General features: G+C 48.3%; 61 protein-coding genes, 1 riboswitch and 2 other annotated features (2 of these 64 only partly in view). Of the genes, 30 read left to right on the plus strand and 31 right to left on the minus strand.

The window, feature by feature from the left end:
* The 3 genes in view from KNP62_RS11305 to KNP62_RS11315 are tightly spaced (at most 34 nt apart) and all read left to right on the plus strand, a layout consistent with a single transcriptional unit that may run on beyond the window.
* Positions 1-252, plus strand: partial view of a nucleobase:cation symporter-2 family protein gene (locus tag KNP62_RS11305; protein ID WP_214785586.1) — the end only. 1,053 nt of this gene lie to the left of the window's left edge; only the last 252 of its 1,305 coding nucleotides appear in the window; the start codon falls outside the window, past its left edge; the stop codon is at positions 250-252.
* A gap of 34 nt (positions 253-286) precedes the next feature.
* Positions 287-934, plus strand: coding sequence for an NAD(P)H-binding protein (locus KNP62_RS11310; protein ID WP_214785587.1), 648 nt, complete (start codon positions 287-289; stop codon positions 932-934).
* Complete coding sequence (locus KNP62_RS11315) at positions 931-1,323, plus strand: RDD family protein (protein WP_214746912.1); 393 nt, start codon at positions 931-933, stop codon at positions 1,321-1,323. Before KNP62_RS11310 ends, KNP62_RS11315 begins: the two co-directional genes overlap by 4 nt.
* 24 nt (positions 1,324-1,347) lie before the next feature.
* Here KNP62_RS11315 and KNP62_RS11320 read toward each other — a convergent pair whose 3' ends face one another.
* Complete coding sequence (locus KNP62_RS11320) at positions 1,348-2,613, minus strand: purine/pyrimidine permease (protein WP_214785588.1); 1,266 nt, start codon at positions 2,611-2,613, stop codon at positions 1,348-1,350.
* Between the two features lie 73 nt (positions 2,614-2,686).
* Here KNP62_RS11320 and KNP62_RS11325 point away from each other — a divergent pair, with 73 nt between their 5' ends.
* Positions 2,687-3,391, plus strand: a complete 705-nt coding sequence (locus KNP62_RS11325) for an alpha/beta hydrolase (protein WP_214785589.1) — start codon at positions 2,687-2,689, stop codon at positions 3,389-3,391.
* A 34-nt stretch (positions 3,392-3,425) separates the two neighbouring features.
* Here KNP62_RS11325 and KNP62_RS11330 read toward each other — a convergent pair whose 3' ends face one another.
* The 3 genes from KNP62_RS11330 to KNP62_RS11340 all read right to left on the minus strand — a co-directional run bounded on the left by KNP62_RS11330 (position 3,426) and on the right by KNP62_RS11340 (position 7,194).
* Complete coding sequence (locus tag KNP62_RS11330; protein WP_214785590.1) at positions 3,426-4,604, minus strand: MFS transporter; 1,179 nt, start codon at positions 4,602-4,604, stop codon at positions 3,426-3,428.
* A gap of 117 nt (positions 4,605-4,721) precedes the next feature.
* Positions 4,722-5,513, minus strand: coding sequence for an endonuclease/exonuclease/phosphatase family protein (locus KNP62_RS11335; protein ID WP_214785591.1), 792 nt, complete (start codon positions 5,511-5,513; stop codon positions 4,722-4,724).
* A gap of 52 nt (positions 5,514-5,565) precedes the next feature.
* Positions 5,566-7,194: a PTS transporter subunit IIBC gene (locus KNP62_RS11340; RefSeq protein ID WP_214785592.1), complete on the minus strand. Its 1,629-nt coding sequence runs from the start codon at positions 7,192-7,194 to the stop codon at positions 5,566-5,568.
* Between the two features lie 221 nt (positions 7,195-7,415).
* On the opposite strand from KNP62_RS11340, the gene KNP62_RS11345 reads away from it, so the two are divergent.
* The 3 genes from KNP62_RS11345 to KNP62_RS11355 all read left to right on the plus strand — a co-directional run bounded on the left by KNP62_RS11345 (position 7,416) and on the right by KNP62_RS11355 (position 9,276).
* Positions 7,416-8,180 (plus strand): TrmH family RNA methyltransferase, encoded by a 765-nt coding sequence (locus tag KNP62_RS11345; RefSeq protein WP_214785593.1) that lies wholly within the window; start codon positions 7,416-7,418, stop codon positions 8,178-8,180.
* The gene (locus tag KNP62_RS11350; protein ID WP_214785594.1) at positions 8,140-8,697 is read left to right on the plus strand and encodes a GNAT family N-acetyltransferase; all 558 of its coding nucleotides are present in this window, start codon (positions 8,140-8,142) and stop codon (positions 8,695-8,697) included. The genes KNP62_RS11345 and KNP62_RS11350 overlap by 41 nt, the downstream gene beginning before the upstream one ends.
* An 87-nt stretch (positions 8,698-8,784) precedes the next feature.
* Positions 8,785-9,276 (plus strand): hypothetical protein, encoded by a 492-nt coding sequence (locus KNP62_RS11355; protein WP_214785595.1) that lies wholly within the window; start codon positions 8,785-8,787, stop codon positions 9,274-9,276.
* Between the two features lie 25 nt (positions 9,277-9,301).
* Here the strand turns inward: KNP62_RS11355 and KNP62_RS11360 are convergent, their stop codons facing one another.
* Positions 9,302-9,799, minus strand: coding sequence for a hypothetical protein (locus tag KNP62_RS11360; RefSeq protein ID WP_074034204.1), 498 nt, complete (start codon positions 9,797-9,799; stop codon positions 9,302-9,304).
* Between the two features lie 111 nt (positions 9,800-9,910).
* Between KNP62_RS11360 and KNP62_RS11365 the strand changes: the two genes are divergently transcribed.
* A complete protein-coding gene (locus KNP62_RS11365) occupies positions 9,911-10,567 on the plus strand; it encodes a TVP38/TMEM64 family protein (protein ID WP_214785596.1) in 657 nt (218 codons plus the stop codon).
* Between the two features lie 29 nt (positions 10,568-10,596).
* Here KNP62_RS11365 and queF read toward each other — a convergent pair whose 3' ends face one another.
* The 4 genes from queF to queC are packed head-to-tail and all read right to left on the minus strand — an operon-like array spanning position 10,597 to position 12,888.
* Entirely contained in the window at positions 10,597-11,085 is a 489-nt protein-coding gene (gene queF / locus KNP62_RS11370; protein WP_015880473.1) for a preQ(1) synthase, read from the minus strand.
* An 11-nt stretch (positions 11,086-11,096) separates the two neighbouring features.
* Positions 11,097-11,807, minus strand: coding sequence for a 7-carboxy-7-deazaguanine synthase QueE (gene queE / locus KNP62_RS11375; protein WP_214785597.1), 711 nt, complete (start codon positions 11,805-11,807; stop codon positions 11,097-11,099).
* Entirely contained in the window at positions 11,789-12,247 is a 459-nt protein-coding gene (gene queD / locus KNP62_RS11380) for a 6-carboxytetrahydropterin synthase QueD (protein WP_015880475.1), read from the minus strand. Before queD ends, queE begins: the two co-directional genes overlap by 19 nt.
* Complete coding sequence (queC, locus tag KNP62_RS11385; RefSeq protein WP_015880476.1) at positions 12,244-12,888, minus strand: 7-cyano-7-deazaguanine synthase QueC; 645 nt, start codon at positions 12,886-12,888, stop codon at positions 12,244-12,246. Before queC ends, queD begins: the two co-directional genes overlap by 4 nt.
* 217 nt (positions 12,889-13,105) lie before the next feature.
* On the opposite strand from queC, the gene nhaC reads away from it, so the two are divergent.
* The 5 genes from nhaC (at position 13,106) to KNP62_RS11410 (ending at position 17,930) form a co-directional block, all read left to right on the plus strand.
* Entirely contained in the window at positions 13,106-14,482 is a 1,377-nt protein-coding gene (gene nhaC / locus KNP62_RS11390; RefSeq protein WP_214785598.1) for a Na+/H+ antiporter NhaC, read from the plus strand.
* Positions 14,483-14,566: 84 nt separating this feature from the next.
* On the plus strand, positions 14,567-15,151 hold the full coding sequence (locus tag KNP62_RS11395; protein ID WP_214785599.1) for a DNA-3-methyladenine glycosylase: 585 nt from the start codon (positions 14,567-14,569) through the stop codon (positions 15,149-15,151).
* An 82-nt stretch (positions 15,152-15,233) separates the two neighbouring features.
* Positions 15,234-15,746: a type 1 glutamine amidotransferase domain-containing protein gene (locus KNP62_RS11400; protein WP_026824537.1), complete on the plus strand. Its 513-nt coding sequence runs from the start codon at positions 15,234-15,236 to the stop codon at positions 15,744-15,746.
* 165 nt (positions 15,747-15,911) lie between these two features.
* Positions 15,912-16,982: an MFS transporter gene (locus KNP62_RS11405; RefSeq protein ID WP_214785600.1), complete on the plus strand. Its 1,071-nt coding sequence runs from the start codon at positions 15,912-15,914 to the stop codon at positions 16,980-16,982.
* A gap of 114 nt (positions 16,983-17,096) precedes the next feature.
* Positions 17,097-17,930: an undecaprenyl-diphosphate phosphatase gene (locus KNP62_RS11410; RefSeq protein WP_214785601.1), complete on the plus strand. Its 834-nt coding sequence runs from the start codon at positions 17,097-17,099 to the stop codon at positions 17,928-17,930.
* 161 nt (positions 17,931-18,091) lie between these two features.
* On the opposite strand, the gene bshB2 is transcribed toward KNP62_RS11410, so the two are convergent.
* From bshB2 to pdxK, 3 genes are read right to left on the minus strand one after another with little or no spacing between them, the layout of a single operon-like run.
* Positions 18,092-18,742 carry a bacillithiol biosynthesis deacetylase BshB2 gene (bshB2, locus tag KNP62_RS11415; protein ID WP_074034220.1) on the minus strand — a complete coding sequence of 217 codons (651 nt, stop codon included), beginning with the start codon at positions 18,740-18,742 and terminating at the stop codon, positions 18,092-18,094.
* Positions 18,739-19,110: a YojF family protein gene (locus KNP62_RS11420; RefSeq protein WP_214785602.1), complete on the minus strand. Its 372-nt coding sequence runs from the start codon at positions 19,108-19,110 to the stop codon at positions 18,739-18,741. Before KNP62_RS11420 ends, bshB2 begins: the two co-directional genes overlap by 4 nt.
* Before the next feature lie 55 nt (positions 19,111-19,165).
* Positions 19,166-19,990: a pyridoxine/pyridoxal/pyridoxamine kinase gene (gene pdxK, locus KNP62_RS11425; protein ID WP_214785603.1), complete on the minus strand. Its 825-nt coding sequence runs from the start codon at positions 19,988-19,990 to the stop codon at positions 19,166-19,168.
* A 186-nt stretch (positions 19,991-20,176) separates the two neighbouring features.
* On the opposite strand from pdxK, the gene cbpA reads away from it, so the two are divergent.
* Positions 20,177-20,812: a cyclic di-AMP binding protein CbpA gene (gene cbpA / locus KNP62_RS11430; RefSeq protein ID WP_214695898.1), complete on the plus strand. Its 636-nt coding sequence runs from the start codon at positions 20,177-20,179 to the stop codon at positions 20,810-20,812.
* A 34-nt stretch (positions 20,813-20,846) separates the two neighbouring features.
* On the opposite strand, the gene KNP62_RS11435 is transcribed toward cbpA, so the two are convergent.
* From KNP62_RS11435 to KNP62_RS11445, 3 genes are all read right to left on the minus strand, one after another.
* Positions 20,847-21,371, minus strand: a complete 525-nt coding sequence (locus KNP62_RS11435) for a GNAT family N-acetyltransferase (RefSeq protein ID WP_214785655.1) — start codon at positions 21,369-21,371, stop codon at positions 20,847-20,849.
* A gap of 57 nt (positions 21,372-21,428) precedes the next feature.
* Positions 21,429-22,313, minus strand: coding sequence for a diacylglycerol/lipid kinase family protein (locus KNP62_RS11440; protein ID WP_214785604.1), 885 nt, complete (start codon positions 22,311-22,313; stop codon positions 21,429-21,431).
* A gap of 131 nt (positions 22,314-22,444) precedes the next feature.
* Positions 22,445-22,819 (minus strand): hypothetical protein, encoded by a 375-nt coding sequence (locus KNP62_RS11445; protein WP_074034233.1) that lies wholly within the window; start codon positions 22,817-22,819, stop codon positions 22,445-22,447.
* 159 nt (positions 22,820-22,978) lie between these two features.
* Here KNP62_RS11445 and KNP62_RS11450 point away from each other — a divergent pair, with 159 nt between their 5' ends.
* The 4 genes from KNP62_RS11450 (at position 22,979) to KNP62_RS11465 (ending at position 26,867) form a co-directional block, all read left to right on the plus strand.
* On the plus strand, positions 22,979-23,410 hold the full coding sequence (locus KNP62_RS11450) for a MarR family winged helix-turn-helix transcriptional regulator (RefSeq protein WP_214746962.1): 432 nt from the start codon (positions 22,979-22,981) through the stop codon (positions 23,408-23,410).
* 121 nt (positions 23,411-23,531) lie between these two features.
* Positions 23,532-24,167, plus strand: a complete 636-nt coding sequence (locus KNP62_RS11455) for an FMN-dependent NADH-azoreductase (RefSeq protein ID WP_015880490.1) — start codon at positions 23,532-23,534, stop codon at positions 24,165-24,167.
* A gap of 79 nt (positions 24,168-24,246) precedes the next feature.
* Complete coding sequence (locus KNP62_RS11460; RefSeq protein WP_214785605.1) at positions 24,247-24,924, plus strand: uracil-DNA glycosylase; 678 nt, start codon at positions 24,247-24,249, stop codon at positions 24,922-24,924.
* Positions 24,925-25,067: 143 nt separating this feature from the next.
* Positions 25,068-25,261, plus strand: a binding site (T-box leader).
* 46 nt (positions 25,262-25,307) lie between these two features.
* Positions 25,308-26,867 carry an aromatic amino acid hydroxylase gene (locus KNP62_RS11465; RefSeq protein WP_214785606.1) on the plus strand — a complete coding sequence of 520 codons (1,560 nt, stop codon included), beginning with the start codon at positions 25,308-25,310 and terminating at the stop codon, positions 26,865-26,867.
* Between the two features lie 43 nt (positions 26,868-26,910).
* On the opposite strand, the gene KNP62_RS11470 is transcribed toward KNP62_RS11465, so the two are convergent.
* Both KNP62_RS11470 and KNP62_RS11475 read right to left on the minus strand, forming a co-directional pair.
* Positions 26,911-27,909 carry an alpha/beta hydrolase gene (locus KNP62_RS11470; protein WP_214785607.1) on the minus strand — a complete coding sequence of 333 codons (999 nt, stop codon included), beginning with the start codon at positions 27,907-27,909 and terminating at the stop codon, positions 26,911-26,913.
* Between the two features lie 30 nt (positions 27,910-27,939).
* Positions 27,940-28,761 carry a Cof-type HAD-IIB family hydrolase gene (locus KNP62_RS11475; protein WP_214785608.1) on the minus strand — a complete coding sequence of 274 codons (822 nt, stop codon included), beginning with the start codon at positions 28,759-28,761 and terminating at the stop codon, positions 27,940-27,942.
* A 125-nt stretch (positions 28,762-28,886) separates the two neighbouring features.
* Here KNP62_RS11475 and KNP62_RS11480 point away from each other — a divergent pair, with 125 nt between their 5' ends.
* The 4 genes from KNP62_RS11480 to KNP62_RS11495 all read left to right on the plus strand — a co-directional run bounded on the left by KNP62_RS11480 (position 28,887) and on the right by KNP62_RS11495 (position 32,808).
* Positions 28,887-29,579, plus strand: a complete 693-nt coding sequence (locus KNP62_RS11480; protein WP_026824524.1) for a response regulator transcription factor — start codon at positions 28,887-28,889, stop codon at positions 29,577-29,579.
* Entirely contained in the window at positions 29,576-30,955 is a 1,380-nt protein-coding gene (locus KNP62_RS11485; protein WP_214695920.1) for a sensor histidine kinase, read from the plus strand. Before KNP62_RS11480 ends, KNP62_RS11485 begins: the two co-directional genes overlap by 4 nt.
* Positions 30,956-31,021: 66 nt before the next feature.
* Positions 31,022-31,387, plus strand: a complete 366-nt coding sequence (locus tag KNP62_RS11490; RefSeq protein ID WP_214695922.1) for a DUF1499 domain-containing protein — start codon at positions 31,022-31,024, stop codon at positions 31,385-31,387.
* Positions 31,384-32,808: a dihydrolipoyl dehydrogenase family protein gene (locus tag KNP62_RS11495; RefSeq protein WP_214746981.1), complete on the plus strand. Its 1,425-nt coding sequence runs from the start codon at positions 31,384-31,386 to the stop codon at positions 32,806-32,808. The genes KNP62_RS11490 and KNP62_RS11495 overlap by 4 nt, the downstream gene beginning before the upstream one ends.
* A gap of 32 nt (positions 32,809-32,840) precedes the next feature.
* Here KNP62_RS11495 and KNP62_RS11500 read toward each other — a convergent pair whose 3' ends face one another.
* The 3 genes from KNP62_RS11500 to KNP62_RS11510 all read right to left on the minus strand — a co-directional run bounded on the left by KNP62_RS11500 (position 32,841) and on the right by KNP62_RS11510 (position 34,658).
* Positions 32,841-33,620 (minus strand): flagellar motor protein MotB, encoded by a 780-nt coding sequence (locus KNP62_RS11500; RefSeq protein WP_214746984.1) that lies wholly within the window; start codon positions 33,618-33,620, stop codon positions 32,841-32,843.
* Entirely contained in the window at positions 33,598-34,380 is a 783-nt protein-coding gene (motA, locus tag KNP62_RS11505; protein ID WP_074034258.1) for a flagellar motor stator protein MotA, read from the minus strand. Before motA ends, KNP62_RS11500 begins: the two co-directional genes overlap by 23 nt.
* A gap of 86 nt (positions 34,381-34,466) precedes the next feature.
* The gene (locus tag KNP62_RS11510; protein ID WP_224862903.1) at positions 34,467-34,658 is read right to left on the minus strand and encodes a hypothetical protein; all 192 of its coding nucleotides are present in this window, start codon (positions 34,656-34,658) and stop codon (positions 34,467-34,469) included.
* A 200-nt stretch (positions 34,659-34,858) separates the two neighbouring features.
* Between KNP62_RS11510 and KNP62_RS11515 the strand changes: the two genes are divergently transcribed.
* Positions 34,859-36,238 (plus strand): TrkH family potassium uptake protein, encoded by a 1,380-nt coding sequence (locus KNP62_RS11515; RefSeq protein WP_214785609.1) that lies wholly within the window; start codon positions 34,859-34,861, stop codon positions 36,236-36,238.
* A 21-nt stretch (positions 36,239-36,259) separates the two neighbouring features.
* On the opposite strand, the gene KNP62_RS11520 is transcribed toward KNP62_RS11515, so the two are convergent.
* Together KNP62_RS11520 and KNP62_RS11525 are read right to left on the minus strand one after the other, a co-directional pair.
* The gene (locus KNP62_RS11520; protein ID WP_214785610.1) at positions 36,260-37,330 is read right to left on the minus strand and encodes an SDR family oxidoreductase; all 1,071 of its coding nucleotides are present in this window, start codon (positions 37,328-37,330) and stop codon (positions 36,260-36,262) included.
* Positions 37,327-39,501: a PAS domain-containing sensor histidine kinase gene (locus KNP62_RS11525; protein ID WP_214785611.1), complete on the minus strand. Its 2,175-nt coding sequence runs from the start codon at positions 39,499-39,501 to the stop codon at positions 37,327-37,329. Before KNP62_RS11525 ends, KNP62_RS11520 begins: the two co-directional genes overlap by 4 nt.
* A gap of 126 nt (positions 39,502-39,627) precedes the next feature.
* On the opposite strand from KNP62_RS11525, the gene KNP62_RS11530 reads away from it, so the two are divergent.
* Positions 39,628-40,122: a restriction endonuclease gene (locus tag KNP62_RS11530; RefSeq protein ID WP_214785612.1), complete on the plus strand. Its 495-nt coding sequence runs from the start codon at positions 39,628-39,630 to the stop codon at positions 40,120-40,122.
* Positions 40,123-40,340: 218 nt separating this feature from the next.
* Positions 40,341-40,823 (plus strand): LURP-one-related family protein, encoded by a 483-nt coding sequence (locus tag KNP62_RS11535; RefSeq protein ID WP_015880506.1) that lies wholly within the window; start codon positions 40,341-40,343, stop codon positions 40,821-40,823.
* Between the two features lie 55 nt (positions 40,824-40,878).
* On the opposite strand, the gene KNP62_RS11540 is transcribed toward KNP62_RS11535, so the two are convergent.
* Positions 40,879-41,502, minus strand: coding sequence for a DUF1836 domain-containing protein (locus KNP62_RS11540; protein ID WP_214747004.1), 624 nt, complete (start codon positions 41,500-41,502; stop codon positions 40,879-40,881).
* 151 nt (positions 41,503-41,653) lie between these two features.
* On the opposite strand from KNP62_RS11540, the gene KNP62_RS11545 reads away from it, so the two are divergent.
* Together KNP62_RS11545 and murB are read left to right on the plus strand one after the other, a co-directional pair.
* A complete protein-coding gene (locus KNP62_RS11545) occupies positions 41,654-42,304 on the plus strand; it encodes a diacylglycerol/polyprenol kinase family protein (RefSeq protein ID WP_214785613.1) in 651 nt (216 codons plus the stop codon).
* Between the two features lie 152 nt (positions 42,305-42,456).
* Positions 42,457-43,377 carry a UDP-N-acetylmuramate dehydrogenase gene (murB, locus tag KNP62_RS11550; RefSeq protein WP_214747007.1) on the plus strand — a complete coding sequence of 307 codons (921 nt, stop codon included), beginning with the start codon at positions 42,457-42,459 and terminating at the stop codon, positions 43,375-43,377.
* 87 nt (positions 43,378-43,464) lie between these two features.
* On the opposite strand, the gene ald is transcribed toward murB, so the two are convergent.
* The 4 genes from ald to trhO all read right to left on the minus strand — a co-directional run bounded on the left by ald (position 43,465) and on the right by trhO (position 47,527).
* Positions 43,465-44,595, minus strand: coding sequence for an alanine dehydrogenase (ald, locus tag KNP62_RS11555; RefSeq protein WP_214785614.1), 1,131 nt, complete (start codon positions 44,593-44,595; stop codon positions 43,465-43,467).
* 132 nt (positions 44,596-44,727) lie between these two features.
* Positions 44,728-45,951 carry a PucR family transcriptional regulator gene (locus tag KNP62_RS11560; RefSeq protein WP_214785615.1) on the minus strand — a complete coding sequence of 408 codons (1,224 nt, stop codon included), beginning with the start codon at positions 45,949-45,951 and terminating at the stop codon, positions 44,728-44,730.
* Between the two features lie 91 nt (positions 45,952-46,042).
* Positions 46,043-46,468 carry a divergent PAP2 family protein gene (locus tag KNP62_RS11565; RefSeq protein WP_214695945.1) on the minus strand — a complete coding sequence of 142 codons (426 nt, stop codon included), beginning with the start codon at positions 46,466-46,468 and terminating at the stop codon, positions 46,043-46,045.
* A gap of 117 nt (positions 46,469-46,585) precedes the next feature.
* Positions 46,586-47,527 carry an oxygen-dependent tRNA uridine(34) hydroxylase TrhO gene (gene trhO / locus KNP62_RS11570; RefSeq protein WP_214785616.1) on the minus strand — a complete coding sequence of 314 codons (942 nt, stop codon included), beginning with the start codon at positions 47,525-47,527 and terminating at the stop codon, positions 46,586-46,588.
* A 227-nt stretch (positions 47,528-47,754) separates the two neighbouring features.
* On the opposite strand from trhO, the gene KNP62_RS11575 reads away from it, so the two are divergent.
* Complete coding sequence (locus KNP62_RS11575; RefSeq protein WP_214785617.1) at positions 47,755-48,399, plus strand: TVP38/TMEM64 family protein; 645 nt, start codon at positions 47,755-47,757, stop codon at positions 48,397-48,399.
* Positions 48,400-48,417: 18 nt separating this feature from the next.
* On the opposite strand, the gene KNP62_RS11580 is transcribed toward KNP62_RS11575, so the two are convergent.
* Together KNP62_RS11580 and KNP62_RS11585 are read right to left on the minus strand one after the other, a co-directional pair.
* A complete protein-coding gene (locus tag KNP62_RS11580; protein ID WP_214785618.1) occupies positions 48,418-49,701 on the minus strand; it encodes a Na+/H+ antiporter NhaC family protein in 1,284 nt (427 codons plus the stop codon).
* A 69-nt stretch (positions 49,702-49,770) separates the two neighbouring features.
* Positions 49,771-49,866: riboswitch (SAM riboswitch) on the minus strand.
* A 98-nt stretch (positions 49,867-49,964) separates the two neighbouring features.
* Complete coding sequence (locus KNP62_RS11585; RefSeq protein WP_214785619.1) at positions 49,965-51,644, minus strand: GGDEF domain-containing protein; 1,680 nt, start codon at positions 51,642-51,644, stop codon at positions 49,965-49,967.
* Between the two features lie 154 nt (positions 51,645-51,798).
* Positions 51,799-52,010: a binding site (T-box leader), on the plus strand.
* Between the two features lie 58 nt (positions 52,011-52,068).
* Here KNP62_RS11585 and argS point away from each other — a divergent pair.
* A complete protein-coding gene (gene argS, locus KNP62_RS11590; protein WP_214785620.1) occupies positions 52,069-53,751 on the plus strand; it encodes an arginine--tRNA ligase in 1,683 nt (560 codons plus the stop codon).
* Positions 53,752-53,795: 44 nt separating this feature from the next.
* Here the strand turns inward: argS and KNP62_RS11595 are convergent, their stop codons facing one another.
* Both KNP62_RS11595 and KNP62_RS11600 read right to left on the minus strand, forming a co-directional pair.
* Positions 53,796-54,374, minus strand: a complete 579-nt coding sequence (locus KNP62_RS11595; protein ID WP_214695957.1) for a metallophosphoesterase family protein — start codon at positions 54,372-54,374, stop codon at positions 53,796-53,798.
* On the minus strand, positions 54,371-54,862 hold the full coding sequence (locus tag KNP62_RS11600) for a YajQ family cyclic di-GMP-binding protein (protein ID WP_015880519.1): 492 nt from the start codon (positions 54,860-54,862) through the stop codon (positions 54,371-54,373). The genes KNP62_RS11595 and KNP62_RS11600 overlap by 4 nt, the downstream gene beginning before the upstream one ends.
* Before the next feature lie 68 nt (positions 54,863-54,930).
* Here KNP62_RS11600 and pulA point away from each other — a divergent pair, with 68 nt between their 5' ends.
* On the plus strand, positions 54,931-56,102 hold the 5' portion of the coding sequence (gene pulA, locus KNP62_RS11605; RefSeq protein WP_214785621.1) for a type I pullulanase. Its footprint extends 826 nt past the window's final position; only the first 1,172 of its 1,998 coding nucleotides appear in the window; it begins with the start codon at positions 54,931-54,933; the stop codon falls past the right edge of the window.

A 56,102-nucleotide genomic window follows, 5' to 3' on the forward strand; every position in this document is an offset into this window, starting at 1 on the left:
ATTCGGATTCTAAGCCAGGTCGATTTTTCGAAAAACGAGAATTTGATTACCATCGCACTCTCGATTGGTGTCGGACTCGGCATCACCGCTAACCCAGCGATTGTCGCCAACATGCCGGAATGGCTTCAATTGTTTACAGACAGTGCCATCGTGGCAGGTTCGTTCACGGCGCTCCTATTGAACGGATTCTTCCGTATGATGGACCGTTTCCGTCCCACGACGATCATTGCCGAAGAACGGCAAGTCAGCTAGACTGAAAGAAATAGTAGTCTAGGAGGAGTCACGAATGGGGAAAACTGCACTTGTCGTAGGCGCGACCGGCTTGATTGGCCGCGAATTGGTGGAACAGTTATTAGAGAGTGACCGTTATGAGTCGGTCTGGATTGTCGTCCGTCGCTCGAAGCGATGGAGTCATCCGAAACTACACGAGGTCGTCGGATTCGAGGAGATGGATGCTTCACTTCCACACATCGATGACGTATATTGTGCACTCGGAACAACGATCGCGGTCGCTGGCTCACAAGAAGCATTCAAACAAGTCGATTTAGAGTTGCCGCTTGAAGTCGCGCGTGTTGCCAAGGCACACGGTGCGACACGCTATGCGGTCGTATCGGCACAAGGTGCATCGTTACGTTCGTCTTTCTTTTACAATCGGGTAAAAGGGGAGCTTGAAAACGGATTGCGCATCTTCAACTTCGATCATCTGATTATCGCGCGTCCTTCGTTGTTACTCGGCGAACGTGATTCATTCCGACTCGGAGAAAAAGCGGCTGAGGTCATCAGTCGCCCGTTCCAGTCACTGTTAGTGGAAAAGGCACCAGAAGTCGCACCGATTCAAGCGCTGCATGTCGCACGTGCGTTGATCATGGCGTCTGAAGAAGGCGAAGGGATCGAAGTGTTGACGTCAGGGATGATGCAGAGGATGAGCCGATGAATCCATTGACGAAGAAACGAACGAAAGCGGTCTTGATTGACAGTGTCATCGCAGGGCTCGTCAGCTATGGCGTGGAGCAACTCGTGCGCAAGAAAGTGAAGAGCGAGTTCGTGCATGCGGTCGTCACACCGACACTGCTCACATACGCGATGGAAGCTTGCCAAATGAGTCGAGGCGGACAAACCATTGGCTATAAGTTGATGGGACTCGAGTTAAAAAATGATGACGACACCGCTGTCACGGCGAAACAGGCACTGCAGCGTGCTCTTTACCGTGATACGTTGTCGGGGGTGCGATACTGGAAAGACCGTGCACATTTTGAACAAGAAGAAGGCGCAGTGTTACCGCACGATGCCCATTACCATATGCATGTACGTGAAAAGAACTGACCGTTATTATGGTCAGTTCTTTTTTCAATCCTTGATTTTACTTAAGATAGCTGTCGTCAAAGCGACAATCGTTCCGAGGACGAGTCCGTTAGAGAAGACGGTCGCAAGGAGCGGCGGTAAATCATTCATCGAACCTGGTGGCAAGAGCATCGCCCCGGCACCGATGACGAGCGGGAGACCGACCGTAAGAGAAGCCGTCGATTGTTTTAATTCGAAGGCAGCTTCATTGATTCCGATGATGATCATCGTTGCGATAAGTGGTGTCACGATCGCATAGCCGACAGCAGCTGGGATACTTGCAATCAACGAGACGAATGGTCCGATCAGTGCCAATCCCATCATGAGGGCATGGGCAATCAAGTGAGGTGCACGCTGGACGCTCTCCGTCGAAGAGAGGAATCCGGCCGTCCCGGAGATTGCGACAGGACCTGGTGTTCCGAACAGACCGGCCACGATTTGACTGACCCCACTTGCGACACCAGACGCGGGAACGTTCCCTTTGATTTCACGTTTTTCACGAGAGCTGACGATACGTTCGATCAGCTTGATATTCGCGAGGACGTTTGTCATGAGTAGCAAGGTGATAACGAAAGCCGTCGGCAACAAGTTCCAATCCCATACCCAGTTTCCGAACGGAAGAAGTTCCGGTACGAGGAAGAACGATTCTGAGCGGACGATTGGATTTCCAAGGTCGAGCAAGTGGAATAAACCGAACCCGACGAAAAGCGTCATGACGAGTCCATATTGTTTAAAGCGACTTTGTTCAAGCGTGAGTGCAAACAAGACGAGACCAGCCGTTGCGACGGCTTGAACGATATTGATTCCGTCTTCCGTCACCCCGAAGCCACCTTTAATGACGGCTCCTGACAATTGGAGGACGAGTAAAATCATATAGACACCGAGTACTTGAGGTGTAAACAGGGCAAGCATGCGTCTTAAGATACCGGTGACGGTCAATAGCACACCGAGGATACCGCTTAAGAACAACATAAATCCAAGTGCCTGCAACGTCTCTTGTTGACTTCCGTATAAGGCGGGTCCGATGGATGCGTATAAGGTGAAGACGCCCCACCAAATGCCGGCGGGTCCTTCAAGTATCGGGAGGCGATGTCCGAGCAACGTCTGGATGATGCTAAAGAGTGCGAAGATGAAGAGTGAGCGGGATATGAAGGTCATCGTCTCATCTGGTGACAGTTCAAACAAGGCGGCGATAGAGAGTGGTGGTACAATATTTGTAGCTAAAATAAAAATAAACCACTGAATCATCGTGGTTACATTACTTCTGGTCATGGTGTCCCCCTGATCATGCTTTTTCTTATTAGTGTAACGTTATGAGGAAGTGGATGCAAATGGAGGCTATATAATGAAGAAATTCTTCAAGTGGGCCGCACTCTCAATCGTAGGGTTGCTTGTTGTCGCGGTAGCAGGCTTTTTGATTTGGACACAGTTCACGTATGGACCGACCGATGAAGCGACACAGTATGCCGAAGAGGGGAAAGTGGTCGACAACCGTCTCGAGTTTGGAGATCCGACGAGTGAGGTCGGCGTCATTCTCTATCCAGGGGCGAAAGTCGAGAAAGAGGCGTATGCCTATTACGGAACACAATTAGCTGAAGAGGGTGTCTTTGTCGCGATTCCATCGCTTCGTCTCAATTTAGGCATTTTAGATATCGATGCGGCAGCTCCAATCATCGAGGCACATCCGGAGATTGAACGCTGGATTGTGGCCGGTCATTCACTCGGAGGTTCGGCGGCATCGGGGTATGCACTGGAGCATCAAGAATTAGTGGAGGGTGTCATTTTCCTCGCTTCGTATCCGATCAGTTCGATGGTCGATAGCGACTTACGTGTACTATCGATTTCCGGTGAATTGGATGGATTGGCTGTCCCAGAAGACATCGAGGCGAGTCGAAGCGACCTCCCTGAAGATAGCCAATTCGTACAAATTGAAGGCGGGAATCATGCAAACTTCGGAATGTATGGTCCACAAAAAGGAGATCAGGAAAGCCCGCTCACATCGAAAGAACAATTGGACGAAGTCCTATCAGCGATTCTCGAATGGTTATAAAAAACGTGTGCACCTCGATGAAGGTGCACACGTTTTAGCGTTGATCAAGCGAATAACTGACTGCGGTCAACGCGGCTGTGACGAGGGCGACCAGACCGCCGACAAGTGCGAGCGTCATGATGGGGCTCGTCGCATAGACGACACCACCGAGAGCGGAACCGAGTCCAATCCCGACATTACTCGCCACGGGCATAAGTGACGAGGCGAGACCTTTGGCATTCGGATTGAACTTCTCTGCCAAATCGATCAAATAAATCTGAGTCGATGTCGTCAATAAGATTGCCATGAACGACATAAGTGCGATATTGAGAAGACCGAGCGTCACATTCGACGTTGTCACGAATAGCGCGGCCAAGACGAACGCCTGGACGAGAAAGACGAACCGTAAGCGTCCGATTGGATTGTGACTAGCAATCTTTCCGGCAGCGATATTACTGAAAATCGAAATGAATCCGTATGCGAATAAAATCGGACTGACCCAAGCGACCGGTACACCGAGTACATCTTTTAAAATCGGCACGAGATACGTATATACGACGTACGTTGCCCCGAAACCGAACGCCGGAATCAGGAATGCGATCAAGATGCGCGGATTCGTCAGCAATGTCAATTGTTCACGAAGTGATGCTTTTTCTTGAGACAATTGGTTCGGCAAGACGCGGTAAATGGCAATCCAGGCGACTGCACCGAGTGCAGTCGTTAATATAAATGTGGATTCCCAACCTGCCTGTTGTCCGATGAATGTCCCGATTGGAACACCGAACACGTTCGCCATCGTGAATCCACCAAAAATAAAGGATACGGCGACCCCACGCTTTGTTGGTGGGACACTCTCGCTGGCGACAAGCATGGCAAGTGAAATCAAGACACCTGTGACGACGGCCGTCAACATGCGCAAGACGAGTAACCACTCATACATCGGTGCCAGGCTGCTCAACAAGTTAAGGATAGTGAACAGGATGGTCAGACCAAGCATCAATTTGCGTTTAGGAAGATGGCTCGTCAAGGACATGGTGATTGGTGTACCGACGGCAAAGCTGATGGCGAATGCCGATACGAGACTCCCGGCCGTCGCAATCGAGATGGATAATCCGTTTGCGATATCAGGTAAAATCCCGACGATGACAAATTCACTCGTTCCGAGAACGAAGGTTAATAAGGATAAGGATAAAACTAAAGTCCAGTCGCTTCGACTGAGCGAGCTTGTCTTCATATTCAAACACTTCTTTCTATCTCATTCATTAGTAGTTAGACATCAGTCTTCTATCACGTTACAAGATTTTCTCCAAAAGAAAAACCCTTTTCTCCCAAGTAAGGAGAAAAAGGCGAATTAGCGCCAAAATACAGTTGCTTCGACACCGGCGTGGTCGGAGACAATCGGTCCGTTCTCGCCATCAAAGACGACCGCGTGGCGAGAAACGTGAATCGGGGCATTCGTTAACATCAAATCAATGCGAAGTGATTTTTTGTTTTCGTCCCACCCGGCGATTTTCCCTTGTACCGTCGCATCGCCTTCCCGTTCTGTTGCGAGGTGGAACAAATCTTGGAGTCCATTCTCCATCAAGTAATCGTATCCTTCTCCTCGAATGAAGGCATCGTTATTGAAGTCGCCGAGTAGAAGGGCATGGTCGTCATGCTCGACGCGACGAATCAGTTCATCGAGTTGGTGTTTCACCGGCTCCTCTTCATCATGCCACCATCCGAGATGACACGAGTAAATAGTCGTTGGAGCATCTGCGCCTGCAATCACAGCTTTGACAATCTTACGAGACTTGTAGTTGTCTGGGTCCGTCGTCTTCGATACAAAGAACGATTCTGTTGATAGGAACGGTGTGCGCGACAGGATGGCGACGCCTTCCTCGTAAATATCGTATCCATAATGGGCAAAGTCCCATGTCATATGATAGTGGACGTCCAACTCTTTTAAGCGCTCGACGAGGACGTGAGCGAAGTTGTTCTCACGGATGTTTCCGTAGAGCAGTGGGGCCTCTTTATGTTGATTGACTTCTTGAAGCGCGATGAGGTCGTACTCTTCACTCGCGATGCGTTCGACGATGGCGTCAATCTTTTCTTGTTGACGGTCTTCTAACCAGGCGTGACAATTGAGCGTTAAAATATTCACGATAGTCCTCCTTTAGAAAAAAGGCCAACTCTTGAGCGAGTTGGCCAGTAGATTATGCACCGATGACGTCTTGAATGTCTGATTTCAATACGTCGGCTTTCGGGCCATAGATGGCTTGGACTCCACGGTCTTTCACGATGAGACCCATAGCGCCATTTTTCTTCCAGTCTTGTTCGTCAGAGACGAGTGTGACGTCTTTAACGGTCACACGAAGACGAGTCATACATGCATCAACATCTTCAATGTTTTCTTCCCCACCAAGAAGGGCGATAATCCCCATGACTTGTTCGTTACCTGCCACAGATGACTTCTCTGTCGTCTCTTCCATGTAGTTTCCGTTACGTCCTGGTGTCGGCAAGTTCATCTTCTTAATGAAGAAGTTGAACACACCGAAGTTGAGGAAGAAGAATGCTACAGAGACGAGAACGAAGTTGATCAAGTCTTGAAGTAGTCCCGCTTTGACAATCATCGGGATGCGCGTCAAGAGTTCAATCGCACCGAAGGCGTGGACACGTAGGTCGATGATATCTGCCAATGCGAATGCAGCACCTGCCATAAGCGCGTAAACCACATAAAGGACTGGCGCGACGAACATGAACATGAACTCGATTGGTTCTGTGACACCTGTCAAGAAGACAGCGAGTCCAGCTGACAAGAACATCGGCTTGTATTGTGCTTTCTTCTCAGCGTCGACGTTACGGTACATCGCATATGCGGCACCGATCAAAGCAGCGAATGACAAGATGACTTGACCGACTTTGAAGCGGGCCGGAACGACATCAGCGAGAAGGGCGTTGTATGCAGCCGTATCACCAGCGGCACGCAAGTTGACGAGGTCTGTTACCCATGCCAACCAGAGCGGGTCTTGTCCGGCAACGACTGACCCAGCTGTCGCGCCTGTTAAAATCGTGTACGTTCCACCAAGTTCCGTGTAGTTCATTGGAACAGTGAGCATGTGGTGTAAACCGAACGGCAAGAGGAGACGCTCGAGCGCACCATAAATGAACGGAGCGAGGACTGGAGCCGTGTTGCGTGATGTGGCAATCCACTCACCAAAACTGTTGAGCGCACCTTGAATCGTTGGCCATACAATCGATAGAACGATGGCAGCAACGACTGAACCAAGGATGACGACGAATGGTACGAAGCGCTTCCCGTTGAAGAACGAGAGGGCGTTCGGCAATTTGTTGAAGTTGTAGAAACGGTTGTATAGTGCACCACCAAGGAAACCGGCGATGATCCCGACGAACACACCCATGTTGAGGGCAGGTGAGCCGAGTACAGATGTGAAGTAGTCAGCGACGACAAGGTTTGCACCGAAGAGTGACTCGATTGTCGCTTCCGGATCTTGAAGCATGGCACCGTTGACACCGAAGATGGCACCTGTGACACGGTTGATCAAGATGAAGGCGAGAAGTGCTGCGAACGCACCACCTGCACGATCTTTTGCCCACGAACCACCAATCGCGACTGCGAAGAGGATATGTAAGTTGACGATGATGCCCCAACCTAAATCTTCAATGATGCGAGCTGTTGTTAATAAAATACCGACATCTCCGGCTGACATTCCAATCAATTTACCGATGGAAATCATTAAACCGGCAGCTGGCATAACGGCGATGACGACCATCAAGGCCTTACCGAGTTTTTGCCAGAAATCGAATGAGATCAATTGTTTCATGCTATACGCTTCCTTCCTGTGAGGGAGTTTTATCTATTTTTGTGTTTGCCAATAGTGCAATCGCTTGCATAAATGATTGTAATCGATTGCATAAATTCATGCAACCGTTTTCGCTATTTTCATTTGTTTTCATTTTCAAAGCGACAATGGAAGATGTTAGGTGAACTTGTCAGTCGGATCGAATCTAGCTACAATATGATAGGTTGAAGGGAGCGAGAAAGATGGGTTGGAGACAGACCACATCTGCTTTGACGAAGGACGAGCAGATTGAATTAAAAGAAGAGTTATTGCAGAAGGGTGTATTGCAGGAGGACGATCTTCCTCTGTATGAAATGCTCATGCCAGACCGCATCAAACGGATGTATGAAGTGTTGAATACACGGACGAACCATATCACGATTTTGACGGAAGGTGTGGACGATCCGCACAACCAATCCGCTGTGTTGCGTTCAGCCGATGCGTTCGGGGTACAAACGTTGCATGTCGTCGAAGGGCGGGCAAAGTTCAAACCGAACTCGATTATCGCCAAAAGCGCCGATCGCTGGGTGGACGTCGTGGAGCATGGATCGATTGAAGAAGCGATTGATGCTTTAAAAGAAAGTGGTTACCAAGTATATGCGACGGCGCTAAGCGAGGAAGCGATTCCGCTCGAAGAAGTGGATGTGTCGAAGCCGACCGTTCTTCTATTCGGGAACGAACATAGTGGCGTCTCGGAGGCAGCGCTCAACAAGGCGGACGGGAACTTTGTCATTCCGATGCAAGGATACGTACAAAGTTTGAACATCTCGGTGGCGGCTGCAATTTCTTTGTATGATGTCACGACACGGTCACGTCATATCGTGACGGATGGCTATGAACTGCCTGTCGAAGATCAAGCGCGCATCTTCAAAGACTGGATGGTCAAGAGCTTACCGAAGCGTACGCTCGGGCTATATAAACAAAAAGGTGTCACAGCTTTCGAACGGGAGACAGGAAATTCGGAATGAACGGCGAAAAGAACAGACGTACGGAATCTTTGTCCAGAAACTGAAAGGGGATGGCACGATGAGTACGACGAGTTCATTTATCGTAAAAGATGTGACGAACAACTTTAAAGATTTTGAAGAGGACTTCTTCCGACTGTACCGAACGTTATACGGTGACCTCGATCAGCTGCGATTTAAAGAGCGCCTGTATCGACATGCCAATCCGTTGGTGCTCTTAGCATTCTCGGAGGAGCAGCTGGTCGGCTTTAAAATCGGTTATGAGGCAGAGCCTTATCGATTTTATAGCTGGGCGGGTGGCGTACACCCGGACTTTCAAAAACATGGCATCGGTCGCAAGCTGATGGACACGCAACTTGAATGGGTCGAAGCGCAAGGTTTTCATTCGATTCGTACGAAAGCGCGGAATACGAACAAAGGGGTCATCATCTTGAACCTCCTTTGCGGATATGACATCATGGGCGCCTACACCGAAGACGGCGAGCCACGTATCATGATGGAGAAACAATTGAACAGTTGAATGGATGCCGCGGTCGAATGATCGCGGTTTTTTGATGAAACCGATTCGACTGAATGAACGTACATAAAGAAAAAGGGGGAATTTGAAATGACAGTGTTTGGATTTGGCGGAGATCCGTTTAGTGACTCCATGGGGGACTCATTCTTTACCGGGATTGTGTCGATATTTCCTATCGTGTTCATGGTTGTGTTCGGTCTGATTATTTTTGCATTTGTAAAAACGATTTTTCAGCATTCCAAAACATCGAGCACGTTGAAGGACTTACAACAATTCGCCTCGCAACTCGCCGATGATCCGGACGATGACACGGCCGAGCGATTGGCCGAGTATTTACGAGGTGTCGATTCCTTCTCGATTGAACGGACACGGATGGAACCGTTCCGTGTCGCACTCGGGTGCTATCAATTGGTGATGGAGTCAAGATCCGTTCGCGAGGAGACGAAAGAGCGAGTCGATCGCCAATACAAGCGTCTCGGCATTTTAGACGGGGAAAAATTTGCCGATGAGGCTCCACCACGTCACCGTTCTTCTTCATCGAACCATCATGATATCCACCACAACCACCATGACCATATGTAAAAAAGCGAAGGGATCCCTTCGCTTTTTACATATATCGTGAAGCATCAAAGTCAATATCGGTCTGATAGCGGACGGCCTGGATGGCACTTTCGATTCGAATGGCTCGTTTCTTAATATCGCGTGCTTTCAAGCGATATAGCTCCGGGTCATATAAGGCGTGTTTGATCACGGAAACCCCGTGCACGTATTCCTTTTTCGGACGTAATGACAATTTCTCATAAAGACGTGCTTGGACACGTAACTGAATGGCGAGTTCGATTGCCTCTACGAGCGGGAGCGGACCGTCATGCGTTTCAACGACGGCTTGGACGTTCGCTTCTTGAATAAGACGGTCGAGCTGACGTAAGTCCAGACGGATGTGCTCAAGTTCCATCTCGATATCTTGAAGGGAGCGGGACTGAATCGTCGGAATGGAATCATTCACTTCGAGCGAGATGAATGCCACGTGCTCAATCTCTTCGGTCAATGTATCGATTTGCTCATGGAGCAACTGTTTTAATGTTAGGGCATCTGCAAGGTTCATATCGATTTCCTCCTTCTGCTTTCTCTAACCGTACCACATCGAGGTGGCTGAAAAAAGATGGATGACATCTCGGATTGCGGGAATAAAACCAAATAGGAAGGAGGGGGGACGATGAAAAAATGGAAGGTACAGTGGATGATTGCACTCGTCCTACTCCTGTTCGGAACAGCGACGTTCCTTTATCAATGGATCGATGTAAGTCCAGGAGACATCCGGGACTATATCATTCAATTCGGTTGGTTGGCCCCTTTGATTTATATTCTCTTGTTCACTGTTCGTCCACTCATCTTGTTTCCTACGTCCGTCTTATCGGTCGCCGGCGGTTTAGCGTTCGGGATGTTACCGGGTGTCGTCTATACGGTCATCGGGGCGACACTGAGTGCCCTCGTCGCATATTATGTGGCCGTTTATTTCGGCGACCGTTTCTTGCATCACTTCGAATCGAGGAACTATGAAGCCATTCAGCACAAAATCGAAGAGGACGGGTTCTTTTATGTACTCATCCTACGTCTCATCCCACTCGTCAATTTCGATTTGGTCAGCTATGCTTCCGGTTTGGCAAAAGTAAAAGTACCAGCGTATCTGTTTGCGACCGTCGTCGGTATGATTCCTGGCGCGTTCGCGAACAATTTTCTCGGAAGCAGCATCGCGAGCGGGGATTGGAAGCTGATTGCGTTGGCGTTCGGGATCATGCTCGTATTGACGCTCATCGCGACCGTGTTCCGTGAACCGATCAAGCGACAGATCCATCGCTATCAAAAAAAGTAGGCGACTCCCATGGAGCGCCTACTTTTTAATTAACGGTTGTCGACCGTCTCTGGATAGAGGTCATGGTTGAACAGACGATGTTCGGCCATCTTCTCATACTTTGTGCCAGGCTTTCCGTAATTGTAGTACGGATCAATCGAGATGCCGCCACGTGGTGTGAATTTGCCCCACACTTCGAGATAGCGTGGCTCCATCAATTTGACGAGGTCCTTCCCGATGACGTTGATGCAGTTCTCATGGAAGTCACCGTGGTTACGGAAACTGAACAAGTACAACTTCAACGATTTCGACTCAACGAGTTTCTCATCCGGGATATACGAGATGTAGATCGTCGCGAAGTCGGGTTGGTTTGTGATTGGGCACAGGGACGTGAATTCCGGCGCATTGAATTTGACGAAGTAGTCGTTCTCCGGGTGACGGTTCGGGAACGCCTCGAGGACGTCAGGTGTGTATTCAAAAATATAAGGGACGCTCTTCTGTCCGAGGAGCGAGAGGTCTTGTAAGTCTTCTGGTCTCATGTTTATTCTCCTTAGACGCCACGTTCGTTGGCGTACAGTAATGTGTGTAGTTGTGGTAGGACGCGGACGCTTTGCCATGAAGGGTCGCGTGCGACGTCTTCCCACAATTGTTTCAAACGACGGAGCTGGGCATCGGTGATATCACCGTCAGCACCTGGCTCTGGGTTACCGGCAGATAAATACATGACGTCCGGTGCATAGCGTTGTTGTACTTCTTTCGCGTAAGCGAGGTCCACTTCATCAAAGACGGCAACTTTGAATGTCGTCTGCTCCGGGCGTAGCCGTTCGACGATGGCGTCGAGTTGTTGCCAGTTTGTCTTCATGCCAGACGAAGGAGGCTTCGGGCTGAGGGTCACGTCATCGATCTGTGTGAGCCACTCTTGATAGCGGCTACCTTGCGTCTCGACGGCGAGTGTGACGCCTCGCTCTTTCAATTTCACGACGAGGTTCTCCATGGCCGCGATGAGGAGCGGGTTTCCACCCGAGATGGTGACGTAATCGTACGCACCGAGTGCGTCAAGGCGATCGATGACCTCGTCGGCCGTCAGCATGTCCGGTTTTTCTGAACCGTCCCATGTGAATGCTGAATCGCACCACGAACAGCGATAATCGCAACCGGCGGTCCGGACGAACATCGTTTTCTGTCCAATGGCACGTCCTTCTCCTTGGAAGGTCGGTCCGAACACTTCTAAAACAGGGATTTTCACGATTCCACCAACCATTCACGGCGGAACTCAGCGTACGAAGTCGGCGTTTCATACAAACGGACGAATTCGACGCGCACGTCGCGTTCATTTGGCAAGTGTGTCGCCAGTTGTTCAAAAATCCAATAGCACATGTTTTCTGCAGTTGTATTCATATAAGGGAGTGACTCGTTCAAATAGCGATGGTCGAGATATGGCTCAAGCTCTTCTTTGAAGATTTTTTTCAAGTCACCAAAGTCGAGCGTCATCCCGCGATTGTCGAGAAAACCGCTGACACCCATCTGGAGCTTATATGTGTGACCATGAAGGGCACGACATTTACCATCATAATCAAATAAGTGGTGTGCCGCGTCGAACGTCACTTCTTTGACGATTTGAACACGATGCGGGCAGTAGATGAGCGACCCTTCTTGTTTCGATTCGACACTGGTCGGGGCGAGGAATGGAGCATGTTTCATACGCGCACCTCCTCGTAAGCTGTGAGTCCGTTTTGGCGAAGCTTACACGCCGGACATTCTCCACAACCTGAACCGATGACACCGTTGTAACAAGTGAGCGTACGTTCTTTGACGTAGTCGAAGGCACCGAGCTCGTCGGCAAGTGCCCACGTCTCTTTTTTATCGAGCCACATGAGCGGAGTGTCGATGACGAATGGATAATCCATCGCTAAATTGAGTGTCACGTTGAGTGATTTAATGAATTGGTCTCGGCAATCCGGGTAACCTGAAAAGTCCGTTTCACATACACCGGTCACGATGTGATGCATACCGAGTTGTTTGGCCATGACAGCCGCAAATGATAAGAATAGATGGTTGCGTCCATCGACGAACGTGTTTGGGACGTCCGCATTGTCGATGTCAAGATCGTGTCTCGTGAGCGCATTTGATGTGAGTTGTCCGAGTAGGGACAAGTCGAGGATGTGGTGTGGGACATCGAGTTCTGCCGCGATTTCTTTTGCGACCTCGATTTCCGCATCGTGGCGTTGACCATATGCGAATGTCACCGCCTCCACATGGGAGAATTGTTGTTTTGCCCAAAATAGGCAAGTGGTTGAATCTTGGCCACCACTGAAGACGACCAATGCTTTTTCGTGTTGCATGAAGCACACTTCCTTTTCGCTAGTTTTGATGTCGGAGGAGGTTACGAACTCCGGAGGTCACCCTCAAGCATATAATTTATCATAAAAAGACGTTTGACAGGGAGAAAGGAAGCGAGTATAGTAAAAAACATCACTGACGTGCTTTTGTGCATAAAAGCGTTTAAGCGGTTAGGCGAAATAATAAATAATTAGGATATAACGAAAGGAGGGGACGTCGATGCAGATGAAAGGAAAAGAAGCTGTATTCGTCGTGTTGATGAGCGGGATCACCTTGCTCGCACTGATGTTTTTGGCCAAAGCGACGCCGCATATGGCGATTTTTGGCACAATGGTAATGGTAGGTGGATACGCATATTATCGTTCACGCGACTTCAAACAGATTGAAACGGCGATGATCAACGGGATTCGTGAAGCCATCATGCCGGTATTGATTTTGTTGTTGATTGGGATGCTCATCGGAGTATGGCAAATGTCCGGGACGGTCGCGACGATCCTCTCCATCGGATTAAATACAATCTCTGCTGAATGGTTCTTACCAAGTGTCTTATTGATTACGATGATCGTCTCGACATTCACAGGAAGTGCGTTCACAACCGTCGGAACGGTCGGTGTCGCCTTGTTCGGAATCGGGACGGCATTAGGCATCTCGCCAGCTCTCGCTGCAGGTGCCATCGTATCGGGTGCGCTCTTCGGAGACAAGATGAGCCCGTTGTCGGATACGACAAACTTTGCGCCGGCAGTGGCGGGTGTAAAATTATTTGACCATATTCGCTTCATGATGGGGACGACGATTCCGGCGTTCATCATCACGTTAATTTTATTCACCTTCCTCGGACGTAGCGGTCAAACTGCTGACACGACTCAAATCGCGGAAGCACAAGCTGCGCTAAGCGGACGTTTCGACCTTTCTTGGCTCACGTTAATTGCCCCTGTGCTCGTCGCAGTGCTTGCGTTCCGTCGGATGCCGGTCTTGCCGACGATGCTCGTCGGGATGTTCGCTGGTGTGTTGACGGCAGGTTTTGTTCAAGGCAACTGGAGCATCTCGAACTGGCTCGGTGTCATGCAGTCTGGATTCAAGTCAGGTGTGGAGAACGAGACGATTGCGACGGTACTCGATCGTGGTGGTCTTGAATCGATGCTCTGGTCGGTCAGCCTCGTCTTGATTGCCCTTGCATTCGGTGGCTTGTTACGTGAACTCGGTGTGTTCCAAGCAATCGTTGAATCGTTGCTCGAGCGTTTGAAGTCACCAGGAAGTTCCGTTCTATCGGTCGTCCTCAGCTCAATCGGTGTCAACTTGCTCGCAGGAGAACAGTACTTGTCGATTCTCTTGCCAGGACAGGCGTTCAAACAAGGGTTCATCGATCGCGGAATCGACCCACGCTACTTGTCACGTGCGCTTGAGGATGGCGGGACTGTGATTAACCCGCTCATTCCGTGGGGTGTCTCCGGAGCGTTCTTCGCAGCGACACTCGGTGTGCCTGTATTGGAATACGCCCCATTTGCGTTCTTCCTTTGGCTCAGCCCAGTCTTCTCCATCATTTTGGGATACGTCCGATTGGGGAAGCAACGTGAAACACTTAAAATTGCATCGTAATATCAAGGTGTCCTGCCATGCAGGGCATCTTTTTTGTGTGCAGTATATGACTTTTGAGAAAATAGGAGAAACGGAGGTGGAACGATGAAGCGACTCGATCTAGCATTTTATGAACAACCGACACTCGAATTGGCACGAGCATTACTCGGACAATATTTGGTGCGGCGCCATCCGGAAGGCGATATCATCACGAAGATTGTCGAGACAGAAGCCTATCTCGGTGTCATCGACCGAGCGGCGCATAGCTTCGGAGGGCGTCGAACGAAACGGACGGAAGTCATGTTCGGGCAACCTGGGTATGTATACACGTATCAAATGCATACGCATACGCTCCTGAACGTGGTCAGTGGACCAGTTGGTACACCGGAAGCCGTGTTGATTCGAGCCGTCGAACCGATTCAAGGACATGAATGGATTGCTTCGAACCGTCCTGGGATGAAACGATATGACCAAACGAACGGACCAGGGAAGTTGACGAAAGCACTCGGGATCACGATGGACTTATATGGTCACTCGTTCCAACAAGACCCGCTCTATCTTGCTGAAGGTGAGACGGGAATGGTGATTGAAGCGGGTCCACGCATTGGGATTCCGAACACGGGCGAGGCGCGTGACTACCCGTATCGCTTCTTTGAACGCGACAATCCTTATGTCTCGAAGTTTCGTTGAATGCATGCAATGATGTTTAAGTGATTCACGCCAGTGGAACAGTCCCTATGTGCATAAAACAAACAGAAGGAGTGTTTAGAACATGGCAAAAGTAGCAACGCTCATTACAGATATGTTTGAAGATGTAGAATTCACGGGTCCCCGTGACGCATTGGTGGATGCGGGACATGACGTCGTGACGATCGAGAAGAAAGCAGGCAACACGGTAGAAGGGAAGCAAGGAGAGGCGAAAGTGAACATCGATCAATCGATTGACGATGTATCGCCAGAAGATTTTGACGCCCTTCTCTTACCAGGTGGATTCTCTCCTGACTTATTGCGTGAAGACGAACGGTTCGTCTCGTTCGCGAAAGCCTTCATGGATGCGAAAAAACCTGTCTTTGCCATCTGTCACGGACCACAGCTGTTGATTACGGCGAAGACGTTAGAAGGTCGTGACGCGACCGGCTACAAATCGATTAAAGTCGACATGGAGTATGCCGGTGCCAAATATGCGGACAAAGAAGTTGTCGTCTGTCAGAACCAGCTCGTGACGAGCCGTCAGCCGGATGACATTCCGGCGTTCAATCGCGAAATTCTCAACTTATTGAAATAACACGTCAACCACGAGAGGAATCTCGTGGTTTTTTTGTGTTTTCGGGAATAGACAAGTAAGGAGGAGATTCAAATGAGAAAACGAGCACGTTCACCTAGTTAAGTTCGTCGAAACGTTGTCCGATTAGGATGGATTCGTTGGTTTGAAGGCTTGATTCCCGCATACGTGATTGAACGGCTGTTCTGGGAGTCACGGGGTATCTCCATTCAGGAAGTCGTTTATTTAGAGATGGTGTATGCGCTCATCATCGTTCTGTTCGAAGTACCGACTGGTGTATGGGCGGATCATACGGCACGGCGTCGACTTGTTCAAATCGGTGTCGCGTTAGAATGGCTGTCGTTTATCGTCATTTTGTATTCGTTCACGTTCACGGGTTTCTTTGTCGCAATCAGCTGTTCGGCCGTTGGGTCGGTCATTCGAAGTGGGGCAGAGAATGCGCTGCTATACGAGTCCTTACAGGAAAGTCATGAAGCTTCGTCGTTCGAACGGGTTCTTGGGAAGCTGAACGCGATTGGGATTGTGGCCGCTGTGATGGCGGCATTGAGTGGCAGTATGTTGGCTCAGTATCTTCCTTTGGAGTGGAACTATGGAGTCTCGATTTTGAGTTTAATGATGGCGACACTATGTAGCGTATTTCTCGTTGAACCGACTCATCGAGAGCGGGAGGAACGTTTGACGTGGCGCCATTTGTTCAAAGGGTTTCAATTCATTTGGTCAAACCGACAACTTCGTTATGTCACAATCAGTTTTTTGGCAGCGGTATCCGCTTTTAACTTCATCGATGAATTTTGGCAACTGTACGCTCGCGATGTGTCCGTTCCGATTTATTGGTTCGGTGTCATTTCAAGTGGGTTGCTCTTGATCCAGTTACCTGGGCAACTGTTCGCAGGTACCATCGTGCGTATTGCGCCTTCTGAACGTTGGTTGAAGCAATTCGGATGGGTGATGGGTGGCGGGTTTCTCTTCATTGGTTTATTTCCGAGTCCAATCGGAATTGGTGTCATGGGATTGTTGGCACTTCTATATGGGACGATGGAGCCGCTCTATTATGGACTTTTACACCATCAAGTTCCTTCATCCATTCGAGCGACGACGGAATCGTCTGTCTCGATGCTGTGGCATCTTGGCATTCTCGGATTAGGGGTTGTCTTTATCATAGGGACGACAGCGTCGCTATTTCTAGCGTTTTTGATGATTGGGCTTGTTGTGTGGGTCGTTCATGCGACTGCACGATAACTCTCACAGGCATGGGCCATAAGCCATGCCTGTTTTTACGTCTTAAGACGGACGCAAGATGGTGAGGAGAAGTGTATGATGAGAACAATCTAAAGGAATTATAGGAGAAACATCGTGGAATGGTATGAGTTATTCGTAGGCTTTTTATTAGGAGTCGTTGAAGGATTGACCGAATTTGCTCCGGTCTCGTCGACGGGTCATATGATTCTCGTGGACGGGCTTTGGTTGAACTCGAGTCAGTTTTTAGGTCAGGAAGTAGCGAACACGTTTAAAATCGTCATTCAATTAGGCTCGATTTTAGCGGTTGTTGTCGTCTTTCGAGACCGGTTCAAAGCGTTACTGAATCCGAAGTCGCTGTTCACACTAAGACAAAACGGGGCAGTACGCCAATTAAACCTGATACATATTTTGATTGGACTGCTTCCGGCCGGTGTCCTCGGTGTATTGTTCGAGGACTACATCGATACACACCTCTTCTCGGTCAAGACGGTGTTGATCGGGTTAGTGATTGGGGCTTTCTTTATGATTGCCGCAGATTTATCAGGTGTGAAACGACAAACGACTGCAACGCTCGATGACATCACGTATAAGCAAGCGCTTGGTGTCGGATTGATTCAATGCTTCTCGTTATGGCCAGGATTCTCGCGGTCGGGCTCGACGATTTCTGGTGGCGTCCTCCTCGGGATGAGTCACCGGGCAGCGGCAGATTTTACGTTCATCATGGCGGTACCGATCATGTTCGGCGCGAGCGCCTTGTCACTCTACAGCAAATGGACGTACTTTACGCTCGATACGTTGCCGGTGTTTATCATCGGGTTCATCAGTGCGTTTCTGTTCGCGCTTATTTCGATTAAGTTCTTTTTGAAATTGATCAACAAAGTGAAATTGATGCCGTTTGCGGTCTATCGAATCGTATTGGCCATCGTGATTTACGTTCTGTACTTCTAAAAAAACACGTGCGAATGGCACGTGTTTGAAACCAATGAATGGAATTGTTCGTACAGTCTAGAAGAGGTGAAAACATGGGACAAATCGTTGTAGTATTCGGAACGCTAATCGGTCTTGGGACCGTTGGGGCATTACTTTATATGACCCGTCTAGCCTATGAATCATGAGAACGGATAATGATAGAAGCGCTCACGTTGGAGTAACTCCATGACGTGGGCGTTTTCTGCGTTGTCAATCGCGCGAAGTAGACCTTCCGTCTGAGAACGATGGGCAAAGAGGGAGTCTTTTTTCTGCTCGCTCTCTTCCGTCACATCGACGATCACGTGAGGTTGTCCTAGTTCTTCTTCTGTGCGGCGATCGAATGCTACACCTAAAAACTCAGGGCGTGATTCTCCCATCTCCTGAAGTGCTCGTACGACAGCACGAGCTGTCGCTTCATGGTCCGGGTGAACGGCATATCCTGGATAGAACGAGATGACGGTTTCCGGCTTCACTTCGTCAATCAATGCGCGGAAGCGACCAGCGAGCTCGGCCTCATCCTCAAATTCAACGGTTTTATCACGAAGTCCCCACATGCGCAGGTCCTCGATGCCCATCATCCGACAAGCTTCTTCAAGTTCATGCTTTCGAATTTTAGGTAGCTCCTCACGCGTCGTAAAGATCGGGGAACCCATGTTGCGTCCCATCTCGCCCAGTGTTAAGCAGACATACGTGACCGGAAGTCCTTTTTGACGATGTTGGATAATCGTTCCGGCCGAGCTGAACGCCTCATCGTCCGGGTGTGGGAAAATGACGAGTAATGGTCCATTCATTGATTCTCCACCTCCGATGCTCCTTGCGGGAGCGGTTTGATATCGATATGCAGCGCACACGCCAGTCGACCGAGACGATCGTGACCAGCGAGTAGTAACTGTTCGCCGTGCACCTCATAGTCGGTCAATCCTTCGACATAGAGCCAGCCGTGATCGAGCTTTAAGCCGACACGGTAAGGTCCATTTCCTTTGATTTGACCGATGCTATATTCGATTTTGGCATTACGGATAAACATCCCGGCGTTATGGAAGTCCGGGTCGTTATGTGTCGCATAGGCACCATTTGTCGTCTCGACATGCACGAAAAGTGGTGTTGCGACGTAATTGTCTAAATATTGCTGAATGTGATCAGGTTGAATCGCTTTCACGTCTGTCCCTCCAATGGAAAGGATGACCCGAAACGTCACGTTCCGGGTCATCTGTTTACGATTGTGTTGCTACTTTTTTACGGTATCCCGTATGGTTCGTCGGTCCGACGTATTGGTTGAGACGGAATGAGTGACGAACTGCTTCTGTGATAAATTCTTTTCCGATTTCAATCGCTTCTTCGACCGTATGGCCGTTTGCGAGAGAAGCCGCGATGGCAGAAGAGAACGTGCATCCACCGCCGTGTGTGAACGCAGGCTCGATTTTTTCACTTTCAAGCAGACGGAATTCGTTTCCGTCATACAAGACGTCGAATGCTGTGTCAAAACCAAGTTTGCCGCCGACTTTGACGATGACGATCTCAGCGCCGAGCTCATGAATGAGACGAGCCGCTTCTTTGATTTCGTCCATCGTCGATGGTGTTTTATCGAGGCCAGCGAGCATACGCGCCTCGAATAAGTTTGGAGTGATGATTTTTGCGACTGGTACGAGATGTTGACGCATCGCGACCGCAACGTTCGGGTCAAGAATCTCATCCGCACCTTTACATGCCATGACTGGGTCGACGACGGCATTCTCGATTCCGTATTCTTTAATCTTACGTGCTGCGAGTTCGATGATTTCAGGTGTCGGGAGCATTCCCGTCTTCACTGCATCGACTCCGATCCCAGCGAGCACCGTATCGATTTGTTTCTCAATCAATGTCGTGTCGATTGGAAAGACTTCGTGGTTCCATGCGTTATGTGGATCTTGTGCCACAATGACAGTCAAAGCTGTCATACCGTACACACCGAGTTCTTCCATCGTTTTGAGGTCGGCTTGGATACCCGCGCCGCCGCTCGTATCAGAACCGGCAATCGTCAATGCTTTTTTCATCGTCATAATCGTCCATCCCCTTTGTCTGTTTGGATAGTTTCACTATAACGACTTTTTCGTATTCCGACAAATGCAAGGATTACTAGAAGTGTTCATAACTTTTCAGAAAAAGTATGCAGGATGTTCATCATATTTGGGGAATAATAATGAATAGGGTGTAGACCACTTTATTATTGGCTGGGAGGAAAACGCATGTTAGTGCATAGCTTATGTATCCCGAAGAAAGATGTTGTCACGATCAGTGAAAAGGCAACATTGCGGGAAGCGCTTCATACGCTTGAAGAAACAGGATATCGTTGTGTGCCTGTTTTAGACGAGACGGGGAAATTTTTCCGCGGTAACATTTATAAGATGCATATTTATCGTCATGGAATGAACGGGGAAAACATGGACGATAATGTGATGACGCTCATTAAAAATACGCAAAAATACGTTCATGAATCCGACGGCTTCTTCGAAGTCTTTTTCTCGATCAAAGAATTGCCATACATTGCTGTATTGAAAGATGAGAGCAATGAGTTTTATGGTATTCTTCCGCACGGGAAGATGCTTGGGATGCTCGAGGAGGCATGGAGTCGTGACACAGGTAGCTACGTCTTGACGATTGCCTTGAGCGAACAGGCAGGAGCGCTCGAGAAGATTACAAAAATCGTGAACAAGTATACGTCAATCGCAAGCTTGATGACGCTTGATGCAAAAAGTAAGGTGTTGCGTCGCGTACTCGTGACGTTACCACCGGATTGCGAAGAAGACATGAAGAACAAAGTTGTTGCCAAGCTTGAACAAAAAGGCTTCCGAATCGTCGAAGTCGAGAACTTGAACAACTAAGTCAAAGCCCTTTCACGTGACGTGAAAGGGCTTTTTAGTTGAGTCGTTTTTCCATCCGGATGTCGGACCAGAATTGACCGTCCCAGTAAGTGAAGTGCTCGATTCGTCCGATTTCTTCATAACCGAGTTTCGTATAGAGTCGATGGGCCGTGTGATTGAAGGCGAACACGCCGAGCTCCATGCGAGGAGTCCCCTGCGCCCGCAGTTTCTCCTCCAGCAAACGAAGGGACTCCGTGCCCACGCCTTTGCCACGTCCTACGGATTCCCCGATAACAAATCCGAGCCATGCCGTACCAGGTTCTTGGCGGTACAGATGAGGGGGGTCATACATGACGTTCATTTCGCCGACGAGATGGTCGTCTGCATAAATGAGAAAAATATCATGTGTCAGAAGACGATCCTCTAAATCTTCGACCGTCATCTCATAATGAGCGGTCAATTCTTCTTCAGACCGACTCGGACGAATCAAATGCACGATTTGTGGGTCATTATTCCAGCGATTGAATGTCTCGACGATTTCGTCGGATGCTGTTGTAAGTGGAACAAGCGAGATGTTGATAGGTCATTCTCCTTTCTCGCTTGTTAACATTCGGTTTCGTTCATAAAAGTCCTTCTCTTATACGGGCTTCAATACGTTCAAATGACTCGGTAAAATTTCAAATGTAAATGGCAACGTTCCACCAGTGTCACCGTCTGCATTTACAGGAAGGGATTCAGGCGAGTTGACGCTCACCCGTGTCGTACAGAATGACGTGACACTGTCCGTTTCCTTTAATTTTCCTGTGAACAGGGCAGGCGTTAATTGAAGTGCGTCTTTTAGACCGAGCTCTTCAAAAATATAGACGTGCAACAATCCATCATTCAGTCGCGCGTCCGGTTCGAAATTCTCAAATCCTCCGACCGAGTTCGTCAAGGCGATGACGACGAGATAAGCTTCACCATCAAATTGACCGTCCTCACTTTCAATCGACAACGCATAAGGACTATGTTCACGGAACGCCTTCACGCCTTCAATCAAATAAGCGAACGGCCCCCATTTCGTCTTTTCTTCCACGCTTACTTCATCGACCGCCTCGGCAATGAGGCCAATGGCAATGACATTCATAAAATAGCCGTTTTCATATTTTCCGATATCCATCGGTGTCGGTTCAGCGTCACGAAGGGCTTCAATCGCTTTTTTAGGATCATTTGGTACACCAAGTGCGCGGGCAAGGTCATTGACCGTACCGAGCGGGATGATTCCAAAATCGGGACGATGAGGCGCCTCCGCAAGTCCGGTGACCGCTTCGTTCAACGTCCCGTCCCCACCCATAGCAATGACTGCCTTATATTGCTTTTCCGCGGCTTCTCGTGCAAAGCTCGTCGCATCTTGTTCTTTCTCAGTGAAGCGGACATCAACGTGTCCATATCGTTCACGCAATACTTCCTCGGCATGTGTCGCGTGTTGTTCCCCCAATTCTTTTCCTGAGGATGGATTGACGATTAACATGACTGTGTCCATTCCAACATATCTCCTTTTCGGTTCGAATACTGTCCTTTATTCCCGTCTGCGAAATCGATTACTCCTAAAAAATCCCTATGATCGTCAGCACTTTCGGCTGATCTTCATGGGGATTGGAACATGTCGTTCGTTTAATAATGACGGAATGCGGACATATCTAAATGACTCGCTTCAGACTCATCCACTGCGAGTTCGATACGCAGATGTTCATGAAACGGAGAAACGAGGGCGCCCATGCAGGCGACCGGTTCATGGTCGGGGACCGGTGATTTACGTTTCGTTTTGACGAATAAATAATCCGATCGCTTCAACGTCAACAAGAAACGTTCCACGGCGTGCGGTTCACGGGTCACGTTTGGCCAAGGTAAATGATTGAACAATAAAAAGACCGCGCCTTCCTTTTCGAGCGCATAGTCCGGTGCGATGCCTTCCCGATTCAACAAATCGATGACAGCATGCAAAAACTCCCGTTTAATCGTCAATGAAATTTCGTAATACTCACGCATACGGTCCACCCTTTCTTAAAATCACAATACTACCATTCTAAACGTTTCCGACATACGCGACAATGAAGAAGTTCCTTGACGAAGTATTTTTCCCGGCTTATACTGCATAAGTCCTGCTATACTAGTGATATATGATGAACGAATTGAGGTGAAACCGACATGATTGAATCCCTTGAATTGAAGGCATGGGTCGTTCTCGCACGAACGATGGATGCCATCAGCGATCGTGTGAAAGAAGATTTACGACGCCACCAGTTAAATTCAACAGAGTTCGGTGTTTTATCCGTTTTGTATAAACGAGGAGATACCCCGTTACAACAAATCGGGGACCAGATTTTGATTACAAGTGGTAGCGTGACATACGTGATCGACAAGTTGGAAAAGCGTGGGCTGATTGAACGAATCGCCTGTCCGTCCGACCGTCGCGTCACATACGCCTCGTTAACAGAGGATGGGAAGGCGCTCATGGATGTCGTCTATCCACAGCACATCGAAATCTTTAAAGATATATACGGACCGTTAAGCGATGAAGAGACGGAACAATTGATTTCGTTATTGAAACGAGTCGGTTATAACGCAGCGGGCAAATAAAGCCCGTTGCTTTTTTCATTAATATCTTGAAGTTAAAATAATTGACGATGAGATATACAGATGATATAGTTCTAACTGTTATTGAAAAAAATTAGAGATTACCCAAATGGAGGATTACACGATGACTAAAGTATTATATGTATCGGCTAACCCGAAACCAACTGAACTTTCATACAGCAAACAAGTTGCAGAAACATTCGTATCAACACTCAAGGCTGAAAACGCATCAATCGAAGTAGAAGCAATCGAACTCTACGATGTCGATGTACAAGAAATCGATGGAGACGTGCTCAGCGCATGGGGCAAATTCGCATCAGGCGAAGCACTCACTGACGTGGAAGCGAAAAAAGTAGGCACAATGAGCGGCATGCTCGAGAAGTTCATGGAAGCGGACCTTTATGTATTCGCAACGCCAATGTGGAACTTCTTCTTCCCAGCACGCATGAAAATGTTCCTCGACAGCGTCCTCATGGCGGGTAAAACGTTCCGTTACACGGAGCAAGGTCCTGTCGGATTGCTTGAAAACAAACAAGCGATCCACATCCAAGGAACAGGTGGTATCTACACAGGAACTGACCTTAACTTTGCAGACGCATACCTCCGCCAAGCGCTCGCGTTCGTCGGTGTGTCTGAAGTAACGACGGTAGCAGTTGAAGGGATGAACCAATACCCGGACAAAATCGAAGAAATCGTTGCGGACGCGAAAGCGAAAGCAGAAGCACTTGCGAAGGAAGTTGCAGGCGCAGTAACGGTATAATGCGAAAGACGAGTCGGCTGGCTCGTCTTTTTGTATGCTCGCATTTTGGGTATCATACAAAGGGAAAGGGGAGTATGCAATGGGAGAGCAGTTATCGAGTCGATTACTTGGAGATTGGACAGACATCATCCAAGACGAGATGAGTCAACCTTATTTCCAACAGTTGAAGCAATTCGTTGATCAAGCGTATGAGGAGACGATCGTTTATCCAAACCGTGAAGACATTTGGAACGCTTTTATCTATACCAAATTCAGTGACGTGAAATGCGTGATTTTAGGGCAAGACCCCTATCACGGACCAAACCAAGCGCATGGTCTCAGTTTTTCGGTACAGGATGGGGTGCGTTTCCCACCGTCGTTACGAAATATCTTTCAAGAACTAAAAGACGACATCGGGTGTGACATTCCGGAGAGTGGGAATTTAGAAAAGTGGGCGAAACAAGGAGTTCTTCTTTTGAACACAGCGCTGACGGTCGAAGCGGGGAAAGCAGGTTCACACCGCGGAAAGGGATGGGAACAGTTCACCGACTCGGTGATCGAGCGACTAGGGAGTCGTGAAGAGCCTATCGTATTCATCCTGTGGGGGAATGACGCGAAGAAGAAAATGAAATGGATCGGAGAGCAGCATAAAGTGCTCACGTCCGTTCATCCGAGCCCACTATCATCCCATCGTGGATTCTTTGGATCAAAGCCGTTTTCTCAAGTGAATGACGCTTTAAACAAGTGGGGACAGTCCCCGATCGATTGGTGTCTTTGACAGTCTACGAAAATTCGTAGACTGTTTTTTGTTGACGCGTTGAAAAACCTTTGGTACAGTAACTAACAAGACGTCACTTTAGTGCTTAAAAGCATATATGCATAACAGCATAACTGTATAAAAGATAGAGAAATGAATACGTAGTAGAAGCGAAGAAGGAACCGAAGTAGAGACATCTTCCCTGGCCCAGAGAGCGTGTGGTGCTGCGAACACGCCCAAAAGATGAATCGAATTACAGTTCCCGAGCTCTCATGATTGAGCGGTCCCCCGTTATCGGAATAAGCGGCTAGATAATCTCTAGCAACCAGGGTGGTACCGCGGCTTTGTCGTCCCTATCGATTGAATCGATAGGGATTTTTTTTGACTTTAAAGGAGGACTTCACATGTTGACACAATCGATTCCAGCACATCTTGCCCCACATATTTCACCGCAGTTTTACAATGAATACACACCAACGGATCATGCCGTCTGGCGCTTCGTTTTAAGCTTGAATCTGCATACGTTAGAAGGAAAAGCGCACCCGTTTTACATCGAAGGTTTAAAACGGACGGGAATGGGACCAGACCGATTACCGAACGTCGAACAGATGACGGATGAGATGCGGGCAGCGGGATGGTCGACTGTCGCAGTGGATGGACTCATCCCAGGCGTTGCTTTCTTTGATTTCCAAGGAAACGGAATGTTGCCGGTCGCGACGGACATTCGAAAAGTCGAGAATATCTTATACAGTCCAGCACCTGATATCATTCATGAGGCGGCAGGTCACGCGCCGATGCTGATGGACCCGACATTCTCTGCAATCGTCAAACGTTTCGGACAACTAGGAGCAAAAGCGTTCATGAACCGAGAAGAGCATGCTTCGTTCGCGGCGTTGAAACGCTTGACAATCGTGAAAGAGAACGCCAACTCAACGGAACAAGACATCGAGGCGGCAGAACGAGCGGTACACGAAGCGAAAGCACAAGTGACCGGTTTTTCAGAGGCACAACAAGTCGCACGTATCTTTTGGTGGACAGTTGAATTTGGATTGATTGGTGACCTTGAGAATCCGATGATTTACGGGGCGGGCCTCTTGTCATCTGTCGGTGAAAGCCGTCACTGTCTGACCGATGCGGTCGTCAAACATCCATTTGATTTGGAGCATGCGCTACAGACGAAGCAAGACGTGACGAATATGCAAAAAGAACTATTCGTCATTCCAGACTTTGAGACGCTTTCTTCCGTTTTAGATGAATTAGAGGGGAGAATGGCCATTCGAAAAGGTGGGGTTGAATCGGTCACAAAAGCATTGGCGTCGGGAAGTCAATCGACGATTCGACTCGAGGACGGTTCAGAACGTGTCGGCATCGTTCGCCACATGACAGAATCGAAGGAACATACGCTCATCCAATGGGATGAGTGCACAGTCGTAAAAAATGGTCAGTTGACGAAACGAGAACGTCACGGACTTCTCATTGTCCATGACACGGAATCGGCGCTAGACCGCGATGATCTCCTCGAGGACGGAATGACCCTTCGTCAAGCATGTGCATCGGACATGCTCGAAGGGGTGACCGTTCAACTAGAAGGACGGACGATCTCACTCGATTCACTCGAAGTACGCGTCGATTCACTTCCATCGGTCTTCCCTGGGACGACGGTGGAAGAATTGACGATCATTGAAAAACCGGTGATCATCGAACGGGATGAACGTGTATGGACGAAAGATGACCCGATGTTCAATCGCATTCACCTCATGCGTGAACGCGGGGAATCGATTGATGGTCTCGTTCCAGACATTTTATCCGAGCACCCGGATGCGTGGTTGTTACACATTGAATGTCTGGAGTTAGTAGAAGACGAGGAATTGAAGCAGGCCTTGATTGACCGACTTGAAGCACTTCGTCATACATCTCCTTCTCGAAATGAATTGATTGGACGCGCGTTCGAACTGTTACGCTAACGAAAATAAGCGACGCTCTCTGAACAGAGAACGTCGCTTATTTTTATACGGATTGATTCGTCGTTTCACGTAAGAACGTGATCAGACGGCGATACGTCGAATTTGCCGCCGGGCGGTCCATTTCGAAGTAATAGTTATGACCGAGTTCGTGTTCGTTCCGGTCATAAAATACAGTCGTCACATCCGTTCGACCTGAGAGAATTGTTGCAAATTCTTTCGCCTGATCTTCAAACGAATAGTCGTTTCCGTCAGCGATAAACGTCGGAACGAATGTGGCAGGTACGTTGACGAGCGGCGAAGCTTCAGCGACGACCGGGAGTGTTTCCCAGTTGTATGTGCCGAAATAAGCCCAACCGATGCGTTTGAACAAGAAGCGGTTCACAGATTTCGATGATTCGAGCCATGAACGTTTCAAGTCGAATGGTGCAGACAATAAGATGGTTCCAAGGATAGACGATTTCGGTACAATTTGTCTGACTTCGGCTGAAGGCGAGTAGTCGTCATTCAACTGAATCCCGACAAACTGTGCAACGAGCTGTCCACCGTTCGAATCACCCGCGAAAAAGACGCGGTCCAAATCAAGACGGAATCGATCGTTGTTTTCAGCGATGAATGTATACGCTTCTTCCATTTGCTGAAGTGGTGTCGGATACGTTACATCTGGCGCAAGCGCGTAGTTGATACTGACGACGTTGTAGCCGTTACTCGCAATCGAGGTGGCGTATTTTAAGACGTCAGATTTATCACCACCGACGAACGAACCACCATGCACCCAAAAGATTGTTGGGACAGGTTTTCGGTCGCCTTCATAGCGAATCAAATCAAACGTCCCGTTGTCATAAGAAGACAAGTAGTCGATGTCTTTTCGGACAGACGTCTTTTGAACGACTTCCTCGAATCCCTTCATCTCCACTTCGTTCCCCCCTGCGAACGAAGTTTTGATTAAACGTGTTGCGGGTTTAGGTGAAAGGAACACATAAGCCGCTCCCGCGACCGCTGTTCCAATCAGCCCGACTCCAGCGCGTTTCAACCCTTTATTCATCTTACTTCCTCCCTTTCTACAACCAGAAGCTTATTGCGTGACGAGTACGTCCGCCATATATGTCTCGATGACATGCGCAATTCCGTCTTCGTTGTTTGACTTCGTAATGAAGTCTGCTTTCCCTTTGACTGTCGTATTGGCGTTACCCATCGCAACACCGAGACCTGCCCATTCAATCATCGTCAAGTCATTGTTTCCATCACCGCAAGCGATGACTTCTTTCTGGGCGATGCCGAGTTGATCTGCTAGGAAAGCGAGGCTTGTCCCTTTTGTGACACCGGCTTCCGTGAACTCTAGGAAGAACGGTTTTGAACGAGCAACGGCCAATTTTCCAGCCAACTCTTCTTGAAGCTTCGTCTCGATTGGGGCAAGTGTGTCACCATCGGCAAGCATCAAACACTTGACGACAGGTGCGGTCACGGCTTCTTTAAAATCGCCGACATGAACGACCGGCATACCTGTCAATTCACCTTCGATATCCGTATACGGGTTCGGGCGATCGGTTACGATTTCGTTACCGACGTACGTATGAATCGCGATTCCTTCCCGTTCACTGATATCATGGAGATGGGCGACTGTGTCCGGTTGAAGCGTGCTCGAGAAAATTTCCTCGTTCGTCGCGCAATTGATGACCGATGCACCGTTGAACGATAAGATGAAGCTACCGTACTTCGCAAGTTCCAATTCACGGGCTGCATCCCACATCGCAAACGTTGGTCGGCCACTCGCGAGCACGACTTTATAGCCGCGCTCTTGCGCATCGAGAAGTGCTTCTTTTGTTTTAGGGGAAATCGTATGGTCGCTCGTGAGGAGCGTATCATCCATATCCAATACAATCATCTTGTAACTCATAGTAGTAGGGGGTCCTCCTTCAGAATCTAATGACTCCATCCTAAACCTTTTTAAGGTCAATTGACAACCTTGTCGCAAAAACGTAACTATAATGTAGAGAAGTGAACTCTAGAAGAGGTGTAAATATGAATCGAATTTTAGTAGCTGAGGACGAGCATGCGATTCGCAGCTTCATTATTGTGAATTTAAAACGAGCCGGTTTCGATGTGTTCGAAGCGACGAATGGACGAGAGGCGGTCACTGCATTTGACCGTGAACCGTTCGATGTCGTCTTATTAGATGTCATGATGCCGGAGATGGACGGGTTCGAGGCGTGTGCGGCCATTCGAGATATCGATGAAAACGTTGGGATCATCATGTTGACGGCACGAACGCTCGAAGAAGATAAAATCGAAGGACTCGGAAAAGGCGCGGACGATTATATCGCCAAGCCATTCAGTCCAGGCGAGTTGGTGGCACGCATTCAAGCATTGTTGCGCCGCGTCGAAAAAGTGAAACGAAAAGACTCGAAGCGGTTGAAGTCAGGACCGTTCGCCATCGACCTCGCCGCAAAACAAGTGACGAAGTACGGTCAATCGATCGATTTGACGCCGACGGAGTATGACTTGATTTGTCATCTCGTTCAAAACGAGGAAATTGTTTTATCGCGTGATGCACTACTCGATGCCGTATGGGGCGTCAACTACTTCGGTGACCGCAAGACCGTCGACGTCAACATTCGTCGATTGCGTCAAAAAATCGAAGATGACCCGAGTCATCCGATTTATATTGAAACATTATGGGGTCACGGATATAAATGGCGGAGACATGAAGCATGAAACAACAGTTAGTCATTCGCATGATGATTGTCGTGACGATCGTCTTGCTTTTACTCGTCAGTGTCTTGTCTTACGGGACATATCGATACTATTACGAGTATGAGTCGGAAGCGTTACTCAGTCATGCGACTACGAGTGCATACTTATATCCTCAAGCCCAAGTCGGGTTTGAGACGCCGAGTGCCTTTTCCGTTCTCGTCCGGACATTCGGATATCCCGGAACCGATTTGACGATTGTCGACCAGAGCGGTTCAATCGTCAAGACGACCGGTCAACGGACGAGGCAGGCATCTTTTTCACAAGAACAATTACAAGAGCTATCACGAGGTGAGTCGGTCGTTCAGGACTATGACGTCGGTGACGAGCATTACTTATCGGTCACCAGTCCGATTATGACGAACGATACGTCAGAGTTCGCCATTAGCTTTACACGCCCACTTGAAGACTTAGATACGCTCATCCGTGAAATTTGGATGACCGTCGTCATGATTGGTGTCCTCATCTGGTTACTCGCGCTCTACACGGTCATTCGCATTGCCGATCGTTTCGTTCGTCCGATTCGTCAAATCATCGAAACGGCAGATGAGATGGCTCAAGGTGATTTCGATGTGGCTGTGGAGTCGAATGAGAAACATGAGCTTGGGGCATTGGCGCGGACACTCACGTATTTAGGTGCGAAAGTACAGCAGCACCAGTCGACACGTAATGAGTTTCTCTCGAGCGTCTCCCATGAATTGCGGACACCGCTCACATCGATTAAAGGATGGACGGAGACAATTCGAGGTGGCGATGAGAAGTTGTCTGAAGAAACGGAGCTTGGTCTGAGTATCATTCATTCGGAAACAGAGCGCATGATTGGTCTTGTAGAGCAGCTTCTCGATTACACGAAGATTGAAGAGAGTCGATTGGTCTTGTATCGTCAGGAACTCGATTTAGTCTCCTTGTTGCGAAAAGTGACGTTGCAGTTAAAGCAGTCGCTCGAAGACAAAGGCATTACACTCATCGAACGTTATCCTCAAAAATCAGTCGGGCTATTTGATGAGAATCGATTGAAACAAGTGTTTCTGAACATTCTTGAGAATGCAATTCGCTTTTCACCGGACGGCGGGACATTGACCATCCGTTTCGTTCAATCAGAACGTGTCGCCTTCATCTCGATCATCGATGAAGGTCCTGGTATCTCACGTGAACATTTGCAGCGTATCACCGAAATGTTCTATCAGGCCCATGTGACGGAAGGGAGTAGCGGTCTCGGACTCGCCATCTCCAAAGAGTTGATTGAGGCACATGAAGGAAAACTCGTCATCGAGAGTGAGGTCGGACACGGGACGACCGTGACGGTTTTATTACCTCTCGACCCGAGCGAACTACATTAATAGGGTTAAACCTCCCGAATTCAGGCTACATATATAGATGTATGTAGAATGAGGGAGGTTTTTGTTATGGCCAATCAGTCATTGAAGCCGTTAAAAGGAAGTCCAAACGCCGTCTCGACGCAAACCTCGATTGAAGAGTTGCGCATGTCTCCGCTCCCATATGCGGGGAGTCGCGGTCAATCAATTGAAGCAATCAAGATGGCAATGAACCAATTGCCACGGGCCGAACTAATCAAAGAAACAGATGAGGGCCTTCATTATGTGGTGACCTCGAAAGTGATGCGTTTTAAAGATGATGTGAATTTTCTATTTGATGATTCCACTCAACAAGTCGAATTTCGGTCTGCGTCACGTGTCGGCTATTCAGACTTTGGCGTGAACCGAAAACGGATGGAAGATGTGAGTGAACGATACCGGAGGTTGATTCGATGAAGGACTATCAGTTGATTGTCATCGGTGGCGGTGCCGCTGGGATGACGGTAGCAGCAGGAGCAGCAAACTTAGGCGCGAAAGTCGCGCTTGTTGAAAAGAACAAACATTTAGGTGGCGACTGTCTACACGTCGGATGTGTCCCGTCGAAAGCATTGATTGCCGCCTCGAAAGAAGCGAATGCGATGATGCGCGCAGCGCGTGTTCTCGGAACAGAATTCAATGGAGGCGAGCATTATCAAATGTCGAAAGCACGAGTCGACAAGGCGCGCGCCATTATCCAAGACCATGATGGGACAGAACGTTTTGAAAAGATTGGGGTCGACGTTTACATCGGAGAAGCTTCTTTCCAAAGCCCGACAGAATTGAAAGTCGGGGACGATTTATTGATTGGAAAAAAATTCGTCATCTCAACCGGCTCAAAACCGACAGTCCCTCCAATCGACGGATTGGATCAAGTCCCATACTTAACGAACGAGACGGTTTTTGAAGAAGAGACGCTTCCGGAAAGCCTCATTGTCATCGGTGCCGGGACAGTCGGCCTCGAGCTAGCACAATCGTTTGTTCGACTCGGCTCGCAAGTTACGGTACTCGAGGCACAGGATGCGTTCTTGCCAAAAGAAGATGAGGACGTCTCAACTTACCTAAAATCTCAACTCGAGATGGCGATGCGCTTAAAAATCGGCGTGAAGGTCAACCGGGTCGATGAAGTCGACGGTCGCATTCGTGTCACGACAGAGGTGGACGGCGAGACAGTCGAATATGAAGCAGATAAACTGCTCATGGCGACAGGGCGTGTGCCACGCATCGACGCGCTTCGTCTCGATCGTGCAAACGTTCAAGTGACGAAAGGATACATCGATGTCTCCTCTTCGTATCGGACGTCACAGCCGCATATCTTTGCGATTGGCGATACGATCAAGACGTTACCGTTCACACACGCGGCTGGCGAAGAAGGGAAAGCCGTTGTTGCGAACGCACTGTTTGGACTATGGAACAAGGTAGATTACAGTAAGCTTCCTTGGATCACGTTCACAGATCCCGAAGTATTTCACGTTGGGATGACGGAGAAAGAAGCGCGCGAGCGTTATGGGGATGACATCGAGACATATGAAGCGAAACTGTCGGAAGTGGACCGTTTCATCGCCGAACGCCAAGAGGCGGGCTTTGTCAAAGTCATCACGAAGAAAAATGGAAAGATTATCGGGGCACATGCGGTTGGTGAATCAGCTGGCGACTGGATGCAAATCGTCGTCTATGCGATGCAACGCGGCGATAAGATTGGCAAGTTGTCACGCATGATTTATCCTTATCCATCGCGCAGTGAAGCGGTGAAGAAAGTGACGGATCTCTACTGGCGGAAACGCTTGTTTGAAAGTCCGCTCACAGAACTAGCGAGACGTTACTTCAAATTGACGCAATAACACAAATCACCCACTCGTTTGAGTGGGTGATTTTAGTTCGGTAAGGTGATTGTTTCAATCATTTTTGGTTCGCCCTCCGATAAGTCGACGAGCGGTTTAATCAACACTTCGACGCGTCGGTTTTTCGAACGACCTTCTTCTGTATCGTTCGTGGCGATTGGTTTGAATTCCCCGTAACTTGCGAGTGTAAACTGAGCCGGGTTCAGTGCATCATTCGTCAATAATCCACGCATGAATGCCGTTGCACGTGCTGAACTGAGTTCCCAGTTTGATGGGAAGCGGGCCGTGTTAATGGGGATGTTATCCGTATGACCAGAGACGACAATTTCTCGCTTTCCAGCCTTCTCTAAGATTTGACTGATGTTTTGAGCCACATTTTGAGCATCGGCATCAAGTGTCGCCTCTCCTAAGTTGAAGAGGGCGCGGTCTTGAATCGTTAAGACGAGACCGCTCGAGTTGATGGTCGCTTTAATTTGGCTCTCTAACCCGTTCTTCTTAATGTATTGGTTCACATCTTCTTTCAACTCATCGAGCTGAGCGAGTTCGTACGTGCGTGGGTTGGCGGTCGTGTTGGTTTTATCCGTTCGACTGATGTCGCTGTTTGAGGCGGTCGAAGCTTGGAAGACACTGACGCCTCCAGAGAATACTTGGTTGAACGAACGCGACATTTTCTCGAGCTTCGTCTGGTCGATGTTACTCGATGCGAACAATACGATGAAGAGCGCGAGTAAGAGCGTCAATAAGTCGGCGTAAGGAATGAGCCAACCTTCTGGAATGTGTTCTTCATGATCATGCTTCTTTTTGCGTTTCATAGTCAGCTCGCTCCTTTGGAGACAAATACACAGACAGCTTATCTTCTAACGTTTTTGGAGATTCACCGCTTTGAATCGATAAAATCCCTTCAATCATCATTTCTTTGATGACGACTTCGCTCTTCGAATACTGCTTTAATTTATTGGCAAACGGGAACCAAAGCACGTACCCGGTGAAAATCCCGAATAGTGTTGCGACGAAGGCTGCCGAAATGGCGTGTCCGAGTTTTTCGATGTCTGATAAATCTTTCAGGGCGGCAATCAATCCGATTACGGCTCCGAGTACCCCGAGCGTCGGGGCATACGTCCCGGCCTGGGTGAAGATGTCGGCGTTCGCCTTATGACGCTGTTCCATGTTTTCGATGTCACGTGACATGACTTCCGCAATATACTCAGAAGGTTGACCGTCGATGACCATCATCATGCCTTGGCGTAAAAATGGTTCTTCGACTTGTTCGAGTGCTGTTTCAAGAGATAATAGACCCTCTTTCCGAGCTTGCGTCGATAAATCGACAAATTGTGTAAGCAATCCAGATTTACTTGGGAGTTCTTGTTTTTTGAACAAGATTTTAAATAACTTCGGTACATTTTGAAGCTGTTCTTTCGATACGGCGATACTGACCGCAGCAGCTGTACCGACGAAAATGATAACGATTGCGGCAGGGTTGATCAGCGGTGCGATACCCGCTCCTTTTAATAACATTCCACCAACGAGGGTGAGGAACCCGAGTATGAGCCCGACTAACGTGACGACATCCATGTCTTTGTTTTCCACCTTTCCGAAATAAATCAGGACAAAAAAAGCGAGAGACGCTACTCGTCTCCCGCAACATGCGTTCCCGATGATTAAGCGCCGTTTTCATCAATCAGCATTTGAATGCTGATGTTTCGTTCTTCACGCTCTATATCGGTTAATACGTCGTATTTTTTTAACAATGCGTACAATTGATTCACGACTTCTTGCTCAAGTGACCAATTGAGTAACTCTTCTAGCTGAAAATAAAGGTGAGCGGGCATACATTGTGATTGGCGCTCCAACCTTCGCGAGACATCCTCTATCGAATGATCTACCGTACTAGGGTCCACGGTTTCATTCAACCTCCTCAACATTCTTAAAGTCTATCTCCCATAATACCAAAAAATCGAGGAAAGCGTTAGAGATACATTTTCTTGTTGGCATTTAGAAAGGCGAGGAGTAACATGGGGCTTAGAATAACAGAAGTGAAGGGGAAGTCGTGATGCGACATAGACTGTCAGCGCGTGAGATACGCTTGAAGCGAATCGAGGTACTTTATCGAGTCGTGTTTGAAAAACCTGCTCGCTTTATCGCGGGAGGATTTTTACTTGCGATTTTTATCGGGGCAACACTTTTATATATGCCATTTGCTCAAGAAGAACCAGTCTCTTGGATTGATTGTCTATTTATCGCAACTTCCGCGGGTACCGTGACCGGGTTGTCGACAGTCGACATCGGTTCGTCGTTCAACTTGTTCGGAGAATTGGTGATTGTCGCCCTCATTCAAATCGGGGGTCTCGGGTTCATGACAATCGCGTTGATGCTCCTCAGTGTATTAGGGAAGAAAATTGGATTGAAACAACGGATTCTCTTGCAAGAGTCGTTAAACTTAGCCGGCCCCGGTGGAACGGTTCGTCTCGTGCGAAATATCGTCTTCACGACGGTCATTGTTCAATTTATCGGGATGCTGTTTTTGACGTTCGAGCTATATAGTACAGAGAGTTATTCTTTTGGTGCGGCACTTTACTACGGCTTTTTCCATGCCGTCTCTGCCTTTAACAATGCAGGCTTCGCGTTGTTCCCGGACAGTCTGATGTCATTTGAACAAAACACGGCGATTGTCGTGACCATCGCCCTCATGATCATGATTGGGGGTCTCGGGTTCACGACGATTGCTGATGCGACAGAAGTGCGAGGGTGGAAGCGTCTCGCCCTCCATTCGAAGATCATGATTCTGTCCCTTTTGGTCATCAATGGGGTGGCATGGTTCGTGCTCATGATGTTTGAGTGGGTATCAAACGAAGGTTCTCTCTATGGGCGGTCCATCGGTGAGGCACTACACGTAACCTTTTTCCAAGCCGTGACGACACGTACGGCCGGTTTCAATACGATTGATATCGCCACGATGGCACCTGCCTCAATCGGCTTGATTTTAATTTTGATGTATATCGGGGCCGGTGCAGCTTCGACAGGGTCAGGGATTAAAGTGACGACGCTAGCGGTCATCTTCGCGGACATGTGGGCGTTCATTGCAGGTAAGAAAGAAACGGTCATTATGGAGCGGACGATTGATGCGTTTCAAATCAAAAAGGCATACGTTGTCGCCATCTCGAGCTTCTTCTTCATCTTGATTATCACGACACTCGTCATTTTGACAAACGGTCACATTCCAGCGAGCGCCATTCTGTTTGAGACGGTGTCGGCGTTCGGGACGGTCGGGTTATCGTTAGGAATCACTGCTGAATTAAATGATGCCGGTAAAGGATTCATCATGTTCATGATGCTCCTTGGACGTGTCGGATCGTTGACGATTCTCTTTACGGTCGCAAGACAAGCCGACCGCAAGATTCGCTATCCGAAAGAGAAGATTTTGATTGGTTAATCCAAAAAGCCCTGAACGCATTCAGGGCTTTTCGTGTGTCATGAAATATTGGACGACCTCCGGTAGGTAATCTTGAAGATCCGGACAGACGATTCCAGTCCCGTCGAGCGCTCGAATTGTTTGCGTTGTATCGAAATGGACAGGATGTTTGAAATAGTCTAGCAGTTCGTGCGGAACATCCAGTTGTGCGGCGTTTTTCCAAGTCGTGAATGCGACATCTGCAACAGCATGGGGAACCGTGCCGCGAGGAGGACGGTGGAACATCGTCTCATGTAGCATGCGATACACTTCACGCGCACCATGCGGGAAAGGGTCCGTCAAATGAAACGTCCGTTTCGACCCGACTGGCGAGTGTGCTAAGAAGGCGGTCGCTTCCACGACGTAATCATAAGGAACTAGATTCACTTCGACGTTCGCGCGCCCGATATAAGGGAGCGGTCGCATCTGTTGAAGTTGCGCCATCAATTTCAACACAAAATAGACACCGTCAAACTTCTTCGTTTCACCTGTTTGACTATGCCCAATCACAATACCAGGACGAATAATGGTGATTGGCATCGCTCCCATCTCGCGGGAGACGAGCGCTTCTGCTTCATATTTAGTTGCTTCATAATGATTTTTAAATCGAGCCCGATGCCAGAGTTCGTTCTCATAGACGGTCCCTTGCCTGCGACCGGCAATGTAGGCCGTACTGAAATAGACGTACCGCTTTAACTGTTTCGACCGTTTAGCGAACGCCGTGACGTGTTTCGTACCGAGGATATTGATTCGATACCCCTTGTCATACGGAATGCTCAAATCGTAAGCTGCAGCCAGATGAAAGACGTAATGCACGTCACGCTCGATGACAGAGCGCATAATCGGATCGAGAATCACTTCCGGTAACGTGATGTCCGCCTCCACTAAGACGAGCTGGCGAGACTCAAGAGATGTCGTAGACAGCAACGTATCTCGTAGTTCTTCCGCTTCACGCTGTTGGTTAGGGAGATGAAGCGCATAGATGGTTCCGATTTGATGAGGTAACGACGCGAGATGTTCGATTAACTTTCCAGCTAAAAATCCAGGGAATCCGGTAAAGGCATAATCGTTCATGATAGTTCCTCCGCTAAGTCTAGTGTGAATGTAAACGTCGATCCTTTTCCGACAGTCGATTCCACTTCGATACTACCGCCGTGTGATTCGATGATTTCTTTACAGATGGATAAGCCAAGGCCGGTCCCACCAATTTTGCGCGTATCGGAGTTATCGACCCGATAAAACTTTGTAAAGAGTTTCTCGAAGGCGTGTTCAGGAATACCGATTCCGAAGTCACGAATAGAGACGTGGGCCTGATTGTGGTCGTGCCGGACCCGTACTTCGATTTCTTGTTCGTTCGGCGAATACTTGATGGCATTCGAAATCAAGTTGACGAGTACTTGTTCAATGCGGTCCCGGTCAGCAATCAAGCGTAGGTCTTCATCAGCGTTATCGAAATGAATGGCATGGTCATTCGTTTCACGGAAGCGCTCAACTACATCTAAGACGAGTTCATTCAACGAGAAATGATCTTGCTTGTATTCCTGATGACCACCCTCCATGCGTTGAATGTCTAAGAAGTCATTGAGTAACGCCGTTAACCGTGACGCTTCCCGTGACATCGTCTTCAAGAAACGTTCTCGCTTATCAGGCGTCAAATCGCGAGCGAGCATCAACTCGATGTAACCAGATAATGAAGAAAGGGGTGTCCGCAGTTCATGCGAGACCGTGCTCACTAGTTCGTTTTTAATCTGGTCCATCCGCTCCTCTTCCGTCCGGTTACGGAATACGAATAAGAAGCCGCTGTCCATTCCGATTTGTCGTTTCGTATCCATTGTCGTGCCGTACATCTCGTAATATTCCTCATCTCGGTCGTTCGGTTGTGGGATGGAGAAACGCATGGACACTTCCCGAGCCGTTCCGTCTAACAGTTGATCCATCTTACGTAGCATCTCGCTTCGGTCACGTGGACGGAACGTGGAGAGGAGGGGGATCCGCTCTTGTATTTTATTCGGGGCGATCCCAGGTAAGTCCATGAGGCGTCGCGCATGGACGTTCATGAACAAGACACTCCCGTTCGACTCGGTCAAGACGAATGCTTCGTTTGACGCTTGTAAAATCGATTGAATGATGTCACGTTGGCGGGCAATCGCATTTTTCTCTCGTTCGAGCATACGTTCTATTTTTTTTCGGTCGCTAATGTCACGCATGACGGCGACTCGTAACGTTTGGCCAAGATACGTCACTTCTTTCGGGTAAACCTCCATCTCTAGAAACGTGCCGTCCGCTCGTCGTCCAATCACTTCATATGGCGTTTGGATATGGTTGCGGATTCGTCGCAACACATCTGCCCGATATCCTTCGGCAATAAATTCAACCGTTTGCCGACCGACCATTTGTTCAGCTGGAATTTTGAAGATGGATTCCGCTGCTTTGTTCGCATCAAGAATCATCCCGTCTTCGTGGAATAGGACAGCCTCGATGACAGATTCGGCAAACATCCGATAGCGTTGTTCCTTATAACGGAGTTCTCGTTTTAGTTCAATCTCAGAACTCACATCAAATACGAAGAAAAAGAATCCGATGAGTTGCTCTTGTTCATAGACCGGATGCATAAAGAGTTTTCCGATAAAATGTGTCCGGTCTTTACATTGAAATTTCCACTCACGGTCTCCTTTGTCGAGTGCGAGGCGTAACATTTGTTCGAACGAAAGCAACCGTTCTGTCTCATCTTGATAGGCAGAACGCTTTTCGCTCAGCTCCCTTGACTCGAACAAAGCGAACGGGGTCATCTCATATAACACTTCATGAGGAGCGTAGCCGAACAGTTCCGTCGCTCCCTGGTTAAATCGAGTGATCAACATATTGGCATCCGTCATGATCATCGCCATGTCGAGCTCGGAGTGCATCATCGCTTCAAACGCATTGTGTTGAATCGTCACGCGTGTATCGAGAGGGAGTGGTTCGATGGAAAGAATGTAGTGTTTTTCCCAAGGGATGGCATGCACACGCATCGTCGGTAGTTCATACATCCAAGACAGTCCTTGCTCCATTCGGCGAGATAATTCCATCGTAATCGGAGACTGGTTGACCATATGAAAGAGGTTCGTACGAGTCTGTAGATTCTCTGGAAACTTTTCTAGGAACGGCCGGTTTGCCTGAACGATTGTTCCGTCTTTTTCTATTAAAGCAACCCCGTAAGGTAATGCATGTAATAACTCACTGTGGAGATTGGTGCGATTCTCCATGAACGATCATCCCTCCTTCGTGGTGTCAGACGAGCATATCTTCTATAACATTCGACAGATCCCCCTTTCATTTCCTGCCCTCGAAACGGTAAAGTGGGAGAGAGGACGTGGAAAGGAAAGATGGGGATGATTGGATTACTTCTAAGTATGGTCGGTGCCGTTAGTCTATGGTGGTTCGGAGCACCGCTTTGGAGCAGTATCTTACTACTCCTGTTTGGGATCGTGTGGTTCATCTGGAGAGCCCGGCTGTCGACAATCGACCGAATCGATCGAATGGATGGCCGAGAATTCGAACTGTTCTTAGAGGATGTGTTTACGGCGCTCGGATACACGGTCACCGTGACACCAGCCTCGCGTGACTTCGGGGCAGACTTGTTACTTGAGACACCCGATGGATGGTCGATTGCGGTACAAGCAAAACGGTATGAAAAGGTAGTCGGTCTTGAAGCGGTTCAACAAATCGCGGCTGCTGTTCCGTATTATCAGGCACATGAAGGATGGGTCGTGACGAACTCGACATTTACGGACAGTGCGTATGAATTGGCAGCGCCAAATCAAGTTCGTCTGATTGCAAGAATAGAGCTTGAAGAACTCTTAAAAGAAGCGGGATATAAGCGATAAGAATAGGCATGTTCACAAGTTCGACAGAATCCAAAATGATGTCGAAAAAAAGGGCTTGTCTTTTTCTTTAATCGATGCAATAATCATCTTCGTCATATGAAATATGTAGTAGTTGAAACGAGATAAAAACTACACAGAGAAACGATTGGGGTTTCAAGAAATGCCCGACCGTACACATACAAACAATCACGGTTGGAACGTGCTAGGAGGAAAAAGCGGTGCGCAAATTAATTTATGTAAAAGGTTGCGTCTTTACGCAAGGCGAGGCGACCATTTATGATGAGACAAATGATGCGATCGGATCTGTTCACCGCGACGCGGAAGGCAGTGTCCAAGTGCACAATTTGTCTGGACGACAGATCGCTCACGGGAAGTATATCCCGAACTGCCAAAAATGGGTCGTGATGAACCATGACGGACAGGCGATTGGTCAATTGAAAGACAAGTTCTCGTTATTCGGGAAAAAGTGTGAGTACAACGTCTATGAACGCGGACTCTTCACGATTCAATACGATGTGGAACGTCATAAGTTCAGCGTCCGTGACAAAGCAGGAAAACTTGTCGCGGAGCTACGGAAACAAGAGGACGACACGTTCTGCTTAACGAAGGAAGCAGATCAGCTATCGATGTTCGAACTCCTTTCTGTCTTAAAAACGTTAACGGTTAAATCGCGGATGCCGCTCGCTGCATCTGTCTCATAACGATGACGAGCACCGGTCCTTGACCGGTGTTTTTTGATGCAAAAAAACCGTTCCATCAAATGAAACGGTTCAAATAGTGTTTGGCCTCGAGCTCGAGTGTCGTCACACGGTGTGCGTACAAACAGAGCTTTAAGACATGAATGATATTCGGATGTGTGTATTTCGTTTTTTCGAGAGAACGCTTGGCACGAGTATCGAGTAAATCAATCGGACTCGTCGACTTGGCGTACTCCGCATACAGGCGATAAAAATCAATCGGAGTGATGAAGTCGTCTTCGTCCCGGTCAGGGTTGTTGAAGATAAGTGCCAATAAGGAACTTGTCTCTTCAAGTGAGAAAAGGTGTTTCAAGTCATCAAGAAGGTAGATGATGGCTGCTTGATGCAAGGAATACTTTTTACCGATTCGTGGGACACCGATGATTTTACGGACTTCACGCTTCGTCCAGTTTTGAATCGTCGTCGCCGAGAGATGTTCTCCGGTCAATGCGTTCGCAAGGGCAACGATTTGATTGATGGACAAGCCGTTCTTTTCAATATGAAACAAGTGGATTTTTCGAAGCTCTTTTGGAAAATGTTCACGCACGTCTTCAGGGAAGAGGGCGATGGCTCGCTCGATTTCTCCGACCTGCATGAAGTGAAGGCAATCTGCCAAAGTTTGAATTGAAGTTGCGTCGCGCATACGGCCACCCTTTCTATCACCAACATCGTACGTTGGCTATACAGTCATTTGACCTCATTCTACCAAATGTTTGAAAAGTAAGCTAGGATGGGCACTGATTAAGGTATAATGACGGTATTATACACATCCTATACATAGAGGTGGTCAAGCAATGAATGAATGGATTAGTTCGATTCTTTCCATCGTGATTGTCCTTGTATTTCTCGTCGGTCTCGAACAAGTTGGAAAGCGTCTTGGGTGGACAGACGAAACGATTCGAAAAAGTGTACATATCGCAGTCGGACATTGGTCGCTACTAGCGGTCTGGTTAATGGATTCCTGGTACGTCGCGGCAGTTCCGCTCATCTTCTTCACGTTCGCGAACGCGGTCTTATTATATAAAAGTCCATCACCGGTACATCAGACGGAACGAAAGTCTTTCGGAACGGTCTATTATCCAATCGCTTTACTCATCATTTTATACTTCTTCTTTGAGTCAGAACCGATTGCATTTTTAGCGGGATCACTCGTCCTCGCCTGGGGGGATGGAATGGCTGCATTGATTGGACGGAAGTATGGGACAATCATCTATGATTTGTACGGTCAAAAGCGTTCCTTCCAAGGAAGCGTCGCCATGTTCTTAAGCTCGTATGCGGTCTTATTTTTATTGTTTTTGTGGAATGATGTCGTCATGTGGCAAGTGGTAACATATGGATTTATCATTTCCATCATCGCCACACTAACTGAAGCGATTTCATACCGAGATTGGGATAACTTTACAATTCCGATTGTAGTGGCTGTAGCGACATCGCTATTGTTATAAACTAATCATGACATTGTAAGAAAAACGTTGCTTGTCACGTCCGACAATCATTTGTATACTGTGTTTCGTACTGAAACCATTCAGTGACGTGCTCGGTACGAAGAAGATGTGATCGAGACACTTAAATAGAACGTAAAGGATTGAGTGAACGCATGAGCTTTTTACAGCAACTCCAGAGTATTATTCCGGCCGAGCGCGTCCTTCAAGACGAGCCGCTGTCGGCACACACGTATACAAAACTAGGCGGGAAAGCAGATTACTTCGTAGCCCCACACACGTACGAAGAAGTCCAAGCCGTCTTAGAACTAGCCCATCAGGAAGCAATGCCGTTCATGATCCTCGGGTTCGGTTCAAACTTGATTGTTCGCGACGGGGGAATTCGCGGAGTCGTTTTAAACTTGAATGAACTGAATACGATTCGTCGTGAAGAGAACCAACTCGTAGCGCAGGCTGGGGCAGCGATTATCGATGTCTCACGTCAAGCGCTTGCGGAAGGCTTATCCGGTCTTGAGTTCGCTTGTGGTATCCCTGGAACGGTCGGTGGCGCCGTCTATATGAACGCGGGTGCATATGGGGGAGAAACGAAAGACGTTATCACGTCTGCGACAGTATTGACGTCGGACGGACAAGTACTTCATTTGTCAAAAGACGAATTAGAACTCGACTATCGCACGAGCCGTGTATCAAAAGAAGGGTTCATCGTGTTAGAAGCGACGTTCGAGCTCGAACCGAAAAACTACGAATTGATCAAAGAAGTCATGGACGATTTGACGTATAAACGTGAGTCGAAGCAACCGCTCGAATATCCTTCGTGCGGAAGTGTCTTCAAACGTCCTCCAGGCTACTTTGCCGGCAAGTTGATTCAAGACTCTGGTCTTCAGGGCAAACGAATCGGAGGAGCTGAAGTATCGCTCAAGCATGCCGGATTCATCGTCAACATCGCGGAGGCGACAGCGACAGAATACATTTCGCTGATCCGTCACGTGCAAGCGACCGTTAAAGAGAAGTTCGAAGTGGAATTAGAACCAGAAGTGAAAATCATCGGGGAAGATATCGCTGTCGAAAACGCATAATGAGAAGAAGGGACTGAGCGATTATGTTCAGTCCCTTCTTTTTTGTACGAAAAAGACGACGAGAATGGGCATCTCGTCGTCTTTCACTCACGCTTGTGTTTGTTTTGAAACTGCCTCATAGGCAGGGACGAACGGATACTCTAAATCACGAGCGACCGCTTCGTATGTGACCGTCCCGTTGATGACGTTTAAGCCTTTAAGAAGGGCATCATTTGCGAGGAGTGCCGGGAACACACCTTTTTGTGCACATTCGATAATGTATGGCATCGTTGCGTTCGTAAGCCCCATTGTCGATGTGCGTGGCACGGCACCTGGCATGTTGGCGACGGCGTAATGTTGCACACCGTAACGTTCATACGTTGGTGCATCATGCGTTGTGATATGATCGATTGTCTCACAAATTCCACCTTGGTCAATGGCGACGTCAACGATGACCGATCCTGGTGACATGCGTTGTACCATTTCTTCAGTGACAAGTTTCGGTGCTTTTGCCCCAGGAATCAAAACGGCACCGATGACGAGATCACTCTCAGCTACTTGTTTGGCGATGTTGTATTTGTTCGAGATTAACGTGTTGATTGTGTTTCCGAACAAGTCGTCGATTTGACGAAGACGAGCCGGGCTAATGTCCATCAAGGTAACACTCGCACCGAGACCAATGGCGATACGCGCTGCATTCGTTCCGACGACACCGCCTCCGATGACCGTGACGTTCGCACGAGGTACGCCTGGGAGACCTGACATGAGGATTCCTTTTCCACCGTGCGGTTTTTCGAGAATTTGTGCCCCGATTTGAGCAGCCATCCGACCTGCGACTTCACTCATCGGTGTGAGAAGCGGTAACGTCCGGTCGACTTCTACCGTCTCATACGCGATGGCAGTGATACCTGAATCGACGAGTGCTTTCGTTAATTCTGGTTCTGCCGCTAAGTGTAAATATGTGAAGAGCGTCAAATCAGGACGGAAGTATTGATATTCAGACGGTTGAGGCTCTTTTACTTTGAGCGCAAGCTCGACGCCTTCCCATACTTCTTTCGCCGTTTCAACGATTGTTGCACCGGCATCGATATATTCCATATTCGTGAAACCACTGCCGAGACCGGCATTCGTTTCGACGAAGACGTCATGTCCGAGTTCCGTTAACATAAATGCACCCATTGGTGTCAAAGCCACCCGATTTTCATTGTTTTTAATCTCTTTTAATACCCCGATTTTCATGGAACATTCCCCTTTCATTCCGTTGACACAAATTGTTCACACCCCTAGTATAGACCCATTCGAAAACGCTGTCTTTATCATGGATTCTAAAAACGAAGACGCTCACTTTGTGAAAAAACACAAAGCGAACGTCTAGTCTTCTAATCGATATTGACCGGCTTTAATCGCCAAATAAATCATGGACCGTTCTGGTAAGGAAACTTGCGTGATATTCGTCAACTCTTCGATGCGTCGAATCCGATACAAGACGGTATTTGGATGGATATGAAGGTGGGCGGCGACCCGCTTTACGTTCCCATCGAAATAAAAATACCATTCGAGCGTCTTCACGAGTTCGGTCTGATGGGATGAGTCATAGTGTTGCAACCGTTCGACGGTCGGATGGGTTTCCAGTCGAAGTCCAATGCGACGTGCCAGTTCAGGGACGAGTTGATAAATCCCGATCTGTTCGAAGGCGCGAGAAGTCGCGAGCTCAAGAGGGAACTTACGACGAAGTGTTGTGACACGTCGTGCTTCTTCCGCTGCGGCGTACAGCATGTCACTTTCGAAAAAACGCCGACTGATTCCGAGTCGTGGCTCAGATTCAGTGAACTTGTCTTGAAGCAACTGCTCGAACCGTTCCGCCCAAGCGAGCAATTTCACTTCTTCATCGGAAAGTTCGGATTTCATATAATGCCAGACGAGTAATTGCTGTCCATCGATGGCATGTAAGACCACTTCGATCGCTTCTTGGGTCGCGAGCACATAATGCAGACGTTCAGCGAGTTGCGGGGTGATCGGTTGAGCGCATTCAATAATCGTCAATCGACTGGCGACGGCGATGGGCGCGAGTTCGTTCAATCGTTCGCGATTGGCATCGGAAAGTGTCGGGGAAGCGAGTACATCTAACAAGAAACGCTCGAGCTCTGCGCTAATGCGTCGTTCGTGCATCGCGATGGTCATGAGCAACTTCTTGGCAATGGTCGCTCCTTCTTGCAAGATGGCTAATTCTTGAGTGGTGAATGGGTTCGTTCGAGCCAAGCTCCAAATATAACCGAGTACTTCGTCATGTTGTTTAATCACGATAGCCGCACGTTCGCCGAGCCCGACAGCGAGCCGTGCCGGAATGACGACAGGCTCATCTTGGTCGATGACTTCTCGTAAAATCCCACTTTCCCATAAGTCTTCAATGACGGCTTCCGGAACACGACGACCGATGATTGTAGCGATCCTGGCCGGGTCGGTCGAATCGGGATGGGTGCTATACGCCAGTAACTGGTGGTGGCGATTTTCAATCGTAATGGGTGCTCGAATCGCTTGACCGATTGCTTCGGCGAGTGTATCGAGAGACTCATAAGATTTCTGCAAAAAAGGCATGTCGATTCCTCCTCTCTCTGAGTATAACTTCTTCTTTGTGAAACTTCACAAAAAGAATTGAGAGTGTGAGAAATGACATACCTTTAGTGGATTACATCGGGAAAAACAATCCGACAACGAGACCGAGTAACGCCCCGACGATGACTTGGAACGGCGTGTGCCCGACAAGTTCATTTAATAGTGGAGTCTCGTGTTTAATCCCTTTGAAATAATCGTTCAATAGTCGGGCCTGAAAACCGACTGCTTGACGGACGCCGGTTGCATCGTACATGACGATGGTGGCGAAGACGACAGCGAGAGCGAACATACTCGAGTCGATGCCCTCCATCCGTCCGATTGCCGTAGCGAGTGCGACGACCGTGGACGAGTGGGAACTCGGCATGCCGCCTGAAGCGAACATGATTTCAATTTCAAAATCCCTTGTTTTAATAAGTTCGGTTACGAGCTTGGCCGCTTGGGCGATAAACCAAGCAAGAATCGCAGCGAGTAAAGGTTCGTTAAACATGCATCTATTCACTTCCTGTCTGACATAGTAACTTCACTATACCCGAAAGCGGGGCAGACTAGACGTTAAGATTTCGTCAAAAAAAGTGTCACAGACGGCTTGTCCATGACACCTTTTGGTCGATTTTTGTTACCCGACTACTCCTTCAGTTTCCTGAAGTTTCTCTGCAATGTTGTCGATGATATAACGGTTGCGTGGGTGTTCTTGACACTCTTTCGAGCATGAACGCATTTGTTTCGGTTCACACTCTTCACAACAGAAATGTTGCACATTGCACTCCGGGTTTGCACAATTAACGTAACGAACCGTCTCGGTTCCACAGTGCATACAGTGTGAAACAACAGTCGGGTTCACGGAGTTAACAGGAACGTTGATGCGTTCGTCAAAGACATAGAGCTCGCCTTCCCAGTCCTCTCCTTTTGTCGCTTCGTCTTTTCCATACATCGCGACGCCACCTTTTAAGTGGAAGATGTTGTCGTGACCTTGGTCACGCATATATGCTGTAAATTTCTCGCAACGGACGCCACCAGTACAGTAAGTGAGAAGTGTTTTCCCTTCGTAGAGGTCCTTGTTCTCTTCGAGCCATTCTGGCATGTAACGTGAAGCCTCTACATCGATTTTGATCGCGTTTTTAAAGTGACCAAGTTCGTACTCGTAGTTGTTACGAACATCGAGGATGACGACATCATCACGATTCATCATCTCTTTCCATTCTGCTGGTTCGAGGTATGCACCGTGTTGTTTCGGTACATCAAACTCACCATCAAAGCGCCACGTCACGAGCTCTTTCTTGTGACGGACAAAAATTTTCTTGAACGCATGCTCTTCGACTTCATCGATTTTGAACTCGATATCGCTGAAGAGTGGGTTTGCCTTCAAGTCGTTCATGTATTGCTCAGTTTGTTCCCAAGTACCAGAGCACGTCCCGTTGATTCCTTCGGAGGAAATCAAGATGCGTCCTTTGATGCCGAGGTCTTTACAATACTTCAAATGTTCTTGCGTGAGTGTTTCTGGGTCTTCGATGTTGACGTACTTATAGTACAGCAAGACCCGCATTGGTTTTGTTTCCATGTTGTGTTGCTCCCCTGTGTTCAGTTTTTTGCAGGAAAACGAACGTTGGGTTGTGTCGTTCGACGAATAGACTTGCCTGCAACCACAAGTCCATTATTATATGATAAATATCACGACGAATTTTCGCAAATGGTTTTTAATTTTTTTGACGAATGCAGGGAGATGCGTCTTGCAAATCGAATTCGGGTAATAGAGTAGTAGTAACGAAAGTTGAAGGTGGAACGACTATGCTCACTTCTCTCCAACAGTACATCATCCAATTAATCGAATGGCTTCAAAGTTTGCCTGGCGGTCCTTGGGCCGGACTTGGCGCTCCATTTTTAGAAGCGATCTTTCCGTTTTTGCCACTCGTTTTAATCATTTCAGCGAATGCGGCAACATATGGTTTTTTGTTAGGGGTCCTTTTATCATGGATCGGGAACTTACTCGGAACGATTGTCGTCTTCGCGGCGGTCCGATATGTGTTTCGTAAACCGATGACGCGTTGGCTCGAAAAACATAAAGCGGCGGTCTATTGGTTAGAACGAATCAACCATATGAGTCCGATCTCACTCGGGTTCTTGTATTCACTCCCGTTCATCCCGGTCAGTTTGATCACCTATTTGCTGGCGCTCATTCAGATGCCGCTCCGTACGTTCATTTTGGCGGCGGGATTTGGGAAACTACTCGTCGTCGTCATTTTCTCGGTCATCGGGGATCAATGGGAAGAATTTATCCAAAGCCCGTTTCGTTTATCGATGCTCGGTCTGCTTTTGGTCGCGTTGTGGGCCATCAGTCGAGGACTAGAAGAAGTGCTCAAACGACGTGCTTTCAAAAAACGCAACGAGCAATTGAAACAAGAGATGGTCACTAAACGACAAACACCCCTTTGAATAAAGAGGTGTTTTCGCTTAAGACTGCTTTTTAAAACGCGGGAAATTGAATGCGATGGCAATCCCTCCGCAGATAAAGAGGAGGAACGGATAAAACATGAACGGGACGAGGTCAGGCGAAGCGGTCTTCGTCAACTCTGCGGCGATGAGGAGTTGCGCTCCATATGGAAGAATCCCTTGTACACCACATGAGAAGATATCGAGTACACTTGCTGATTTCTTCCGTTCGATATCATATTCGTCCGCAATGTTCGCGGCGAGTGGTCCGGCTACGAGAATGGAAATCGTATTGTTCGCCGTCGCCACGTTCGTCGCACTGACGAGACCAGCGATACTCCACTCGGCACCGGCACGTTTTTGAATCCGTGACGTCAGCGCATCACGCAAATACGTGAGTCCACCGTTGTGCGAAATGAGTCCGACGAGGCCGCCCATGAGTAACGTCAAGAACGAGATTTCGGCCATACCGACCATACCATCGGCGATAGCGGTCACAAATGCTGTGACGGATAAGCTTCCGTCGAGAAGACCGATGATTCCGGTTAGCGTAATTCCGCCCAACAGGACGAGAATGACGTTCAGTCCCGTTAACGCCAGTCCGATGACCGCGAGATACGGAATCAGTTTATACCATTCGAATGCGGCGACATCGACCGTCGATTCACCGTTCGACAAGACGGCGAGTAAAATCGTCGTGATGATGGCAGCTGGTAGCACAATCCAGAAGTTCGTCCGGAACTTATCGCGCATGTTCGTCCGTTGTGTCCTTACGGCAGCAATGGTCGTATCCGAAATGAATGAAAGGTTGTCTCCGAACATGGCTCCGCCGACCACTGCCGCGGCTGCGATGGCGACGTTCACACCACTTTCCTCATGAATACCGAGGGCAATCGGCGCAAGTGCCGCAATCGTTCCGGTCGATGTACCCATTGCCATTGAAATGAAAGCAGCAATGACGAATAGTCCACTTAAGAGAAGCGATGGGGGTAAAAGCGTCAACGCCGCGTTGACCGTCGCGTCGATGGCACCGATTGATTCGGCTACCGTTGAAAAGGCACCGGCCAGTAAGAAAATAAAAATCATAATGATGATTCCCGGATTTCCGGCACCTTGCGCGATGCGCTCGACGGTTTGAGTGGCACTTCCTTTTGTCATGAATGCTGCAACCATCAATGCGATCATGGCTGCGACAAGGACTGGAAACTTATAAAAGTCCCCATAGTAGACACCCGCCCCGATGAAAAAGAGCAAGAAGACGAGTAACGGCAGAAGTGCCCACTTGTTTGCTGTTGGTTGTTCCAAAATAATCACCTCACTAAAAAATAAAAAGGACCTTTTTCTTGAGAAAAAGGTCCTTCGTGTGAAATACCCTTTTCATCTTTCGAGCAATACGCCCGCTGGATTTGGCACAGGTTCTCCGCTGCCGAGACTTCATAGGGCCAGTCCCTCCGTCTCTCTCGATAAAAAGTTAAGTTATCCTATTATCAAACACGTTCCCTAACGTACCTGTTTCAAATCCCGTTGTCAACCTAAAAACTCCCCAATTCGATGTGAGAAAGGGGAGTTTACGTCGTTAAATTGTTGAAGTGCGCCACACGGTTACGTCCTGCATATTTTCCACCAACATACAGGGCACGGTCCGCGTTTCGAATCGTATCATCGAGACGCTTGTTCCCGAACGCTTCGATTGTATCGACCCCGATAGACGCGGTGACAGAAATCTCATGGTGGTCGACAAGAAACGGTTTCGCTTCGATTTGATGGCGAATCCGCTCCGTGATTTCAATCGCTTGGTGCATATCACAATGATTGAGCAATAAAATAAATTCTTCGCCACCATAGCGTGCCGCAAAATCATCCGGGCGAAGCACCTGACGGATTCGTCGTCCGAACTCTTGTAAGACATGGTCCCCGACCTGATGACCATACGTATCGTTAATCTTTTTGAAAAAATCAATATCGAGCATGGCGACCGATATCGGATATACCGACATATCGGATATTTGTTGAATGCCATATTCATAAAATGCACGCGCATTAGCAAGAAGCGTTAAGCTGTCCGTCCGACTCTCGGTATAGAGGCGGTCCCGTTCGTGACAACGGCTAATGGTTCGGTTGAACGATTTTAACAATTTGATGATTTCGTGCTGAATAATCTTTGGATAACCGTATACAGGTTCTCCCGTCATGACAATCCATGTACGAATCTCTTCGATTTCCTCCGAACGAACAGAAACGAAGCTGTGGTAATCGTCGTGGAAAGCATCAGAAAGGGAAGTATCCCATTCAAAGCGCATTTCATAGTCGAGGACTTGCTCGATTGGCTGACTCATCTCAAGCAAGGTGAAGACGATGGGGCGATCGATGGGTTGTCGCGTCTTCAAATCAAAGTAGAGGGTGCGTTCAAACAATTTAAACTCGACATACCCTTCATCATAATGATTCAGCTGTTCGCATTGACTTAAAAATACTTCGATGGCTTGCGCCTCGCTCTGTGACAAGGAAACGGCCTCTTTCGCTTCATCGTATTGCTCAATCAAAGATTTGAATGCATCTTGTCGCTCTTTTTGAATGAGGAGACGTTTAATAAAGAATGTCAACGCAGCGGCGATGCTACTGACGACGAGTAAGTTGGTCTCTCGGAAAAACGCTGCCGCTAAGATGAAAATCAAACTGACGACGTACGTATAGAAGGCAATCTTCATAAAGTCGCTCAATGCGATGTCGACGCGGAACCACCATTTCACCTGATATTTTTGGAACACCGTGTTTAAAAAGATGGCAAGGAACAGTCCAGCAAGCGGCACGAACGAATCTTGCGAATAAAAGTCGAGACCGGTCTCCCCACCGAGGGCAAGATAAACCGCTGCTGGGATGACAATCTCTAAGTATGCCGTAATAGCATTCCACGGATACGTGAAGCGGAAGCGACGGATGGCGACTTTCGGTTTCAAATTGGCGAATTGAAAGACGAACAATCCGATTTGGTTGACGATGAGTGCTGTTTCAAATCCAAAGAATAAAAATAAAATTAAGACGATACTTTCAGAAAATGTGAAGTACACACCTTTGACTTCGATCGAGTCGAGTTGAAAAATGATGACAAGCAACGAAATTAAAATAAACGACAACGAATCGATTGTTGGGGCGTGTAGGATATCCAATGCAAATAATGCGATGGTGAAGATGAACAGGGCACTCCATATACTCCAACCGAGCACGGACATCTTACGAAAGTGGTTCATGTGTTCCCTCCTAGCATGGGACATTTCAAGATCTAATAGTAAAGATTCGTCACGATTTCGTGTGAGTCCTGCTTCTCTTCCATGATGCTTGAATTCTAGCATTGAGTATACACGGAATATCCTCTATAATGAAATTGCTTTTCAACCGCATAGACGAATGTCGATGAAAAAGAGAGTAACGATGGTTTAGTCAACAAAGCGACCTGGGGATTGGTGAGAGCCTAGGCTGACAAACGTCGCGAAACGCACTTTTGAGATGCTATCCGAAACGAGAGTAGGCATAGCCGGAGGGAACCGTTATCACCATAAAGCGGTCTGCGTCATGCAGGCAAGAAGAGTGGTACCGCGGGAATTCCCGTCTCTTTGCATCTATGCAAAGGGCGTTTTTTTTATGAGTTGTGATACGAAGAAGGAGGACATACAAATGAGTTATGAACGCAAGTACGCAGAAGCGTTATCACGTGTCATCGGAGACGAGCTCACGATTGACCAGATTGAAGCATTGATTGAGAAGCCAAAACACGAGGCGCACGGTGACCTCGCGTTCCCATGTTTCCAATTGGCGAAAGCCTACCGTAAGGCACCTGTCATGATCGCTACAGACATCGCGAATGACTTGAACGATGAACTGTTCACAAAAGTCGAGGCAGCAGGACCTTACGTCAACGTCTTCTTGAGCCGTGACGTCGTGTCACAAGAAATCATCAATACGGTGCTCGATGAAAAGTCAGAGTACGCGACATACGCAACGCGCAACGAAACGATTGTGACGGACTTCTCGTCACCAAACATTGCGAAGCCGTTCTCGATGGGTCACCTACGTTCGACGGTGATCGGGAATGCGATCAACCAAATCGCACGTAAAAACGGATATGACGTCGTCGGTGTCAACCACCTCGGTGACTGGGGCACTCAGTTTGGGAAATTGATGGTCGCCTACAAGAAGTGGGGCGATGAGGAAGCGGTACGCGCCAATCCAATCGCAGAACTCTTGAAATTATATGTTCATTTCCATGAAGAAGCGAAGACACAACTAGAACTTGAAGACGAAGGTCGCGCGTGGTTCAAGAAGCTTGAAGACGGCGATGCGGAAGCGACAGAGCTTTGGCAATGGTTCCGTGACGAGTCACTCAAGGAGTTCCAAAAAGTATACGACCTCCTCGGTGTGAAATTCGAGAGCTTCAATGGTGAGGCGTTCTACAATGATAAGATGGGACGCGTCGTCGAGATGCTCGAAGAAAAAAATCTCTTAGTCGAAAGTGAGGGCGCCATGGTCGTCTCGCTCGAGGAAGAGAACTTGCCACCATGCCTAATCAAGAAGAAAGATGGCGCGACATTGTACGCGACACGCGACTTGGCAGCAGCGATCTATCGCTACGAGACATACAACTTCGTGCAAGCAAACTATGTCGTCGGTGGCGAACAGGCGCTTCACTTCAAACAACTCTTCTCGGTTCTTCGTAAGCTCGGCTACGACTTCGTCGATGGCATGCATCACGTACCGTTCGGCTTGATCTTGCAAGAAGGGAAGAAGATGTCGACACGTAAAGGGCGCATCGTTCTTCTTGAGGAAGTGTTGAAAGAAGCGATTGAAAAAGCACAAGCGAACATCGCGCAGAAGAACCCAGACCTTGCGAACGCAGAAGACGTCGCACGCATGGTCGGTGTCGGAGCGGTCGTCTTCCACGACTTGAAGAACGAACGCATCAACAACATCGAATTCGATCTCGACAGCATGCTCAAGTTTGAAGGAGAGACAGGACCTTACGTCCAATACACGAATGCTCGTGCGAACTCACTCCTCCGTAAAGGGAACTACGATGGTTCACCGTTCACTGGTGCAGACGATGACTACTCATGGGGTGTCGTCACGATGCTCAACGCGTTCCCACACGTCATCACGCGTGCACATGAACGTCGCGAACCATCTATCATCAGCCGTTATGTACTTGACCTCGCGCAAGCGTTCAACAAGTATTACGGTCATGTCCGTGTCTTAGAAGAAGATGCAGGCAAACAATCGCGTCTCGCACTCGTGAAGGCAGTGACACTCGTATTGACGGAAGGACTCCGTTTACTCGGTGTCGAAGCTCCAGAAGAAATGTAAGACAGACGAAAGGACCTCAAAAAAATGAGGTCCTTTTCCTATGCTCACACTTTCATACGGGTCACCGTTCGGGCTTCCGTGTCATAGAGACACCATTCCCGATCGAAGATGACGGCACCGACGTTGATGACATATCGCTTTTTCTTCAAATGGAACGGGGTCCCGATTTCCCACGGCAGGGATATCCCTTTCCGATAAATCCCGGCAATATGACTATGTCCAATGAAAACGAGTGGATATTTCCCTTTCTCAACAATCGGTTCCCAGTCTTCGTTCCATTTGACTTGATGCCCATGTAAAAAGCGTGCTTCGCCAAGAGTCGTCTGTTCCGGCAATAAAGAAATCCGTGTTTTCACGGGATGGTCGATGACGAGTACCTCGTCGATTCGCTCCTCTTGATTACCGCGTAGACTTGGGAACGTCAACAATGCTTCATAGTTCGGGTCATACGTCACGACGTCTTCCACATGATGAAAGCGCTCGTGACGTCGTTTTTTCCCGATGTGGCATTCATATAGGTCGCCAAGACAGAGAATATGCTCGGTTTCCCGCCGGACGTCATCGAGAACCGCCTTCAAATCATCAAACGAACCGTGTGGGTCACTGATGATCGCGAGTTTCATCGGAAGTTCGTGAATTGGGCATCGACAGACAACTCGAGCTCACGAACGAGCTGCATGACAGCTTGAAGGTCGTCACGCGATTTTCCGGTCACCCGGATTTGATCGTCTTGAATTTGCGATTTGACTTTAAGTTTTGATTCTTTGATGGCGTTGTTGATTTTTTTCGCGTCATCTTTGTCGATGCCACTCTTCAATTTCACACGTTGACGAACCGTGCCGCCGAGTGCGTTCTCTACTTTTTGATAGTCGAGGTTTTTTGTCGGAACGCCGCGCTTGATCAACTTCGTGATTAAGACGTCTTTCAACTGCTCAAGTTTATAGTCGTCATCCGAGATAAGGACGAGGTCGCCGTTGTCGAGCGACATCTCACTTTTTGACCCTTTAAAGTCATAACGGTTCAAAATTTCCTTCTCCGCGATTTGGATTGCGTTTTTCACTTCTTCAAGATTCATTTCGGACACGATATCGAAAGAATTGTCTTTTGCCATGTTTCATCCATCCTTTGTGTGGTTTTGTTATAATGATAGCAGATTTGAAGCAGTGAAGGAGTGAAGAGATGGAACGTACAATGGATCAACACACACAAGCAGACTTAGATCACGTTGCCTATCACGGGAAAGACCTTGGGGTGACGTTTAAAGGGGAACAGATTCGACTACGTGTCTGGTCTCCGGTAGCGGAACAGATGTCGGTCAAGTTATATCGCACAGCCCGTGCCCGCAAGTTTGATCGACTCGAACTCGAACCGGCTGAGAAGGGGACGTGGGTCATTGAACTCGACCGCGCCTTGTTCGAAGGTCAATTTTATGTATTTGAAGCAATGATTGATGGGAAGAAAGTAGAATCACTCGATCCTTATGCAAAAGTCGTCGGAGTGAATGGGAAGCGTGGATGTCTGCTTGACCCGGCATCCTTGAACCCGGACCATTGGATCAAAGAACGTCCGCTATTCAATTCTTCACAAGAAGCGGTCATCTATGAAGCGCACGTACGTGATTTGACGAGTCATCCGGAGAGCGGGGCCACACATCGTGGGAAGTTCTTGGGGATGACCGAGACGGGAACGACGACCACGAGCGGTTACCCGACTGGACTCGATTACATCACATCGCTCGGTATCACACATCTTCAATTGATGCCATTCTTTGACTACGGGTCGGTGAACGAATCACGCGAGAGCGAAGATAACTATAACTGGGGATATGATCCGGTGCATTACTTTGCGGTCGAAGGATCATACGCCTCGTCAGCAGACGATCCGGCGACGCGAATCATTGAACTGAAAGCGATGATTCAAGCCCTCCACGATCGAGGCATCCGTGTCATCATGGACGTCGTCTTCAACCATACGTACGATGCGTTGACGACACCGCTCGGTCAATTCGTTCCTGATTATTACTATCGACTAAATGAGGACGGAACACTCGCAGACGGTTCGGCATGTGGGAATGACACGGCATCTGAACGCGCGATGATGCGTAAGCTCATGGTCGAGTGTGTCACATATTGGGCGAAGGAATTCATGATTGACGGATTCCGTTTCGACTTGATGGGATTACATGATGTGAAGACGATGAATCAAATTCGGAAGGCGCTTGATCGCGTCGACCCATCCATTCTGGTCATCGGAGAAGGTTGGGATTTAGATACGCCACTCCCGGTCCGTAAAAAAGCGAATCAACACAATGCGCATAAGATGCCACGAATCGCGCAATTTAATGATGGGAT

Origin of the sequence: Exiguobacterium sp. s183, from assembly GCF_018617655.1 — a bacterium.
GTDB classification, from domain to species: Bacteria; Bacillota; Bacilli; order Exiguobacteriales; family Exiguobacteriaceae; genus Exiguobacterium; species Exiguobacterium aestuarii_A.

Bases quoted from the DNA above. Each gene is read 5' to 3' on its own strand.
- KNP62_RS11310 (WP_214785587.1), top strand. From the start codon at position 287: ATGGGGAAAACTGCACTTGTCGTAGGCGCGACCGGCTTGATTGGCCGC.
- KNP62_RS11315 (WP_214746912.1), top strand. From the start codon at position 931: ATGAATCCATTGACGAAGAAACGAACGAAAGCGGTCTTGATTGACAGT.
- KNP62_RS11320 (WP_214785588.1), bottom strand. From the start codon at position 2,613: ATGACCAGAAGTAATGTAACCACGATGATTCAGTGGTTTATTTTTATT.
- KNP62_RS11325 (WP_214785589.1), top strand. From the start codon at position 2,687: ATGAAGAAATTCTTCAAGTGGGCCGCACTCTCAATCGTAGGGTTGCTT.
- KNP62_RS11330 (WP_214785590.1), bottom strand. From the start codon at position 4,604: ATGAAGACAAGCTCGCTCAGTCGAAGCGACTGGACTTTAGTTTTATCC.
- KNP62_RS11340 (WP_214785592.1), bottom strand. From the start codon at position 7,194: ATGAAACAATTGATCTCATTCGATTTCTGGCAAAAACTCGGTAAGGCC.
- KNP62_RS11345 (WP_214785593.1), top strand. From the start codon at position 7,416: ATGGGTTGGAGACAGACCACATCTGCTTTGACGAAGGACGAGCAGATT.
- KNP62_RS11355 (WP_214785595.1), top strand. From the start codon at position 8,785: ATGACAGTGTTTGGATTTGGCGGAGATCCGTTTAGTGACTCCATGGGG.
- KNP62_RS11360 (WP_074034204.1), bottom strand. From the start codon at position 9,799: ATGAACCTTGCAGATGCCCTAACATTAAAACAGTTGCTCCATGAGCAA.
- KNP62_RS11365 (WP_214785596.1), top strand. From the start codon at position 9,911: ATGAAAAAATGGAAGGTACAGTGGATGATTGCACTCGTCCTACTCCTG.
- queF (WP_015880473.1), bottom strand. From the start codon at position 11,085: ATGAGACCAGAAGACTTACAAGACCTCTCGCTCCTCGGACAGAAGAGC.
- queE (WP_214785597.1), bottom strand. From the start codon at position 11,807: ATGGTTGGTGGAATCGTGAAAATCCCTGTTTTAGAAGTGTTCGGACCG.
- queD (WP_015880475.1), bottom strand. From the start codon at position 12,247: ATGAAACATGCTCCATTCCTCGCCCCGACCAGTGTCGAATCGAAACAA.
- queC (WP_015880476.1), bottom strand. From the start codon at position 12,888: ATGCAACACGAAAAAGCATTGGTCGTCTTCAGTGGTGGCCAAGATTCA.
- nhaC (WP_214785598.1), top strand. From the start codon at position 13,106: ATGCAGATGAAAGGAAAAGAAGCTGTATTCGTCGTGTTGATGAGCGGG.
- KNP62_RS11395 (WP_214785599.1), top strand. From the start codon at position 14,567: ATGAAGCGACTCGATCTAGCATTTTATGAACAACCGACACTCGAATTG.
- KNP62_RS11400 (WP_026824537.1), top strand. From the start codon at position 15,234: ATGGCAAAAGTAGCAACGCTCATTACAGATATGTTTGAAGATGTAGAA.
- bshB2 (WP_074034220.1), bottom strand. From the start codon at position 18,742: ATGAATGGACCATTACTCGTCATTTTCCCACACCCGGACGATGAGGCG.
- pdxK (WP_214785603.1), bottom strand. From the start codon at position 19,990: ATGACGATGAAAAAAGCATTGACGATTGCCGGTTCTGATACGAGCGGC.
- cbpA (WP_214695898.1), top strand. From the start codon at position 20,177: ATGTTAGTGCATAGCTTATGTATCCCGAAGAAAGATGTTGTCACGATC.
- KNP62_RS11440 (WP_214785604.1), bottom strand. From the start codon at position 22,313: ATGGACACAGTCATGTTAATCGTCAATCCATCCTCAGGAAAAGAATTG.
- KNP62_RS11445 (WP_074034233.1), bottom strand. From the start codon at position 22,819: ATGCGTGAGTATTACGAAATTTCATTGACGATTAAACGGGAGTTTTTG.
- KNP62_RS11450 (WP_214746962.1), top strand. From the start codon at position 22,979: ATGATTGAATCCCTTGAATTGAAGGCATGGGTCGTTCTCGCACGAACG.
- KNP62_RS11455 (WP_015880490.1), top strand. From the start codon at position 23,532: ATGACTAAAGTATTATATGTATCGGCTAACCCGAAACCAACTGAACTT.
- KNP62_RS11460 (WP_214785605.1), top strand. From the start codon at position 24,247: ATGGGAGAGCAGTTATCGAGTCGATTACTTGGAGATTGGACAGACATC.
- KNP62_RS11465 (WP_214785606.1), top strand. From the start codon at position 25,308: ATGTTGACACAATCGATTCCAGCACATCTTGCCCCACATATTTCACCG.
- KNP62_RS11470 (WP_214785607.1), bottom strand. From the start codon at position 27,909: ATGAATAAAGGGTTGAAACGCGCTGGAGTCGGGCTGATTGGAACAGCG.
- KNP62_RS11475 (WP_214785608.1), bottom strand. From the start codon at position 28,761: ATGAGTTACAAGATGATTGTATTGGATATGGATGATACGCTCCTCACG.
- KNP62_RS11480 (WP_026824524.1), top strand. From the start codon at position 28,887: ATGAATCGAATTTTAGTAGCTGAGGACGAGCATGCGATTCGCAGCTTC.
- KNP62_RS11485 (WP_214695920.1), top strand. From the start codon at position 29,576: ATGAAACAACAGTTAGTCATTCGCATGATGATTGTCGTGACGATCGTC.
- KNP62_RS11490 (WP_214695922.1), top strand. From the start codon at position 31,022: ATGGCCAATCAGTCATTGAAGCCGTTAAAAGGAAGTCCAAACGCCGTC.
- KNP62_RS11495 (WP_214746981.1), top strand. From the start codon at position 31,384: ATGAAGGACTATCAGTTGATTGTCATCGGTGGCGGTGCCGCTGGGATG.
- KNP62_RS11500 (WP_214746984.1), bottom strand. From the start codon at position 33,620: ATGAAACGCAAAAAGAAGCATGATCATGAAGAACACATTCCAGAAGGT.
- motA (WP_074034258.1), bottom strand. From the start codon at position 34,380: ATGGATGTCGTCACGTTAGTCGGGCTCATACTCGGGTTCCTCACCCTC.
- KNP62_RS11515 (WP_214785609.1), top strand. From the start codon at position 34,859: ATGCGACATAGACTGTCAGCGCGTGAGATACGCTTGAAGCGAATCGAG.
- KNP62_RS11520 (WP_214785610.1), bottom strand. From the start codon at position 37,330: ATGAACGATTATGCCTTTACCGGATTCCCTGGATTTTTAGCTGGAAAG.
- KNP62_RS11525 (WP_214785611.1), bottom strand. From the start codon at position 39,501: ATGGAGAATCGCACCAATCTCCACAGTGAGTTATTACATGCATTACCT.
- KNP62_RS11530 (WP_214785612.1), top strand. From the start codon at position 39,628: ATGATTGGATTACTTCTAAGTATGGTCGGTGCCGTTAGTCTATGGTGG.
- KNP62_RS11540 (WP_214747004.1), bottom strand. From the start codon at position 41,502: ATGCGCGACGCAACTTCAATTCAAACTTTGGCAGATTGCCTTCACTTC.
- KNP62_RS11545 (WP_214785613.1), top strand. From the start codon at position 41,654: ATGAATGAATGGATTAGTTCGATTCTTTCCATCGTGATTGTCCTTGTA.
- murB (WP_214747007.1), top strand. From the start codon at position 42,457: ATGAGCTTTTTACAGCAACTCCAGAGTATTATTCCGGCCGAGCGCGTC.
- ald (WP_214785614.1), bottom strand. From the start codon at position 44,595: ATGAAAATCGGGGTATTAAAAGAGATTAAAAACAATGAAAATCGGGTG.
- KNP62_RS11560 (WP_214785615.1), bottom strand. From the start codon at position 45,951: ATGCCTTTTTTGCAGAAATCTTATGAGTCTCTCGATACACTCGCCGAA.
- trhO (WP_214785616.1), bottom strand. From the start codon at position 47,527: ATGGAAACAAAACCAATGCGGGTCTTGCTGTACTATAAGTACGTCAAC.
- KNP62_RS11575 (WP_214785617.1), top strand. From the start codon at position 47,755: ATGCTCACTTCTCTCCAACAGTACATCATCCAATTAATCGAATGGCTT.
- KNP62_RS11585 (WP_214785619.1), bottom strand. From the start codon at position 51,644: ATGAACCACTTTCGTAAGATGTCCGTGCTCGGTTGGAGTATATGGAGT.
- argS (WP_214785620.1), top strand. From the start codon at position 52,069: ATGAGTTATGAACGCAAGTACGCAGAAGCGTTATCACGTGTCATCGGA.
- KNP62_RS11595 (WP_214695957.1), bottom strand. From the start codon at position 54,374: ATGAAACTCGCGATCATCAGTGACCCACACGGTTCGTTTGATGATTTG.
- KNP62_RS11600 (WP_015880519.1), bottom strand. From the start codon at position 54,862: ATGGCAAAAGACAATTCTTTCGATATCGTGTCCGAAATGAATCTTGAA.